Below are 54,079 nucleotides of genomic sequence, written 5' to 3' on the forward strand. Positions count from 1 at the left end.
ACTGCCCGGCGGCGGCGGAGATCATGATCTCGTCGACGCCGTGCTCGGCGGCGAAGGCGCGCAGCCGCTTGGCCACGTCGCCGGGCTCGCCGATGAACCAGTTCCGCGCCTGGTGGTCGATGATCCGCCGCTCGGCCTTGTCGGAGGGGTTCGCGCGCACCTCGTCGACGGTCTCGGCCGCGCGCAGCGGCTTGTTCGAGCGCATGCGGGCCATCATGCGCAGGTGCGGCAGGGCGCGCTCGAAGGCCTCCTCGTGGGTCGGGGCGACGACGGCGTTCGCGGTGAGGAAGCTCTTCGGCTCCGGATGCTCGGCCGAGGGCCGGTACTGCGTGCGGTAGAGCGACATGGCGTGGTCGAGGTGGTCGCCGGCGAAGTGGTTCGCGAAGACGTAGGGCAGGCCGAGCTGCGCGGCCAGCCGCGCGGAGTAGTCGCTGGAGCCGAGCAGCCACACCTCGGGCGTGCTGGTCGCGACCGGGGTGGCCTTCACGGTGTACTCGCCGCCGGTGGCGAAGCGCAGGGTCGCGCCGTCGGGGTGCGAGAGCGCGATGATGTCCTTGATGTTGTCCGGGAAGCGGTCGACGTCGCTGGTCGCGCCGGACTGGCGGAGCAGCTGGGTGATCACCTGGTCGCTGCCGGGCGCGCGGCCGATGCCGAGGTCGATGCGGCCGGGCGCGAGCGCCGCCAGCGTGGAGAACTGCTCGGCCACGATCAGCGGCGCGTGGTTGGGCAGCATGACCCCGCCGGAGCCGAGCCGGACCCGCTCGGTGCGGCTCGCGGCGGCGGCGATGAGCACCGGCGGCGAGCTGGCGGCGATGGCGGGCATGTTGTGGTGCTCGGCGAACCAGTAGCGGTGCACGCCGAGCTCGTCGGCGCGCCGCACGAGCTGCATGGACGCCGCGACGGCCTGCGCGGTGGTCTGGCCGGTGCGCAGCGGGACGAGGTCGAGCAGGGAGAGGGTGAGTGCCATGTTCGTACCAATCCTTCGGACGGCGGGCGTCACGGGTGGGTGGTCAGCCGCCGGTGGGGCGGCCGAGCGCGTCGATGGTGCGCCGGAGGTGCGCGAGCTCGTCGGCGGTGTGCGGGCAGACCTGGTCGATCTTGCCGGTGACGGCGCGGACCTCGGCCTCGAGCGCGAGCCCGCGCTCGGTGAGGTCGACGAGGACGCGGCGCTCGTCCCCCGGATCCCGCCGACGGGTCACGAGCCCGGCGGTTTCGAGCCGCTTGACCAGCGGGGTGATGGTGCCGGTGTCCATCTCCAGGCAGGCGCCGAGCGCGCCGACGGTCCGCGGCGCACCGTCGATGAGCGCGAGGACGACCAGGTACTGCGGGAAGGTCAGCCCCAGCGGTTCGAGGATGGGTTTGTGGTGACGGATCATCCGGTTCGCCGCCCCGTAGAGCGCGAACGACAGCTGCCTGCCCAGTTCGCCGGTTCGTTCTCCAGCGCGTGATTCCATAGTGCACTAGATACTAGCGTGCTGGAGCAAATGGTGCCATCGGCCCCGGTGTGGGGCTGTCCGGGAGCGCTGCCAGCGTCTACTATTGGTTGTAGTAGACGAGTAGGGGGTTCTCGAATGGAAGTCATTACGGTCGAGCGGGTGATCAATGCGCCCGTCGAGCGGGTCTTCGACTGGCTCGCCGACGCGGGCAACTATCCGCGGTCGCCGGTCGTCCTGCGGGCGCGGCTCGTGCGGCCGGGCGCGCAGGCGCCGTACGGGGAGGGGGCCGTGCGGGTGCTGGTCTGGGTGATCGGCTGGTTCCGCGAACGGGTCACCGCCTACCGGCCGCCGCACGAGTTCGAGTACCTGGTCGAGCGGAGTTTTCCGCCCGCGCGGCACGAGGGCGGGCGGCTCACGTGCACCGCGGTGCCCGGCGGTACGGCGGTGGTGTGGACCACCACCGCCGAGATTCGGGTGCCGTTCGGCGCGGGGGTGCTCACCCGGGTGGTGGCGAAGCCGGTGATCGCGTTCGTCTTCGGTCGCGTGCTGGCCGCGGCGGATCGCGCTCTTCGCCCCTGAGGTTGTCGCCGTCTCACAAACTGCGGCGGCGCGCCTCGGACAGATACCCGTCGAGCACCGCGCGCGTGGCCTCCGCGCGGTGCGGATCGCCGGCGGCGAGCGCGGCGCGGTGGGCTGCCTCCCAGCGCGCCACGCCGGCGGTGACCCTCGGGTCCGGCTGTTCGGTCAACGGGACTGCCCGGGTGGTAGACATGCCCACTATTTTCGCGTCCAAGTTAACTTCGGGCAAGCGTCGAAACGGTAAATATGAAACGTTTCACTCGATGGCTTCTGAGCGCGTGGGCTCGGCGACTCACCCGCCCAGGTGTTCGTGCTGCAGGACGCCCATGCGCAGCGCGTTCCGGTAGCGCCCACCGGCGAAGTACTCGTCGCGCAGGATGCCCTCGTCCTGGAAGCCGAGCTTGCGGTACACGTGGACGGCCTTCTCGTTCACCACGTCCACGATCAGGTACACCTTGTGCAGGTTCAGCACGGCGAAGGCGTAGTCCAGCGCCTTGCGGGTCGCGACGGTCGCCAGCCCGCGCCCCTGGTGCCCGGGCGCGACGATGATCTGGAACTCCGCGTTGCGGTGCACCGGCGCGATCTCCCGCAGCTCGACCAGCCCGGCCTGCGCGCCGTCCACATCCAGGACGAAGCGGCGTTCCCGCTCGTCGTGGATGTGCCGGTCGTAGATGTCGCGCAGCTCGACGAGCGCCTCGAACGGCTCGTCGAACCAGTAGGACATGATCTGCGCGTCGTTGAAGAGCTGGTGGACGAAGGGGAGATCCTCGCGCTCGAGGGCGCGGAGCCGGGTGTTCACATGCCGAGTCTATTGCTGAACAGTTGCTACTCGGCCTGGAAGCGCAGCAACTGGACGGAGGCGAACTGCCTGGACTCCAGCGGCCGGAGCCGGATCCGGTCGGCCAGCGCCGGGAACATCGGGGTGCCACCGCCGAGCACCACCGGCGAGAGGTAGACGTGGTACTCGTCGATCAGCCCGTGCGGAATGACCGCGGCGGCGAGTTCGGCGCCGCCGATCTCGGCGAGGCCGTCGCCCTCGGCCTTGATCCGGCGCACCTCCTCGACCGCGTTCTCCTTGACCAGGGTGCTGTTCCAGGGGACCTCGGTGAGCGTGCGGGAGAAGACGACCTTGGGCACCGCGGTCCAGAGCTGCCCGAACTCGCGCTCGATCGGCGGCGCGTCCGCGGCCACGTGCGGCCAGTACTCGGCCATGAGCTCGAAGAGCCTGCGGCCGTTGAGCACGATCTCGAGCTCCCGGAACCGGTCGTTGTGGTGCTGGTGCAGCTCGTCGTCCGGGTCGGACCAGTCGATACTGCCGTCCCGGTCGTTGATGTAGCCGTCCAGGGACACGCCGAAGCCGTAGATCAGTCTTCTCATGCCGGGTAGACCTCCTGTGCGCCGGAAACTCATCGGTGCCGCGTTATCGGTGCGGCGCCCCGGGTAGCTCGCGGGCATGACGCAGCTCCGTGAACTCCGTCCGCCCACCATCGAAGGCGCCGCCGACGCGGCGCGGGTGCTCGCCGAGGTACTCGCGCCGACCGTGGCGCAGGGCGCGATCCTGCGCCGCCCGCGGATGGTGGCGTTCGCCGAACGGCTCCGGCTCGACGCGCGCGCGGTCGCGCTGCTGCGCGGGCTCCGCGCGCGGCGCGGGCCTGCGCCGGTGCGGCTCGCGCTCCCCGGCATGTCGATGGCCGTGCTGCTCGACCCGCCCGACGTCGCGCGGCTGCTGGCGAGCGAGCCGGGCCCCTTCGAACCGGCCGCCGGGGTGAAACGCGCCGCGCTGAACCACTTCCAGCCGCACGGCGTGCTGGTGAGCCGGGGCCGGGTGCGCGCCCGCCGCCGCGCCTTCAACGAGGCCGCGCTGCAGACCCCGAACCCGCTGCACGGCATCGCCCCGCAGCTGACCGCCCGGGTCGAGGAGACCGCGCGGCACCTGCTGCGCCGGGCGGGGGAGACCGGCGAGCTGGACTGGGACACCTTCGCCGAGCAGTGGTGGCGGCTGGTCCGCACCGTGGTGCTCGGCACCGCCGCCCGCGACGACACCGCCCTCACCGACGAGCTGGCCCGGCTGCGCGCCCGCGCGAACTGGGCCTTCGCCGCACCCCGCGACGAGACCGGACACCGCAGGCTCGCCGCGGGCATCCAGCGCTACCTGGAGGCCGCGGAGCCGGGCACGCTCGCGGCGGCGATCGCCGCGGCCACCCCGGATTCGGACATCGAACCGGCGGATCAGGTGGCGCACTGGCTGTTCGCCTTCGACGCCGCGGGAATCACCACCTTCCGCACCCTGGCGCTGCTGGCGGCGAACCCCGAACAGGACGAGTGGGCCAGGCAGGAGCTGCCCGACGCCGGGCCGAGCCGGTTCGAGCGGCTGCGCGCCTGCGTGCTCGACACCGTGCGGCTGTGGCCGACCACGCCGATGATCCTGCGCCAATCCACCGCGCCGAGCACCTGGCACGGCCGCGAATTCCGCGCGGGGACGACATTTCTGGTGTTCGCGCCGCTCTTCCACCGCGACCCGGACACCCTCGGCGACGCCGCCGATCACTTCACCCCGCGGCTCTGGCTCGACGGCCGCGCCGACGAGCACCCCGCGCTGGTGCCGTTCAGCGCGGGGCCGGGGGTCTGCCCCGGCCGCAATGTGGTGCTGCTGACCACGTCCACGCTGCTCGCGGCGCTACTGCGGGAGCAGCGCTTCGGCATCGCCGCCGGTGCGGTGCCCGCCGCGCCGGTGCCGGCCGGGATCGATCACTTCCGGATCCGGCTGGGCCTGCGCGGCTGACCGCCGATCAGGTGGGGCCACCGGCCCTGATCCCCGCGGTGTCGATGCCGAGCGCGCGCAGCCGGGCCAGGTAGGTCTCGACGGTGCGCAGCTTCACCTCCTCGTAGCCGCGCACCAGGTCGGCCGCGGCGGCGACCGCGACGGCGTGCGCGTGGCCGTCCGGGGTCAGGGTGGCGGTCAGGGTGCGGATCGTCTGCTCGTAGTGCGCCGCGAGGCGCCGCTCGAGCCGTCGCATCCGCGTGAACCCGAAGGGGTCGAAGGGCGTTCCGCGCAGCCCGCGGCCGCGGGCGAGCAGGCGCAGCGCCGCGGGGGAGCGCAGCCCGATCTTCTTGTCCCTGCCGAGTGCGCGCAGGGTCGGGGGGTGCAGCTTGTAGGTGAGGTTGCCCGCGCCGGGCAGCTCGTCGCGGACCGCGTGCAGGAAGGCGGGGTCGACCAGCATCCGGGCGACCTCGTACTCGTCCTTGTAGGCCAGCAGCTTGTGCAGCCCGTGCGCCACCGCCGCGGTGAGCTCGCTGCCCGCGCCGATCGCCTGCTCGGCGGCCCAGACCTGCTGCACCAGCGCGAGATAGCGGGCGGCCAGCGCCTCGCCCTGGTAGGCGACGAGCTGGGCGGCGCGGCGCTCGACGGTGCCGCGGACCGCGCCGGTCACGCCGAGCGGGGCGAGCAGCCGCGCGGGTAGCGGGGCATCGTCGCTGCGGTGCGAGCGCTCGCCCGCGCGGGTGGCCGCGGCGAAGGCCGCCGGGTCGGCGACGGCGACCCGGCCCCAGGCGAAGGCGCTCCGGTTGGCGCGCACCGCGACCCCGTTGAGCGCGATGGCCTCCTCGATCGCGGCGGCGTGGATGGGCAGCGCCCCCGCCTGGTAGGCGGCGCCGACCAGCAGCGAGTTGGCGGTCGCGGAGTCGCCGAACAGCACCTCGGCGGCGGCCACCGCGTCGAAGCCGAGCACGTCCCTGCCCGCGGTGGCGAGCCGGTCGAGCAGCACGCCCTCCGCCGGGTAGGCGACCGAGGCGTCGTGCACCATGTCGCCGGTCGGGGTGCGGCTGGTGGAGGCGACGACCAGGGTGCGCTCGGCGCTGCCGTAGCGCAGGTTGCGGTCGTCGGCGGCGGTGAGCAGGTCGAAGGCGAGGAAGCAGTCGGCGCCCGCGGGGGCGATGCGGTTGGCGGCGTCGACCGCGCGCCTGCTCAGCCGCAGGTGCGAGGTGACCGGCCCGGCCTTCTGGCTGAGCCCGGTCTGGTCGAGCCCCTCCACGTGCAGCCCGGCGCGCAGCGCGGCGGTGCCGAGCACCTGGTTGGCGGTGACGATGCCGGTGCCGCCGACCCCGGCGAGGAAGACGTCGAAGGTGCCGTCGATCTCGGGCAGCTCCGGGTCGGGGACCTCGGGCGGGGCCGGGGGCGCGGTGCGGGCGGGCGGTGCGGGCACCTCGGGCAGCTCGACGGTGACGAAGGCCGGGCAGTCACCGTCCAGGCAGCTGTAGTCGGTGTTGCAGCCGGTCTGGTCGATCCGGGTCTTGCGGCCGAACTCGGTCTGCACCGGCCGCACCGACAGGCAGTTCGACTTCACCCCGCAGTCGCCGCAGCCCTCGCAGACCGCCTCGTTGATCAGCACCCTCGTGCGCCGCACCGGCGCCTCGCCGCGCTTGCGCTTGCGCCTGGTGTCGGCCGCGCACGGCTGGTCGTAGATCAGCACCGTGACACCGGGAACCTCGCGCAGCAGGCGCTGGGCCTCGTCCAGACGGTCGCGATCCCACACCAGCACACCGGGCGCGAACGCGGCGCCGCGGTGCCGCTCCGGCTCCTCCGCGCAGACGATGGTTCGCACCACCCCCTCGGCGGCGAGCTTGTGCGTCAGCCGCGGCACCGAGAGCCCGGCCTCGGCGGGCTGGGCGCCGGTCATGGCGACGGCGGCGTTGTAGAGGATCTTGTAGGTGATGTTCACCCCGGCCGCGATGCACGCCTGGATCGCGAGCTGCCCGGAGTGGAAATACGTTCCGTCGCCGACATTCTGGAAGATGTGGCCGATGTCGGTGTACGGCGCCTGGCCGATCCACTGCGCGCCCTCGCCGCCCATCTGGGTGAGCCCGGTGACCTGGGAATCGGTGCGCGCGGACATGGTGACCAGGGTGTGGCAGCCGATCCCGCCCCCGGCCAGCGAACCGTCCGGGACCACGGTGGAGCGGTTGTGCGGGCAGCCGGAGCAGAAGAAGGCGGTGCGCTTGGTGTCGAGCACGCTCAGCGGCAGCGCGGCGGGCAGCGGGGTGCGCAGCGGAACCCGTTCGCGCAGCACGGTGCGCAGCGGGCCGACCAGCCGGGCGGCGGTCAGCTCGCCGTCGGCCGGGACCAGCGGGCGGCCGTCGGCGGCGCGCTTGCCGAGGACGCCCGGCGCCCGCGCGGTGCCGTACAGCGCCTCCAGTACCTGGGATTCCGCGAACGCGGTCTTGTCCTCCACGACCAGCACCGCCTCCACCCCGGCGGCCACGCGGCGGACCTTGCCCGCATCCAGCGGGTAGGGCATGCCGACCCGCAGGATCCGGATCCCCGCCCGCCGCAACTCGTCCGCACCCAGCCCGAGCTCCTCCAGCGCCTGGCGCACCGCGTCGTAGGCGGTCCCGACCGCAACGATGCCGAGCCAGGCGTCCCCGGTGTCGACCTCGATGCGGTCGATGTCGTTGACGGCGGCGAACTCTCGCACCATCGCCCACCGCGGCCCGTACAGATCCGCCTCGGCGAGGACGCTGTCCGGCGGGGCGGCGAGCACCCGCTGGCGGTAGGTCCAGGGCCTGCCCTCCCACTCCAGCCGGGGAACGGTGATGCGGAAATCGGTGAAATCGCGGTCCAGCGTCCACAGCCCGTCGGCGACGTCGGCCACCAGTTTCAGCGCGGGCCAGCACCCCGACGCCCGGGACAGCGCCACCGCGTACAGCCCGAAGGCCACGACCTCCTCGGCATTGCGCGGGAACAGCACCGGCATCGACAGCGCCGCCAGCGAGCGTTCGCTGGCCGCGGGCACCGACGACGACTTCGCCGCCGGATCGTCCCCGACCAGTGCCAGCGCGCCGCCGGCCGGGTGCGCGCCGTACATGGCGGCATGCCGCAGTGCGTCACCGGCGCGATCCAGCCCGGGGCCCTTGCCGTACCAGACCCCGATCACCCCGTCGTGTGTCCTGCTTCCCTTGGGCAACTCCAGCTGGCTGCCCCACACCGAGGTCGCCGCCAGCTCCTCGTTCACCCCGGGCACGAGTCGCACATCGTGCTCGGAGGCCAGCTCCGGCAGCCCGGCGAGCAGGCGATCCAGCCCGGCCAGCGGACTGCCCTGGTAGCCGGAGACGAAGGTCGCCACCCGCCGCCCCGCGCGCCGATCGCGCTCGTGCTGCTCCACGAGCAGCCGCGCGATGGCCTGCACGCCGGTGAGCAGCACCGGGCCTGTCGCACTCCGGTACCGATCCGCCAGATCCACGGAATCGGTCACCGGCTGAACATCGTCGACGTGCGTCATATCCGCACCGCCTCGGCAGAACTCGACATCTGGCGCCCCCAGTATCGATATCGGTTGAATCCGGTCAACGAAGCATCGAGATCAACGAACCGACGGCCCGAAACGGGGCCTGCACCCTCATCGGCTCGGTGGAGCACAATCGTCCGGTCGCGAGAGGCGACGGGATCAGCGGCCGATGCTACCCCGTGCCGCGGGTACCGCGAGGCCGCGGTCCGCCCGGCTGTGGATAACTTCGCCCCGCGGCCGGACGCACCGCCCGGATTGCCTGCTTGCGTAACTCTGCAATTGCGAATCCCTTGGCGTACGGTGGGCTCACCGACGGAAGGAATCGCTGTGGCCCACATGGAAGTCGCGTTGAAGGATCTGATGATGCTGGACGGCGCGATCGCCGCGGCCGTCGTCGACTACGGCAGCGGGATGCCGCTCGGCACGGCGGGCGGCTCCAGGGACTTCGACATCGAGCTGGCCGCCGCGGGCACCACCGAGATCGTGCGGGCCAAGATGCGCACCATCGGCGATCTCGGGCTGGATGAGGAGATCGACGACATCCTGATCACCCTGCGCACCCAGTTCCACCTGCTGCGGCCCACCGGCAACGGGCTGTTCGTCTACGTCGTGCTCGATCGCGGCCGCGGCAACCTGGCGCTCGCTCGGCACAGCCTCAAGGCCGTCACCAGGGAACTCGAGGTCTGATCGCCGGATCGGCGCGGCCGGGGGGCCGGGAATCGGCGATTTGCTAGGGTTGGCGGGCAAATCTTCGGTGTACCGGTGCGCTGGTTGGAGGGTCGACGTGGGCGGTGTGCGCCGGCCGCTGTACCGGATGAAAGCCGACTTCTTCAAGACGCTCGGGCATCCGGCGCGGATCCGGGTGCTGGAATTGCTGAGCGAACGCGAGCACACGGTCGCCGAGATGCTGCCCGAGGTCGACGTCGAACCGGCGAACCTGTCCCAGCAGCTCGCCATCCTGCGCCGCACCGGCCTGGTCACCGCCCGCCGCGAGGGACTCTCGGTCACCTACGCCCTCACCTCGCCGCAGGTCGCCGAGTTGCTGCGGGTGGCGCGGGAAATCCTGACCACCGTCGTCACCGGGCAGGCCCAGCTCCTCGACGAGCCGGAGAGCGCGGAGAAGTAACCGGCGCCCGGCGCGGAGCCGGACGCCGATACCGCCCCGGGCTCAGGCGGGTCTCATCCGGCCCGCACCACGACGGCTGCCCGCCGGTACCACCGCTCGATGGTGTCGCCCTCGTTGCCGGTGTACCCCTCGGCCTCGTAGGCGTGCTCCTGCAGTGCTTGCGTCGGTGTGGCGCAGCGAATTTCGTCGTCGTGCACCTGCTCCGAGACCGCCAGGCCGGTTCCGTCGGCATCGAGACGCCAGGTCAGGGTGGTGATGACGACTTCGGGCTCGTCGGCGCCGGTTCGGTTGGCGTCCGGGTGGTCGCTCGCCGAGTGGTCGCTCGGCTCGCCGAAGATATCCTCCTCGTCCTCGTCGCCCTCGATCGACTCCCACTCGTCGTCGACCAGCGCCCATTCGCCGTCGGCGAACTCCCACCGCCGGCGCCTGCCCATCATGCCGAGCTCATAGATGAAGGCGTCGGTGCGGTGGTGGTGGATCACCTCGGTCAGGGCGAGCTCGACGGCGAGCCCGGCCGTCCCCGCGGCCGCCCGCAAGGCCGCCGCGCTCGCCGCGTCGGCGCCCTTGAGCCGATCCCAGCCGAGCCCGCGCTGCGAGTACTGGTGGTCGAGCAGATACACCAGCCGCTGCGGCGCCTGGTGCTCGGGGCCGTCGCCGCGCCGCCAGTGCGGGAGCGGGACCGGTGTCCCGAAGTAGGTGCGCAGCGCGGCCGTGAGCTGCGGACCCGTCGCCGGTGGCGGGTCAGCGGGGCGGGTGTCGCCGGTCGCGATCAGGTTGTAGGTCAACGCGATCCGGTACCCCTCGGTCACCGGGAGCACCTCGTGCTCGCAGTCGGCGTAGAAGGCCACGTAGCCCACCGCGTCGGCCGCGCTCTCGGTGTGCAGCCGCCGGTCGCCGTGCTCGATGACGAGTTCGCCGCCGGTGCACTCCGTCGGCAGCGTCAGCACCAGCGTGCCGATCATGCCGTCGGCCTTCTCCGAATCGCGGTGCCTGCGGAAGAACTGGCCCGGTTCGTAGACCAGCAGCGAATGCGGCTCGGCGCGCAGCGCGCAGCCGGCGGGAAGGCCCAGCTCGGCGCGGACGGTGTCGAGAACCGCGGCGAAGCCGCCCCCGTCGACCCGGACCCGGTCGAGCGGGACCTTCCAGGTGTCGCGTACCGCCGGGTCGAGCAGCGTCTGCTCGCCGCGGCCGAACTGCGCGGGCGCGGCCAGCGCGCGGAGCTGCCGCGCCTGCTCGGGCGGGACGGGGAACGCCAGCGGGCCGACGCCGTCCACCTCGACGGCGATAGTCGTGTGCAGGGTGCCGTGGGTGGCGAAAGAACCGGATGCCGTTGTGGAACGGAGCAACTCGACGATGTCGGGCAGGGTCTGGTCGGTCATGGCCGCCGCCGGAGCGCAGATCTCATGCGGCAGAACGTAGCCGGGACCGGTGACAGGTTCGCGTCGTCCCGGAACTGGGACTTGCCCGGCCGCAGGGCCATCGGCATCGTCGCAGGTGAACGGGGAACCGACGGGCCCCGCCGAAATTCACCGAAATTGATGTCCTTTAAAGGACCAAAGTCCCTAGCTTTCGGCTACACTCAGCTTGTCCGGGTTCGGCTTGAGCCGCCACGACCCGGGCGGTCGGATACCGGTGGTCCGGGTCGAGATGTGTTACGCAGCTCGGCCCGGCGCCATCCGCACCGAATTCCCCCTCACTCCCGGCCGGGCAGCGGCCCGAAGTCCGGTGCCTCGGGCAGGCGGAAGCTGCCCAGCACGGTGAGGCCGCGCTGACGGAAGCGGGCCAGGAGGAGCTGCAGGTCGCGCGTGGTGTCGGCGGGGCCGGAGAGCACCGTCGTTCCCGCCGCCGCGCCGAGCGCCCGGATCAGGTCGGGGAAGGCGGAGAGCTGCTCGGGGTCGAGCTCGCCGGCGAGAACGAATCGGTACCACTGCGGAGGCACGCCGGACCACCTTCCGTTCCTTCGTGCCCCACGGACCCGATCGACCCACCAGTTTCCCCGCGCCGCGTCCCGGCGGCACCGGTCGCGGGGAATTTCGGCGCGTCCCACCGTGATCTGTCGCGTTCTGCCCCGGTGCGTCAGCGTCCCGAATCCGGTCGCGGGTCGGGAATTTCGCTGAGCACCTCCGCGGCGACGAGATGATTGCCGAGGTGCGCGCCGTCGGCGCGCCACGGCGAAGCGGTTCGGCTCACCTCGTGCGGGCGCGCTGGACGCCGGTGCGCATCGGCAGCACGAATTCGCCGCTCGCGGTTTCCGGGGTGCTGGTGAGGTAGGTGCGGATGCGGTCGAGCAGGGTGTTTCGCTCCTGCTCGGGGAGGGTGAGTACGCCCGCGCGGGTTGCCAGCGTCGCGACCAGGGTGTCGGCGGTGCGGCGCTGACCGTGCGGGAATTCGGCCTGCTCCGGTTTGCCGAACCGGCCTGCCGTCGGGAGAAACGGACCGGTCGCGGTGCGCCAGCGGCTGCGCGTGTCCCTGGGGCCGATCACCACGCGGCCACTGACCCGTTCCAGCCCGGCGACCCAGCCGACCCGGTCGTCCAGCACGTTCCACAGCCCCGCCACCGTTCCGCCCGGCACGAGCACCCTGGTCAGCTCGGGCCCCGCCGCGGCCATGTCGAACCAGTGCATGGCATTGCCCGCCACCACCGCGTCGACGGAGTCGTCCGGAAGCGGGATCGCCTCAGCGCTACCGCGCAGGGCGCGCACCTCCGGCAGTGCGCGACGTAGTTCGGCCAGCATCGCCGGGTCCGGCTCGACCGCGACCACCTCGGTGCCAAGTGCGGCCAGCACGCCGGTCAGCTTCCCGGTCCCGGCGCCGAGATCGAGCACCCGCGAGCCCGGTGCGAGCTCCAGCGCCCAGCGCACCGCCGCCGGTGCGTAGTCGGGGCGGTGCTCGGCATACGCGGCCGCGGCCGCGCCGAACGGGAGGTCGTGGCCCCTGTCCTCTTCCATGCAGCCACGGTATGGGAATTCACTCCGTGCAGAGGTAGAGAAGCGGTCCCTTGCTATCGAATCGGGTGCTGTGGCAACGTAGCCCGACGCTCTCGGCAATCCGGATCGACGCGGTGTTGTGCGGCCGAATGGTCGCCCAGACGCGCGGCACCCCCGCCGCCAGCGCTTCGCGCAGCACCGCAGCGGCGGCCTCGCGCGCCAGGCCATGGCCTCGATGCGAGCACCGGATCGCGTACCCGATTTCCGGCTCCTCGACGCCGGTGCGCCCCGCGAACACCCCGCAGTTCCCGAGCAACATCCCGCTCGCGCGCTCCCGCAATCCGTACCAGCACAACCCGTTCGTCCAGTACGCGTCCATCCGCCGCCCGATCCAGCCCCGCGTCCACGCGATCTCCGACACCGGCCCCTCGCCGATCGTGTGCGCGGGCTCGGCGAAGATCTCGTGCAACTCCGTGGCATCCCCGATGTCGAACAGGCGCAGCGACAGCCGCGCGGTCTCGAGCGCGGCACCCATCGCCCGCCCAGGTCGGACAGCGGGTGTCACTCGTACGCCTCGCGCTGCTGCTCGTAGAGCCGCCGGTAGCGGCCTTCGCGGGCGATGAGCTGGTCGTGGGTGCCGTATTCGGCGGCGCGTCCTCCCACCGACGCCAGCGCCGAGACCGCGGCGTGCCCGGCGAGCAGCGGGCGCGGCACCTCGGCCAGCAACCCGAGCAGCGCTCGGCGAACAGCTCCGCCGCCGCGCCCGGACCAGCGCCCCCGCCGCCACCGCGGGTCGTACCGTGCGCCCGTCATCCCCGACCCCCTCCTCCGTACCGGCCAGGGATCCATGCTCGTGCTCCGGCACCCGTCGGGCAATCGGTGCGATCGGAATGACGAAAAACGTTCCGCCGCTTCGCTGCCGATCAGTGCTCAGGGTGCGCGGAGCCCGTCCAGCAGCAGTCGCGTCGTGCTGTGCACCCAGGCGTCGGTGAGCCCGTCCGGTCCGCGGATGAGCAGGGCGGCCAGCGCCGCGCCGATCACGACCTCCAGCAGGACGCCGCCGTCGAAGCCGGGCCGCAGCTCGCCGCGCTCGATGGCGGCGGCGAGGTGGCCGTCCAGCCCGCGCCAGCCCTGCACCGCGAAGCGGTCGAGCAGCCGCTGGTTCAGGGTGGCGTCAGCGGCGGCCTCGCCGATCAGGCCGGGGACGGCGAGCCGGGCCAGCGGCGAGGTGAGCAGCGCGACGGTGCGGGTGACGACGGCGCGCAGGTCGGTCTCCAGCGCGCCGGTGGCGGCGACGGCCGAGGTGTCGGCCTCGCGGAACACCGCCTCGTGCACCAGGTGCGCCTTGCTCGGCCAGCGCCGGTAGACGGCGGGCCGCGAGGTGCCCGCCCGGTCGGCGATGGCGGCCATGGTCAGATCGGCGTAGCCGACCTCGGTGAGCAGCTCGGCCGCCGCGCTCAGGACCGCCGAATCGATCCGGGTGTCGCGGGGTCGCCCATTCTGCTCCGTCATTTCCGTGACACGCGTAACGTTTCGCCCGTGGGCACTACCGGACCCGTGGTCGCCGACCTGCGCGACATCACGGACGACAGCTTCGGCGGCAAGGCGAGCGGACTCGCCGAACTGATGCGGCTCGGCCTGCCGGTGCCGCCCGGCTTCGCGATCGCCGACGCCGCCGCGGTCCCTGCTGCTGCCGTCATGGAACGATTCTCGCGCATGCGGGCCGCCGGATCGACGCCGGTGGCGGTGCGCTCGTCGGCCGCGGGGGAGGACGGCGCCGAGCTCTCCTTCGCCGGCCAGTACGAGACAGTGCTCGGCGTCGGCACCGAGCGCGACCTGGTCGCCGCCGTGCACCGCTGCGTCGCCTCCGCCGGGTCCGGCCGCGCTGCGCACTACGGCTCCGGCGGCGCCATGCACGTCGTGGTGCAGCAGCTGGTCGACGCCGCCGCGGCCGGGGTGGTCTTCACCGCCGACCCGGTCTCCGGGCGCCGCGACCTGCTGGTGATCGACGCGGTGCACGGGCTGGGGGAGAGCCTGGTCGACGGCTCCGGGCACTCGGACCACCACGTCCTCACCGCCGCGGGCACCACGGTGACCAGCGAGGTCGGCCCGCACCCGGTGCTCGCGCCCGGCCAGCTCGCCGCCATCCGCACCGGCGCGCAGACCGCCGCCGCGCACTGGGGTCGGCCGCTGGACCTGGAGTGGGCGATCGACCGCGCGGGCACGCTGTGGTGGCTGCAGGCCCGCCCGATCACCACCCTGCCCGGCGAGCTGGACGAGATGGACACCCCCGTCTCCGCCGGGCACGTCTACACCCGCTGCAATATCGGCGAGATGATGCCGGGTGCGTTCTGCCCGCTGACCGCGGCGGTCAGCGGGTACGCCATCGACTACGCCATGCAGATGGTGCAGGTCATGGGCGGGGTGCAGCGGGGGTACGAGGAGCGCTGGCCGCAGGTCGGCTACTTCTACGGCCACATGTTCCTGAACCTGAGCGAGGGCACCGCGCTGAGCTCGGGCATCCTCGGCAACTCGCGCGAGCAGTTCTCGATGTCGATCTGCGGCCGCGTGGTGGACGAGCTGGAGGCGGCGCCGCCCAAGCCGTTCGGGCAGCGGTTGCGGAACACGGTGCGGCTCAGCGCCTTCACGCTCAGCGTCGGCCCGGCGATCCGCGGGCTTGCCGCGGAGATCGACGGGTTCCCGGTGATCTCCGGGCGCGATCCGCGGGTCGTCCTGGCGAAGCTGGAGGCCGGGGTCGAGCTGTATCGCCGGGTGACGCTCACCCACGTCCGCTCCTCGTCGCGGGCGGCGGTGGCGGCGAACATCCTGGAGGAGCGGCTGATCCGCGCCGCCGTGCGGCGGGGCGCGAGCGAGGCGGACGGCCGCGCCGAGGCGATCCGGCTGCTCGCCGGGGCCACCGACGTGGAGAGCGTCGTCATGGTCGAGCAGCTGACCGGCGTCATCACCCTGCTCGCCGCCGACCCGGACGTCGCCGCGGCGTTCCTCGCGGCGGCACCGGCCGAGGCGGTCGAAGCGCTGCTGGCGGCGCCGAGCCCGGCCGGGGCGGCGCTGCGCGGATTCCTGGCGCGGCACGGCCACCGCGGCTACCGCGAGCTGTGCATGCGCGACCCATCCTGGGCCGACGACCCCGACGGGCTCGGCTCGATGATGCAGATCATGCTGCGCGCCCCCGCGCCGGACCGCGAGGGGGCCGCGGCGCCAGGTCCGCGCCGCGGCGCGCTGCGGCTGCTTGCCCGGCTCGCTCAGGGCGGGGCCAGGGGCCGGGAGGAGACGAAGTCCCGGATGGCTCAGGTCGCGCACCGGCTCAAGCGCGGCTACCGGCACCTCGGCGCGGTGCTCAGCGAGCGCGGCGAGCTGCCCGACGCCGACCTCGTCTTCTTCTTCGACCGCGCCGAACTCGCCCGGCTCGTCGAAGGCGACACCTCCCTCGTGCCGCGGGCGGAGCAGCGCCGCCGGGCGCTGCCGTTCCAGGCCGCGCTGCACTTCCCCGACGTCTCGGTGGGGCGGCCGGAGCCCGCCCCGCCGCGCGCCGCCGTCGCCGTCCCGGCCGATGGAGAGATCGTCGGCCGCCCCGCCGGGCGCGGCGTGGTGGACGGCACCGTCCGGGTGGCGCAGTCGATCGTCGAGGCGCGCGACCTCCGCCCCGGCGAGGTGCTCGTCGCCCCGGTGACCGATGTCGGCTGGACCCCGTACTTCGCGGTGATCGCCGCGCTGGTCACCGACATCGGCAGCTCGGTCTCGCACGGCGCCGTCGTCGCCCGCGAGTACGGGCTGCCGTGTGTGGTGAACACCCTGGTGGCGACGACCGCGCTGCGCACCGGCGACCACGTCCGGGTCGACGGCGACCGCGGCGTGGTGACCCTGATCAGCCGTCTTTGAACCGAATCCGAGGAGCCGAACGTGCCGCACGTGCCCGGGGTATTCCCGCTCGACGAGTACCCCATCCACCAGATCCCCGCCCCCATCGAATGGGTGGGCGGCGACCGCAACTTCTACGACCGGTCCTACTGGAACGCGCTCGACCACTCCGGCGAGCTCATGCTGATCACCGGCATCGGCTACTACCCGAACCTGGGCACCAAGGACGCCTTCTTCGTCGTCCGCCGCGGCGAGGAGCAGATCGCGCTGCACTTCGGCGACGCGATCGACAGCGACCGGCTGAACCAGCACTGCGGGAACTACCGGCTGGAGGTGGTCGAGCCGCTGACCACCTCGCGGCTGGTGATCGCGGAGACCGAGGGCATCGCCGTCGACATGACCTGGCGCGCCTCGTTCCCCGCCATTCCGGAGCAGCGCCACGTCATGCGCTCGGGCAGCCACCGCACCATCATCGACGCACAGCGCTTCGCCCAGGTCGGCACCTGGGAGGGCTCGATCAGCATCGACGGCACCGTCTACCCGGTCACCCCCGACCGTTTCACCGGCACCCGTGACCGCTCCTGGGGGCTGCGCCCGATCGGCGAGGCCGAACCCGCCGGGCGCCCCGCCGACCCGCCCTTCGGCGGCATGTGGTGGCTCTACGCCCCGATCGCCTTCGACGACTTCGCCGTCGTGATCATCATCCAGGAGGACGCCGACGGCGAGCGCAGCCTCAACGACTGCCACCGCGTCTGGCCCGACGGCCGCACCGAGCAGCTCGGCTGGCCGCTGGTCTCGACCACCTACCGGCCCGGCACCCGCCTGCCCGCCGTCGGCACGCTCGCGCTGCGCACCCGCGACGGCGCCGAGGTGCGGTTGGAGCTGGAGTCGAAGCTGTTCCTCGCCATCGGCGTCGGCGGCGGGTACAGCCCCGACCCGGACTGGCTGCACGGCCAGTGGCACGGCGAGAACTTCACCGAGCGGCGGAACTACGACATGACCGCGCCCGAGGTGGTCGGCAGGCTGCCCTTCGGGCTCACCGACAATGTCGGGCGCGCGGTCTGGCACGAGGAGGGGAAGGAGCCGCGGGTCGGCTGGGGGCTCTACGAGCACGGCGTGATCGGCGTGCACCGGCCCAGCGGCTTCACCGACTTCTTCCAGGCGGCGCCGGAGTAGGGGCTTCTACTTCGCCGCGCTGCGCTCCCCGTCCAGCCGGCTCATCACCCAGCCCGCGCTGGCGCCGTGCACGAGCACCGACAGCACGATGGTGAACGCCGTGACCGCCCAGATGGTCTCGCCCGCCGCCCCGAAATCGGTCTGCGCGAGCGCGTAGGCGACGTAGTACACCGAGCCGATGCCGCGCACCCCGAAGAACGCGGTCACCCGGCGCTCCCTCGGGTTCAGCTCCGGGCAGCGCCGCAGTGACAGCCACGCGGCGGCCGGGCGGACCACGAAGACCAGCAGCACCCCGAGCAGCGCGCCCCGCCAGTCCAGCGCCGCCAGCAGCCCCGAGGTGAGTGCGGCGCCGAGGAGCAGCAGCACGACCAGGGTCAGCACGTGCTCGAGCTGCTCGACGAGGCTGTGCATCTCCTCGTGGTAGTCGTTGTCGCGCTCGATCCGCCGCATGGCGACGGCACAGGCGAAGACCGCGATGAAGCCGTACCCGCCGATCAGCTCGGTGAGCCCGTACACCGCGAGCACCGCGGCCAGCGCCACGATCGGCTCGCCGCGGTCGGCGAGCCGCGCGTCGCGGATGGGGAAGCGGAAGAAGCCGCGGCCGAGCAGGTCGCCCGCGATCCACCCCGCGGCCACGCCGAGCGCCACCTTGCCGACCAGCTCCCACGCCACCCAGCCGGGCAGCCAGCTCAGGATCGGCCCCGCCGAGGCGAGCATGATCGCCAGGTAGACGAAGGGGAAGGCGAGGGCGTCGTTGAGCCCGGCCTCCGAGGTGAGCGCGAACCGCACCTCGTCGTCCTCCTCGTCCGAGCCCTCGCCGGGCGTCGGCCCCTCCACCTGCACGTCGGAGGCGAGCACCGGGTCGGTCGGGGCGAGCACCGCCCCGAGCAGCACCGCCGCCGCGGGCGGCAGCGCGACCGCCCACCAGCCGAACACCGCCACCGCCGCGATGCAGACCGGCATGGCGATGAGCAGCAGGCGCCAGGTGGAGCGCCAGGTCCGCCAGTGCAGCGGCCGGTCGATCGCCAGCCCGACGCCCATCAGCGCCACGATCACGCACAGCTCGGCCAGGTGCTCGATCACCGCCGGGTGCGCGAGCGGGGAGACCACCTCGATGCCGGTGCGTCCGATCACGAGCCCCGCGAGGGCCCCGATCCCGACGACCAGCATCGGCGCGGTGATCGCCCGATCCTTGAACAGGCGGGGCAGGGTCGCCGCCAGCAGCAGCGCGATTCCGGCGGCCAGGTAGGCGCCTTCGATATTGTGCTCGGTCATCGTCGTTCGCCGCGCGGGCACCTATCTCTCGGGGCAGTGAGACTGCTCTACCCGGGAGGTTCCGGACGAAACGGTCTCAGCCCAGCCCCCGCAGGAAGGCGAGCAGCTCGGCATTCACCTCCGCCGGACGTTCCTGCTGCACCCAGTGCCCCGCCCCCTCGATCATGACCTCGCGGTACGGCCCGGTCAGGATCTCGCGCATGCGGTGCCGCGGCGTGGTGAGCAGGGTGAAGTCGTCGGTGCCCGCGAGGAACAGGGCGGGCACGTCGATGGTGGGGGCGTCGGCGAGCAGTTCCCAGTTGCGGTCGATATTGCGGTACCAGTTCAGCCCGCCGGTGAAGCCGGTGCGGGTGAACTCGGCGACGTAGTGGTCGATCTCCTCGGCGGTGATCCAGTCCGGGTCGCTCTCGGGCTCGGGCAGACGGTCGACGAACCCCTCCGGGCCGGGTGCGACGAGACGGAGCATGGCGGCCTGGGCGCGAGGGTCGTCCCCGGCGCGCAACCCGCTGAGCAGGCGGCGGAGCGCCGTCGCCGGATCGGCGTCGAGCTCGGCGTCGGCGGGCCCGACCGGCTGGAAGTAGAGCATGTAGTAGAAGTTCTCGCCGAACCGCTTCGCGAGCACCCGCATGGGCGGGACCGGCGGGCGCGGCGTCGGCGGCACGCTCAGCACCGCGACCGCCTCGGTGCGCTCGGGATGCAGCTGCGCGAACCCGGCGGTCACGGTGGCGCCCCAGTCGTGCCCGACGATCACCGCCCGCTCGGCCCCGACATCGTCCAGCAGCCCGGCGAGATCGCCGGTGAGGCACGCGATGTCGTACTCCTCGACGGCCGCCGGACGCTCCGACCCGCCGTACCCCCGCTGGTCGGGGGCGAGCACGTGATACCCCGCGCCTGCGAGCGCGGGGAGCTGGTGCCGCCAGGAGAACGCGAGCTCGGGAAAGCCATGCGCGAGCACCACGACCGGCGCGCCGCGATCACCGGCCTCGGTCACCCGCAGCGTCACGCCATTGGTGCGGACCGGCCGTTCGACGGTGCGATACATCCTCCCAATCAACCACAGCCGGGTGCACTACTCCCGGTGCAGCCGCTCCCGCACCGCGGCCATCCGCGCCGCCAGCTCGTCCTGGCCGATCACGCCGCGCTCGAGCAGCGTGTGCGCGGTGATCACCGCCGAGCGGGTGCGGACCGGGAAGTCGCGGTAGACGGTCTCGCCGAGCGCGTCCTCGGCGTGCCTGCGCTCCAGGTTGTCGAGTGCGCCGCGCCAGGAGAGGCACTCGCAGGTGGCCTGCATGCTCGACTCCCACGGGTCCGGCCTGCGGTCGAGGCCGGGCAGCGACTGTTCCCGCTCGGTGCCGGCGGGCAGCGTGGCGAGCAGGACGTCGTAGGGCGCGGTCATCCGCGGGCCTCCCCGTGCATGGCGTCCTCGGCCTGGCTGGGCGGTTTCTGCGCGGTCCAGCCGACCTGCGGCAGCGCGACCCCGATCATGGTGTCGCGGGTGACGATGGCGGCCAGCTGCTCCTCGGTCCAGCCCTCGGTGCCTGCCGGGCGCATGGGCATGACCATGAACCGGGACTTCTGGTTGGAGTCGTGCACCCGGACGTCGACCTCGGCCGGGAAGTGCAGCCCGAACTCGGCGAGCACCTCGCGCGGCCTGCGCACCAGGCGCCTGCGGTAGTTCGGCGTGCGGTACCAGTCCGGGGACATGCCGAGCACCGGGCGCGGGTAGCAGGAGCAGAGCGTGCAGACGATGACGTTGTGCACCTGGGGGGTGTTCTCCAGGACGTAGAAGAAGGTGTAGTCGCTGGGGGTGCCGGAGCCGGTGGGGTCGCGCCAGTCGATCCCGACCTCCCTGCAGGTCTCGGTGCCGTCGGCGAGCAGCCGCGCCTTGAACTCCGGGTCGGTCCAGGCCCTGGCCACCAGCTTGGAGCCGCCGTGCGGGCCGACGGTCTCGGCCCACTCGGCGAAGCGGCGGTGGTCCTCGCGGGAGAACAGCCCCTTCTCGATGGCGAGTTCGCGGATCGCGGTCTCCAGCACCTCGAATTCGCTGATCTGCCCCGCGGTTTCGATGGGGGCGTGGTCGTCGTGGTCGTGGGTCACTGCGTGTCGTCCTCCTGTGCGGGGGTCAGCCAGTGTTCGGAGATCTCGGTCTGCAGGGTGTCGGCGGGGAAGCCGGTGTAGCCGGGCCAGAGGTCGTGCTGCTGGAAGCGGACGACGTAGAAGGGTTCGGTGCGGCCGTCGTCGCGGCCCCACGCCTCGTCCTCGGGGATGACCCACTCCGGGCGGTGCTCGACGACGGTGCCGGTGCGGCCGCGGGTGTAGAGCTGGGTGCGGGTGTGGAACAGGGTGGTGGCCTCGCGCACGGTGACCCGGTCGCCGACGTCGAAGCGGCGGGCCGTCACCGCGCGGCCTGCCTGGCGCGGACCTCGTCGAGCTTGGCGCTCAGCTCGTCGGGGGTGACGTACCCCTTCGCCACCAGCGTCTTCGCCGCGACCATGGCCCAGCGGGCGTAGTAGGGCAGCCCGAAGTAGAGGGTGGCGCCGAGGTCGTTCTCCGCGCGGCGGCGCTCCTCGGAGTTCCACACCCCGCGCCAGCCGAGGCATTCGCAGGTGACGTAGGTGTTCATCTCCCACTCCTCCTCGGTCTTCTCCAGGTACGGCACCGGAATGTCGGGCTGGCCGCCGACGTCGTGCAGCACGTGGCGCAGCGCGGCGAAGAGCTCGTCGGAGATGTCGTACGGGGAGTCGAGCGGCGTGCGCGAGACCGGCGCCACCCCGGCGACGCGGGAGGCGAGCTGGTCGAACCGATCCGGTGCAGTCATGGCGGCTCCGCGGAGGTGTCAGTGATGTAGGTCACTTTCAATGACTGTAGAACATAACACGTGCTCAGGGTGGTGACGTTTACGCGGTCGCGCCGGTGGAAATGCGGGGTCGACAGCACAGCGGGACAGGGGACGGGGCAGATGGTCGCGGGATTCTCGAGGGCACGGCTGATGGCGGGCGTGCTGGGGCTGGCGCTGCTCACGGGGTGTGCGGAATCGCCGCCCGAGCAGCTCGGGCGGGAGGACCGGGCGGCCGCCGTCCCGGTGTTCGAACTGCACATGCCGGAGCAGGTGTGGCAGCGCACCGACGTCCGGCTCGGCGATCCCGGCGTCGGGGATCCGGTGACGCTCGTCCCGGAGGCCGACGGCATGGTCCGGATCGAGCTGACCGGCGAGCAGATGGTCGACTACCTCGTCGCGCTCGACCACAACGCGCACGGCGGCATCTCCGCCGACGACCCGGAGCTCGCCACCGCCGTCTACGACCTCGTGGTCCGGGTGATCGACACGCTGCCGCCGCCCGCGCCCGGGCAGCCGGCGCCGAGCGTCGTCGTCCCCGCCACCGTCCTGCCCCCGGCCTGAACGCTGGCGCTTCCCGGCCCCGGTCTGGTCTACTGACCCGACCTCGACTACCCGACCGGGCCGGGGCGCGCCCGCGGGCGACTCCTGACGACCCGAATTCCGAGGCACGAATGACAGCGATACCCGGGCAGACCGCTGCCGCGACGGCGGAGCAGGACCTGCGCGACCTGTTCGGGCAGTCGGTCGCGGTGTACGCGACGCTCGCCGGCCCCGACCACGTGGTCGAGTCCGCCAACCCCGCCTTCCGCACCGCCATCGGCAGCGACCGGGAACCCGCGGGCCGCCCGCTGGCCGAGCTGCTGCCCGCCGCCGCCGGCCGCGACGTCGTGGCCGTGCTCGACCGGGTGCACCGCTCGGGCGAGGCCGCCACCATCAGGGACCTCCGGGTCGTGCTCGGCTCCGGCGCGCCCGCGCGGGAGGCGTTCTTCGACCTCACCGTCGAACCGCGGCGCGGCGGGGTCCAGGTGATCGGGGTCGAGACCACCCAGATCAAGCACGCCCAGCGGCTGCTCGCCGAGCAGCGGATCCTGGTCGAGCACATCGCCAGGCAGGCGCCGCTCGCCGAGGTGCTGGACGGGATGGCGCGCTCGATCGAGAGCCTGGTCCCCGAGCCGGTCCTGGTCTCGGTGCTGCTCGCCGACCCCGACGGCGCGCACCTGCGCCACGGCGCCGCCCCCAGCCTGCCCGCCTTCTACAACGAGGCCATCGACGGCATCGCCACCGGCGAGGGGGTCGGCTCCTGCGGCACCGCCGCGCACCGGCGGGAACCGGTGATCGTCACCGACATCGGTACCGACCCCTTCTGGGCCGACTTCCGCGAACTCGCCGCGCGCGCCGAACTCGCCGCCTGCTGGTCGACCCCGATCCTGGCCCGCGACGGCAGCCTGCTCGGCACCTTCGCCATGTATCACCGGCGCCCGCGCGTCCCGCAGGACAGCGACCTCGCGCTCGCCCGGGTCTTCGCGGGCACCGCCGCGCTCGCCATCGAACGCCACCACATCGAGCAGGCCAAGGCCGCCGCCGAGGCGCGGGCCGAGGCCGCGCGCGAGGAGCTGGCCCGTGCGCTGCGCGCCGAGCACGAGTTGCGGGCCGAGGCCGAGCGGCGGGCCGAGGCGGCCGCCGAGCTCGCGGGGCGGCTGCGGTCGGCGGCGGCCGCGCAGGAGGCGGCGCCGCATCCGGAGCGGTGTCAGCTCGGCGGGCCGGAGGGGTGTGCCGACGTGGCGGAGATCAAGATCGCGGATTCGTGGGGGGATTCGGCGTGGGGTTGCCCCGCGCACGCCGAGGAGGCGATTCTGAACGTGCGGTCGGTGTTCATCGCCAGTGCGGAGCTGGGCGGGTTGGCCGCCTACCTCGGCCGCTGATTCCGGAGGCATCGTTGACCGTCCCCTCGCTGGATACCGAGTACGCCGATCCCACGCCGCTGCAGGTGCGCATCGCCACGCATCGGGATCACTCCGAGCGGGCCGACGATCCCGCCGCGGCCGTGCTGGCGGTGCTGCGACCGACCGGTGCCGAGGACCTCGCCGACATCGGCTGCGGTGATGCGCGATTCCTCGCCGGACTGCGTGCGGCCGGGCACTCGGGCCGGCTCGTCGGGGTGGACGCCGCGCCCGCCATGGTCGCCGCCGCGAACGCCGTTCCCGGTGTGACCGGCGTGCTCGGCGATATCCGCGGCCTGCCCTTCGGCGACGGCGAGTTCGACGTGTGCACTGCCAGGCACATGCTGTACCACGTGCCCGAGCCCGCGGCCGCGCTCGCCGAACTGCGCCGCGTCACCCGCCGGGGCGGGACCGTCGCCGTGGCCGTCAACCATGCCCGAACCTGTGCCCGCGCGCGGGAACTGGTCTGCGCGCACGCCCGCCGTCACGGCTTGCACCCGCGCTCCGGAATGCTCAACGCCGCCGTGAACAGCGATACCGTGCCGGACATGATGCGGGATGTTTTCGGCGACGTCACGGTCGTGAATCACGACAACGCGCTGGTATTCGACCGGCCGCGCCCCCTGATCGCCTTCGCCGAAGCGCTGTTCTCGTTCTGCGGGATAGCGCCCGACGAGCCGCGCCGCGGAGCGGTCCTGTCCGATGTGGCGGCCGAGGCCGAGCGCTGGTTCGCGGAGCATCCGGGCACGGCGTGGCGGGATCCGAAGGGGTACAGCGTGGTTGCGGCCACGGTCGAGGGGTAGGTTGGAAGGATTGCTGACGAGTCTCGTGGGGGTGGATGATGCGCGCCGGCTGGCGGCACGGTGAGCGGTATCTGGTGCGCGCGGTGTCGTGGACCGGCGGTGGCCCGCACCTGGACCTGGCCGAGGTCGGGTCGGGGGAGCGCACCGCGGTCGCGCTGATCGGCACGACCCTCGCGTTCAGCGTGCCTGAGCCCGGGCAGTTCTGCACCGGGCACGCGGTCTTCGCCGCCTCCGGCGAGGTGCAGGGCCGGGATTGCCCCGGAGCCCGGCCCGCGGTGGCCGGGCGGCAGTGCGCGGAGTGCGCCGCCGCCGACGAATTCCGCTTCATCCACCACGTGCACCGCGGCGGCTACATCCCGGACGGCCTGCGTGAGTACGTCGCCCGCCCGCACTGGGTCTACATCGCCACCTTCGCCGACGCCTCCAGCAAGGTCGGCACCGCGGTGCACGCCCGCAGGCGGACCCGCCTCGACGAGCAGGGCGCCGTCCGCGCCACCTACCTGGCCTGGGCCGACTCCGGGGTCACCGCGCGGGAGTACGAAGACCTGGTCTCCGGTGCGCTCGACATCGTGCAGAGCAAGCGGCGCAGCGCCAAGCTGACCGCGCTCTCCCGTCCGCGGCCCGCCGCCGAGATCGAGCGCGCGCACGGGTGGGCCGTCCAGGAGGCGCGCGAAGTTCTGGAGGGCGCCTCGGCCGTGCTGCCGCTGGAGCCGTGGGAGCCGCCCGCGCAGCATGCCGGGATCGCCGGGGACGAGTACCCGCACGCCCTCACCTCCGGTGACCACTGTCTGACCGTGGGGGCGATGGTCGGCTCCGTGGCGTCGGTGACGGTGAACGAGGAGGCGGACCGCTACCTGGCCGATCTCGGGGTGCTCGCCGGGCGGCGGGTGGTGCCGGGTTCCGTTCGCTCACCGGGGATCTCGACTCAGCTCGGGCTGTTCTGAGCTCGGTCCCTCACCAGGTCTGCTGAGCGACGCGCAGGAAGTTGGCGCCGAGCACGGCCGCGAGGTCGGCGGGTGCCCAGCCGCGTCGGGACAGATGGTCGCCGAGGGCGAGGAAGGTCTCCGGCGGCATCCAGGTGATGGGGCCCCAGCGGGTGTAGGAGTCGTCGAACAGCTGCGGGTTGCGGGCGATCTCGCGCAGGAAGTCCGCGGCGTCGAAGGAGTGGTCGGTGCTGACGCCGACGTGGTCGATGCCGACGAGGTCGACGGCGTACTCGAGGTGGCGGGTCATCGCGTCGAGGGTGGGGGTGTTCGGGCCGAGGAAGATGCCGACTCCGGTGATGCCGACGACGCCGCCGGTCTCGGCGCAGGCTCTGGCCTGGTCGTCGGTGATGTTGCGGGGGTGGTCCCACACCGCGCGCAGGCACGAGTGGCTGTAGACGACCGGGCGGGTGGAGGTCGCGCAGATGTCGAGCCCGGTGCGGGCGCCGCAGTGCGAGCCGTCGGGGACCACCGCTGCCGCGTTGAGCTGCTCGATCAGGTCGCGTCCCCAGCGGGTGAGGCCGGGGTCGTCGGTGTCGAGGCAGCCGCCGCCCGCGATGTTGGCGTGGTTGTAGGTCGGGGCCAGGGTGCGGACGCCGAGAGCCGCGAGGTGGGGCAGGTTGTCCAGGTCGCCGTCGAGGGGTGCGGCGTCCTCGAGGTCGAAGGCGATGCTGATCGTTCCCGGTGCGGTCTCCGGGATCTGCCGTGCGGTTGCGGCGAGGTGCAGCCGGGGGTGGGCGGTGATGGCGCTGCGGTAGTGGTGCAGCAGGCGGGTGGCGGCGGCGAAGTCGTGCGGGGAGTAGCCGGCGTTGATCGAGACGAAGGTGGGGCCGGGGTGGGTGAAGCGGGTGAGTGGTTCGACCTCGGCGTCGAGGTGCAGGGGAAGTGCCGCGTGCTGGTCCCAGAGCAGGCTCATGGGTACTGATTCTGCATTCCCGCGCATCGGCACCTTCGCGGGCGCGTCAGCAGAACGTGGTCGGCTCCGCGCCGCCGGCGAGCACCCCGCCCGCGCCGGTGACGACGGCTCCCACCTCGATACAGGTTCGGCCCGGAGCGAAGACCTGCGGGGAGCGGTGCAGGCCGGTCGCGGTGCCGGTGTGGCTGCTGGTGATGTCGGTGTAGGCGACCGCGATCGAGGTCTCCACCTGCGCGTACCCGGACGGGTACGGGTTGACCAGATCGATCCAGCGCGTATCGCACCCGGGAGAGCGGCGCACCGTGAGCACCAGCCGGGTCGGGGCTCCCGACGGGTCGGTGAGCGGGATGGTCGCGGTGATGACCGAGTCACGCGCACAACCGCTTTCCCGTGGATCGGTGCCGTTGAGCTCGGCGCCCGCCTGCGCCGATGGCGCCGGTGCGGTCGCCGCCGCGCACACCAGCACCGCCATCACCGAATTCCGCACCACGCGCATTCCTGCTCCCCTTCGTCGCTATTTCCCGTTGTCCGGCTTCCGCGTTCGCGGAGTCGGCAACGGTGGGAGCTTCACCCCGGAGCGTTCGCTGAAACAGGTTGCGCTGAAACATTCCTCGCGGTTGGGGGGTGGATCGGACCCGTGGTCGCGGACTGCCCCGCCCGGACACCCGGTGGACGCACCGCTGTCCCGCGCCGTCGCTTCCGGGCCGTGCAAGGGCTGACGTCGGCGGTGTGGCGAGAACTGGTGGTCAGGGTGGGGAAACCCGCTGTCAGCGTTCTAGTCTCGCGCAACGGCTGGAACCTGCGCGCACTGCGCCGACCCCGCGCTTCTCCCGGCGGTCGTGCGGCAGATCGCGGCCGGGCGACCGGAGTCCGACCTCTATGTGCGGAGCTGAAGCAGCAGGTACGCGGCGAGCGACGGGCCGTCGGTGATGATTCCCTCGCGAATCATGCCCTCCACCTCGCTCCGCGAGAACCACCGCTGCCGCATGTCCTGCTCGGTCTGCTCCCGGCGTGGCTCACCCGGCACCAGCTCGGTCGCCAGGAACACATCGGCTCCCTGCCCGGTGATGGCGTTGGCGCAGTGCAGGTAGCCGAGCCGCTCCATGTGGCCCGCGGTGAACCCGGTCTCCTCGCCGAGCTCCGCGGCGGCCAGTTGCTCGGGACGGCCGGTGACCCCGGCCGGGAACCCGCCGGAGGGGAACTCCCAGGACCGCGCGCGCAGCGGATACCGGTACTGCTCGACCAGGTGGAACCCGTCGTTCTCCATCGGGACGACGATCGCGAAGTCCGGTTTGTCGATCACGGAGTAGATCCCGGCCGAGCCGTCTTCGCGTTCGATCCGATCCTCCCGCAGCGACAGCCACGGATTCTGGTAGATCACCTTCGAGGCCAGCGTCCTGATCGACATTCGGCCATTGTCGCGGAGATGCCCCCGGGACGGGACAGCCTCGAAACAAGGGCAGGGGCCGGAGTCGTCCTGAGCCCTTCTGATTGACACCTGTATAGACTAATGTCTGGATTCATGGTCGACACGGGAATCGGACGGCGCTCGCTGGGGGGTCGCTCGGTCGACACCGCGGATCGGGTGCTCGACGCGGGGCTGGCGGTACTGCGCGAGCAGGGCTACGACCAGCTCTCCATGCGCGAGGTCGCGCGGCGCTCCGGGCTGACGCACGCCACCGTCTACGGCTACTTCTCGGCCAAGCAGCACCTGGTCACCGAGCTGTACTGGCGCCGGATCCAGCGCTGGTGCGAGCAGCCCGTCGACGGTACCGAGCCGCTGGAGCGGCTGGCGGGGGTCTTCGCCGAGCTCGGGCAGCTCATGGCGGAGGAGCCCGAGCTGGGCGTCGCCGCCTCGGCCGCGGTGCTGAGCCGCGACCCGGACGTGGCGCGGCTGCGCACCTGCATCGGCACCGCGATGACCGGCTGGCTGCGCCGCGCCGCCGGGCCGTCCTGCACGCCGGAGATCCTGGACGCGCTGAGCATCGCCGTCAGCGGCGGCATGATCCAGGCGGGCATGGCGTACGGCTCCTACACCGACATGGCCGAGCGGCTGACCGCGGTCTCCGCGCTGCTGCTGCGCGGCTGAGCATGCGAGTTCTGATCACCGGCGCGACCGGTTTCGTCGGCGCGTGGACCGCGAAGGCCGTGTACGACCACGGCCACCACGTGCGGCTGCTGGCCCGCGATCCGGAACGGGCGGCCGTGGTGGCGGCCGAACTCGGCTTCGACGGCGGCGACGTCGTCCGAGGCGACATGACCGACGCGGAACAGGTGCGCGCGGCGTTGAACGGCTGCGATGCCGTCGTGCACGCGGCAGCGGTGGTCGCGCTCGACCCCGCCGCGGCCGAGTCGATGATCCGCTCCACCGTGACCGGGGCGGAGAACGTGCTCGGCCAGGCGGTGGCGGCCGGGCTCGACCCGGTGGTGTCGGTGTCGAGCGCGGTGGCGCTCTGGCATCCGCGCTGCCCGCTGCTGCACCCGGATCTCCAGCCCGGCGGCGGCGCCGACGCCTACGGCGAGTCCAAGGCGCGGGTCGAGCGGTACGCGCGCGGCCTGCAGCGGGACGGGGCGCCGGTGGTGATCACCTACCCGAGCAGCGTGCTCGGGCCCGCCGTGGCCGGGCGGTTCGGGGAATCCGGCGATGCCGTCGGCGCCTTCCTGCGGTCGGGGATTCCGGGGCGGGGTGCGGCCTTCTCCATCGCCGACGTGCGCGATGTCGCGCAGGCGCACGCCCGCCTGCTCGAACCCGGGCTCGGCCCCCGGCGCTACGTGATCGCCGGGCACCACCTCACCGGCGCCGAACTTGCCGCGCAGCTCAGCGCGATCAGCGGCCGCCGGGTGCGGCACCACCGGGTGCCCGACGCGGCGCTCGTGGCGGCGGGCACGCTCGCCGACCGATTCCGCGACCGGCTCCCGCCGAGCCTGCGCAAACTCGGCGCGGCGGGCGCCCGCTACCTCGTCGACTCGCCGCCCGCCGACAACTCCGCCGCCGAACGCGACCTCGGCCTCACCTTCCGCCCGGTCCGGCAGACCCTCGAGGAGTTGCTCGCCGACCGCAGACGGCTACGCGCCACGCGCTCCTGAATGGACGCTCCGTGCGAGACCGGATGATGGGGGCATGCTGCTTGCCCACCTGAGTGATTCGCACCTGCGCAGTGATGCGCTCGCCGGTGCACCGGCTGCCACCCTGCACCTGGCGCTGGGCCGGATTCTCGCGCTCGAGCCCCGCCCGGATTGCGTGGTGATCACCGGTGACCTCGTCGAGTACGGGCAGCGCGCGGCGTACGCCCAGTTGCGGGAGTTGATCGCGCGCTTTCCGCTGCCGCTGCACCTGGTCGTCGGCAATCACGACGATCCGGGCGCCGTTCGCGAAACCTTCGCGGGCACTGTCGCGCTCGGTGGCGGGGCTGAAACGCACTACGTGGTCGATCACCCCGCGCTGTCGGTTGCCGTGCTCGACTCCCGGCAGCCGGGTGGTCCCTCGGGTCTCGTCGGGGAGCGGCAGTTGCACTGGCTCGACCGGGTTCTGGCCGAGCGTGCCGCGGCGTCGGTGTTCGTGGGCGTGCATCATCCGCCGGTGCCGGTCGGGATCCCGTTTCTCGATGCCATGGGGCTGGCGGATGCCGACGCGCTCGGCGCGGTGCTGGGCAGGCACCGCAACGTCGTCCGGGTGCTGGCCGGGCACGTGCACCGCGCGGTCTCCGCACCGTTCGCGGGCACGCAGGTCTCGATCGCGCCGAGTACCCATCGGCAGAGTTCGCTGACGCTCTCGGCGGATCGCCAGATGGGGTACCTCGCGGAGCCGCCCGCCTTCCTGCTCCACGTCGGAACCGGGGCGGGCGTGGCCACCCACACCCTGCCGATCACCGAGGCGGGCGCGCTGATCGGCGCGTTCTAGGCTTCGTGTGTCGAGGGGAGCGCCGATGACGGAAGTGCGGTTCGGGCAGGAGTTGGTGCGGGCGCTGCTGTGGGAGCAGCATCCCGATCTCGCGGAACTCGAGATCAGGGATGTCGAGGGCGGGTGGGACAACCAGCAATGGCGGCTGGGGAAGGAGCTGGCGGTGCGGTTGCCGCGCACCGAGCGGGCGCCGGGTTTGCTGGCGATCGAGCAGCGATGGTTGCCGGTGCTGGGGCCGCGGTTGCCGTTGCCGGTGCCGCTTCCGGTGCGAATCGGGAGGCCGTCGGCGCTGTTCGCGCACACGTGGACTATCGCGCGCTGGGTCGAGGGCGAGCCGGGCGATCGGGAGCCGATCACCGGCGGTGACGCCGCCGATGCCCTGGCCGGATTCCTCCGCGCGCTGCACAGGGCGGCGCCCGCCGACGCCCCGGTCAACCTCGGGCGCAGTGACCCGCTGGCCGGCGTGCGGGAAGGGCTCGATCGCATCGCGGCCGAGGCTCGCGAGGTGGTGGAGATGGCGTTGGCCGTGCCGGGCTGGCAGAGGCCGCCTGTGTGGCTGCACGGTGATCTGCATCCCGCGAACGTGATCGTCCGCGACGGGACGCTCGCCGGAGTCATCGACTTCGGGGACATGTGCGCGGGCGACCCCGCGACCGATCTCTCGGCGGCCTGGATCGTGTTGCCCGCGGGCGCGTCGAGCCGATTCTTCGACGCCTACGGGCCGGTCGACGAGGCCACCGTCGCCCGTGCGCGGGGATGGGCGGTGCTGCGCGCCCTGGGGCTGATCGCGATCGGGCGGGCGGGCAGGCGCGGGCTGCCCGGTGGCAAGCCGACGTGGGAGCCGGCCGGGTACGCCGCGCTCGACCGCGCGCTGCAGGACGAATGACGAACGGGTTCGACGACGCCCGGGGGTCACTCGGGGCCGACCCGCTACCGCGCCTGCCTGCCGTCGATCCAGACGTGCCGGACCAGCGCCGCATCGGGCGCGTCGAGCGCGGTGCGCAGGGGAGCCGTCAGGAGGAGCAGGTCGGCGGGGGCGCCGACGGTGACGGTTCGCGGGCGGAGGTCGGCGCCGTGCAGGAAGCCGTCGAGCACGGTCCGGGTCGAAACCCGTTCGCCCGGGACGAGTTCGCGGGTCGCGGCGGCGCGCATGATGGCCCACGGGTCGAGCGGGCCGTAGGGGGCGTCGCTGCTCGGCAGCACCGGCACTCCGGCGGCGAGCAGGCTCGCGTAGGGGTAGAGGTGCGGGAGGTCGTCGGGATCGACCTCCGCGCGGTACCTTTCGCGATGGGCGACGACGAAACCGGGTTGGGTGACGACGGTGAGCCCGCGCAGCGCGGCGGGGTCGGGGATGACGGCGCCGTGCTCGATCCGGTCGCCGGGGAGGATGCCGACCTCGTCCAGCACCGCGAGGGTGAGCAGCAGGGACACCCTGGTGACGCAGTGGACGGCCACCGGGAGGCCGCGGTCGTGCAGGGCCGCGATGCGCTCGCGGAGTTCGTCGTAGCCGGGGAGATCGTGGTCGTGCAGGAGCAGTTTGCGCTCGCCGAGCAGGGTCACCCGTTGTGGCAGGGCGGGCACCGAGGTGCGGCCGGGGGTGGCGTCGGTGACGCCGGTGATGCCGTAGGCGGTGAGTTCGCGGCCGAGGGCGGTGAGATCGCCTCGGGGCGGCCAGGTTCCGCGGAGCAGATCGTCCAGGCGCCACAGCCGGCCGGTCGGCTCGCCCGCGGCGTCGCGTTCGACGCCGGGCAGGTGCGGGAGGGGCTCGAGTTCGGCGAGGGCGGCGGTGTTGAGCATCCACAGGGCGCCGGAGCGGTGCTGGACGCGGACGGGGCGGTCGGGGACGAGGTGGTCCAGGGTGTGCCGGTCGACCGAGACTCCGGCGCCGACCGCGCGGATACGGGAGGTCTCCACCGAACGCAGGGCGTCGAGACCGTTCGCGCAATCGACGGATTCGCGCGCCGCCGCCGCGCCGTGCAGGTGGATGTGGTGGTCGTGCAGGCCGGGCAGCAGTACAGCACCGCCGCCGTCGACCTCGGTCTCCCCGCGGGCGCGCAAACCCGGCCCCACCTCGGCGATCACCCCGTCGTCGAGGCGCACGTCGACGCGGCCGACCCGGTCGGTCAGGGTGACATCGCGGATCAGCCGGCTCACAGCAGTGACTCCAGCGGCTGCGTGCCCGGAGCCGGGCCGGGTGCGGTGCGCGGCGCGGGGGAGGCGACCGGGAAGGTGCCGGTCTCGCACTCGACCCACCACTGCCCGTCGCGGAGCGACACCGTGTGCGCGGCAACCGGTCCGGCCGCGGACCGCGCAGCGAGGTCGTGCATGGAGATGTCGATGAGGCGGGCGCGCTCGTCCAGCAGCGCCTCGGCGGCCTCGGCGGCGGCGACGGCGCCGGTGAGCGGGTCGGCGAGGGCATCGCCGCAGGGCACCGGGGTGTGGGCGCAGGGCACCGGGGTGTCGCCGCCTGCGTGCAGCCCGGCACAGGCGGCGATGTCGTCACCGAAGCCGACGCGGTCGGACCCCCGCCCCCGCGCGGTGATCGACAGCCACGAGACCCCGGCCGCGACCATTCCCTCGGCGTCGAGCCCGAGGCGGCGCAGGGCGCGCGGGCGGGAAGCCTCCACCACCAGGTCGGCGCCTGCCACCAGCCGGGCCAGGCGGTCGCGATCGGCCGGGTCGTCGAAATCGACGGTGACGCTCCGCTGCCCGTGGTGCAGCAGGTCGTAGAAACCGGCGGGGCCGGTGCGGGCGCCGTCGGGGCGGGTGCGGCTCTCGACCTTGACTACCTCGGCACCGGTACGGGTCAGCAGGTGGGCGCAGAGCGGGCCCGCCCACAGGGCGCTGAAATCGATCACCCGGGGACGCTCGCGCAGGCGTCGTCGGCGGCCGCCGGAGGTGCGGCGCACCGGTTCCCGGGTGGCAGGGGAGCCGAGCGCGCCGCCGGGCAGCCCGAGCAGGGCGATCCGCTCGTCGGCGGTCCGGACCGGCAGATCGCGGGCCCAATCGGCGAGCGCCGCCCACGGATCGGGGCACTCGGCGCGCTCGACCAGCGCGGGGAGCAGGGCGATGTCGTCGGGGCGCGCAAGCGACAGCCCGACGAAACCGTCGCGCGCGGGCACGGCCAGGAACCGGCCGCCGCAGGAGAAGGGCGCGTTACGGGTGAAGCCTGTGCAGGCGGCGCGCTCACCGAGCAGGCCGACACCGGGCAGCACCGGCGGGCGGCCGGTGCGCACAGCCGCGGCACGGGCGACGCGCTCGAGCGCCCGCTCGACGACGAGCGCGGGCACACCGGGCGCGGCCAGCGGCGGCTCACCGGGGAACCCCGTCAGCGCCATCGCCCCCGACCGCGCCCACGCGGCCAGCGCGGAAACGGAGGGTGCCCCCGGCGAGCCGCCGTCGTCGGCGGCCCATCCGGGCTCGACGGCCACCTCCGGGACGGATCGCGGGTAGCCGGCGGCGCATCCGGACTCGGCGGCCTCCGGCATGCCTACGCCCGCTCCCGCAGCGTATCGGCCAACCCCCACCGCACCGCCGTCTCCGCGTCGACATAGGCCCCGGTCAACACCATCCACGCCGCCCGCCAGCGCCCGATCCGATGCACCACCCCGACCGTCCCGCCCGCCCCTGGCACCAACCCCATGGACAGCTCGGGCAACCGCAGCCGCGCATCGGCGGCGACGTGCACACGGGTGGCGAAGGCGGGAACCTCGAGCCCGGCCCCGATGCACGACCCGTGCAGGTGCGCGTGCACGGTGGTGCCGGGCCGGACGGCCAGCCGATGCAGGGCGTACCCCGCACTGCGCTGCAACCGGACCGCGTGCGAGGTGGGGGCGTGCGTCGCGGTGCCGAATTCGTCCAGGTCCCCGCCGCTGCAGAAATCCGGCCCGGCCCCGTGCAGGTGCACCTCGGTGACCCCGGGATCCAGCGCGGCGATGTCGAGCGCTTCCAGCAGCGCGTCGCGGACCTCGCGGGCGAAGGCATTGCGCCGCTCGGGGCGGTTGAGCGTGAGGTCGAGCCGGTCGCCGCTGCGCTCGGCCAGCACCGGCGGGGCGACCGGATCGGGAACGGGCCGCACCGGCCGGGCGGCCCGCCAGGCGGCGAACTCGTCACCGGCGAGCAGCATGGAGTACGCCAGCGACTCCGCGACCAGCCCGGAAGCGACCGGAGCCCCTGCGGTCAGCCGCAGCAGCCCGTTCATCGCCAGGGCGGCCAGCGGCGCCCGAGCTACCGCTTCGACGATCAAGGGCAGGCTGTCGGGCTCGGCCACCACCCGGGGCGACCACTCCTCCGGTGCCAGCGTGCAGGTCAGCGCGGCCAGCAGCGGATCGGCCGCCTGCGGCGGACGGCGGGTGGCGATGCCGATGGCGACCGGACTCGCCGGGTCGGCCAGCACGGCGCACGCCGCCGCGACAGTCGCCGCGCTCCACCCGGTTTCGTCCACATCGACCACGACCAGCGGCGTCGACGGCACCCCGGCGGAGTCGAGCGTGCTGAACGAGGCGCCGAGCGCGGAGTCGGCGAGCTGCTCCACCGAGACGGCCGCGAGCGTCGGTGGCGGTGTCATGACTCGATGGTCGCACGCCGGGTTCCGGGTTGCATCCAGAGGTGAACGTGTGTTCACCTCGGGGGGAACGTTCGTTCGTCCCGGTAAGGAGCTCGCGTGCACAGTCCGGCGAAAGCGCCGCCGAATCGGCTGCTCACCGCGGTGCTCTGCCTCTCCGGCGTCGTGGTGGCGCTGCAGCACACCCTGGTGGTGCCGCTGCTCGGCGAATTCCCGGAGATCCTCGGGGTCGACTACCCGAGCGCCTCCTGGCTGGTGACGATCACGCTGCTCTGCGCCGCGGTAGCGACGCCGATCCTGTCCCGGCTCGCGGACATGTTCGGCAAGCGGCTCATGATGCTGGTGTCGCTGGGCACCATCGTGGCCGGGTCGCTGATCGCCGCGCTCGGCGGGACCTTCCTCGCGGTGCTGGTCGGGCGCGGCCTGCAGGGGCTGGCCTCGGCGCTGGTGCCGATCGGCATCGCCATGCTGCGCGACGAGCTGCCGCGCGCCAAGGTCGCGGGGGCGACGGCGCTGATGAGCGCGACGCTCGGCATCGGCGGGGCGCTGGGGCTGCCGCTTCCCGGCGTGCTCTACGAGCACCTGGGCTGGCAGTCGATCTTCTGGCTCTCCGCGATCGCGGCGGCGCTGCTCTTCGCCGCGGTGCTCGCCGTCGTGCCGGAGTCCGCGGTCCGCACGCGCGGCCGGTTCGACTTCGGCGGCGCGGTGCTGCTCTCGATCGCGCTGGTGGCGCTGCTGCTGGTGATCTCCAAGGGCGGTTCGTGGGGGTGGACGAGCGGCTACACGCTCGGCGCGGCGGCCGTCGCGGTGCTCGGCTTCGCGGTCTGGTTCCCGTTCGAGCTGCGGGTCAGCCTGCCCATGGTCGACCTGCGCACCTCCGCGCGCCGCCCGGTGCTGCTGACCAATGTCGCGGCGCTGCTCTGCGGGGTCTCCATGTACGCGAACATGCTGGCCACCATCCAGGAGCTGACCATGCCGGTCGGCACCGGGTACGGCTTCGGGCTCTCGGTGCTGGCGGCGGGGCTCTGCATGATGCCCGCCGGGTTGGTGATGGTGGTCTTCGCACCGATCTCGGCACGGCTGATCAGGCGAATCGGGGCCAAGTACACCCTGATGACGGGGACGACGATCCTCGCCGTCGCCTACCTGGTGCGCGTCCTGCTCAACGGCTCGGTGCCGCTGGTCATCGGCGGCGCGATGTTCGTGATGGTGGGCACCGCCATCGCCTACGCGGCCATGCCGATGCTGATCATGGGGTCGGTGCCGATCACCGAGACCGCCTCGGCGAACGGGCTCAACACGCTGCTGCGCTCGGTGGGCACCGCGATCTCCAGCGCGCTCATCTCCGCACTGCTCACCACGATCACCCTCGAGGTCGGCGGCGAGCGGCTGCCCGCGTTCGCCGCCTTCCAGCTGGTGTTCGTCATCGCGGCGGTGGCCGCCGCGGTGGCGACAGCGGTCGCGTTCTTCATCCCGCGGATCGAGCTGCCCGCCGAACCGGTGCCCGACGACGGCGAGCTCCCCGACGAGCTGGTGGTCACCGGGACGGTGCGGGGCGGCGGTGAGCCGATCCGGCACGCCGTGGTCACCGTGCTGCGCACCACCGGCGAGCCCGCCGACTGGGGGCGCGCCGACAACGCGGGGGAGTTCACCGTGGTGCTGCCCGCACCCGGGCCGTACCTGGTGATCACCGGGGCGGACGGGTGGGCGCCGGAGTCGCAGGTCATGGAGCTGGCCGCGGACTCGGAGCGGCCCAGTGTCGTGCTGACCCGGCGGCTCAGCCTGCGGGGCCGGGTCACCGCGGCGGGGGAGCCGTGCGCGGGCGCGATGATCAGCCTGGTCAAGGCCAGCGGGGAGTACGTGGCGGCCACCGTCACCGGCAGCGACGGCGGCTACGAGCTCGCGCAGCCGCCGAGCGGGCGCTACCTGGTGACCGTGCTCGCCGCCGACCGGCGCACCGCGACCAGGCACGTCGCCGTGCTGACCCGGCCGGCCGAGGTCGACTTCGAGCTGGACCACGCGCTGCAGGGGGCGCGGTGAGCGACCGCTCCTCCCGCGACACGGTGATCGCGGCCGCGCGCGAGCTCTTCGCCCGGCGCGGCTACACCGCGACCACGATCAAGGACATCGCCGCCGCCGCGGGCTGCTCGCCCGCGCTCGTCATGAAGCTGACCGGGAGCAAGGCCGAGCTGTTCGCCGCCGCCGACCCCTCCGGCGCCGCGCTGGACGAGGCGCCGCCGCCCGCGGGCGAGCCGCCCGGCGTGCTCATGGTGCGGCGGCTGGTGGAGCGGCGCCGCACCGACGAGCCGGAGCCGTGGGCGATGGCGCCGGTGCTCATCCGGGAATCCGACGATCCGGCGCGCACCCGCGCCGACGTCCGCACCCGCTACCTGGACGCCGTCGCGGAGCGGATCGGCGACACCGCGCCGGACCGGCTGCGCGCCCAGCTCGTCATGGCGCAGCTGCTCGGGCTCGCCGCCGCGCTGCGCCACCTCGAGCTGCTCGACCCCGCCGCCATCGACGACGAGGCGCTGATCCGGCGCTACGGCGCGCTGGTCCAGCGGATCGTCGACGGCGACGGGTGACCGGCTACCCGCCGAGCGCCGCCAGCCCCGCCGCCACCAGCGGCCCGACCGCCAGGTGCGCGTGCTCGAACCCGTCGCCCTCGGTCGCCCCGGCCCGGTGCCGGTGCGTGATCCCCTCGGCGATCACCGCGAGCTTGAGGTGCGCCAGCCCCAGGTAGAAGCCCCACTCGCCGAGGTCGCGGCCGGTGCGCTCGGCGTAGCGCTGCGCGAGCTCGTCGGGGCCGGGCAGCCGCGGGCTGGTCCAGGCCGCGGTCTCGCCGATGATGGCGTCGAGCGCGGCGTGGCGGTAGGTGCACATCTGGGCCAGGTCGGCGAGCGGGTCGCCGAGCGTGGAGAGCTCCCAGTCCACCACCGCGGCGACCCGGCCGGGCGCGGCCAGGATGGTGTTGTCGATGCGGTAGTCGCCGTGCACGATCGAGACCGCCGAGCGGGCCGGGACGGCGGCGGCGAGCCGGTCGTGCAGCCGGTGCAGGTCGGGCAGCTCGCGGGTCTTCACTCGCTCCCACTGCCGCGCCCACAGCGCGACCTGCCTGGTCAGGTACCCCTCGGGGCGACCGAAGCCGGCCAGCCCGACCGCGACGGGATCGATCTCGTGCAGCGCGGCGAGCACCCGGATGAGTTCGTCGGTGCAGGCGGTGATCTCGGCGTCGGAGAAGGCGGCGAGATCGTCGGCGGTGCGGACGACCTGCCCGTCGACGAACCCGGTCACCGCGAACGGCGCCCCCATCACCTGCTCGTCGGTGCAGAGCGCGACCGTCGGCGCCACCGGCACCCCGCTGCCCCGCAGCGCCGCGCAGACCCGGAACTCACGCGCCATGTCGTGCGCGGACGGGGTGAGCCCGGCGGTCGGCGGGCGGCGCAGCACCCAGCGGGTGCGGCCGTCGGTGATCAGGAAGGTCAGGTTGGACTTGCCGCCGGAGATCAGCTCGGCCCGCAGCTCGCCGTCGACCGCGACGTCCCGCTCGGCGAAGAACCGCCGCAGCGCGACCGGATCGAGCCCCTCGTGCACGGTCGCGGTCACCGCGCCTGCTCCCGCGCGGCCCGCTTGGCGGCGCCGACGACCCGCTTGGCCAGCGCCCAGCGGTGCACCTCGGACGGCCCGTCGTAGACCCGGAACGGCCGGACCTCGCGGGAGAGCCGGGCCAGCGGCAGGTCGTCGGAGACGCCGAGCCCGCCGCACATCTGCACCGAGCGGTCCACGATCCGCCCGATCGCCTCGGCGCCGAAGGTCTTGGCGATGGCGGTCGCGTTCGCGGCGGCGCCGCCCTGGTCCAGCTCCCAGCAGGCGCGCACCAGCAGGGCGCGGGTGGCGGCGATGTCGATCTCGTTGTCGGCGACCAGTTGCTGCACCATGCCGAGATCGCCGAGCACCGAGCCGAAGCCGCGGCGCTGCGCCACGTGCGCGACGGCGATGTCGTGCGCGCGCCTGGCGGCGCCGAGCCAGCGCATGACGTGGGTCATCCGGGCCGGGCCGAGCCGCACCTGGGCGTAGGCGAACCCCTCGTCGACCGCGCCGAGCACGGCCTCGTCGGGGACGAAGAGATCGTCGAAGAAGACCTCGCAGTGTCCGCCGATCATCGAGCGGTCCAGCGTGCTGATGTGGCGCTCCACCCGCAGCCCGGGCGCGTCGGCCGGGCTGAGGAACATGGTGGCGCCGCCGCGGTCGCCGGGCGCGCCGGAGGTGCGGGCCATGATGATGAAGAACCCGGCGCCGTCCGCGCCGGTGATGAACCACTTGTGGCCGCTGATCTTCCAGCCGCCCGGGGCCTTCTCCGCCCGGGTGGTGAGCGCGGAGGGGTCCGAGCCCGCGCCGGGGGCGGGCTCGGTCATGGCGAAGGCCGAGCGCTGGTCGCCGTGTGCGAGCGGCGCGAGGAACCGCTGCTTCTGCTCCGGGCTCGCGACGTGCGCGAGCAGGTGCACGTTGCCCTCGTCCGGGGCGGCGATGTGCACCGCGAGCGGCCCGAAGAGCGAGTACCCCGCGGCCTCGAAGACCGGCGCGCGGTCGCTCATGTCCAGCCCGAGCCCGCCGTACTCGACCGGCGCGTGCGGGGCGAAGATGCCGCGGCTCCGCGCCTCGCCCTGCAGCTCGACCCGGATCTTGTCGGAGCCCGCGACGGCGATGTCGCCGCCGTTGGCGTCCTCGACCGGGAGCACCACCTCCCGCACGAAGGCCTCGGTGCGGGTGACGAGGCCGGTGACCTCGTCCGAGTACGACAGCTCCACCGTCATGACGCTCCCGTCGGAATCCCGCCCGCACCTCGGCCGGCGCGGGCTAATGACCATTAGCCTAGCGTGCCGCTGTATTGACCGTGCGCGATGGGTTGGCGGCTACTCGGCGGTTGCCGGTGCGATTCGGTCGGATCACCGACAGACAGCGGCGGGTGCGGGCCCTAGGTTCGGAGTACCGGGATCGTCGCGCTCGCCGAAAGGATGTCCGTCCATGACCAGCACGCAGCTCCCGACGCCCCCGCCCCGGCGGTGACGGCGGCCGGGCTCGTCCTCGACCCGGCCGCGCTGCGCCGCGCCGTCCGCGCGGCCACCGCCGGACGCTCCGGCCCCGCGCTCACCCGCGCCCGCGAGCGCGCGCTCAGCGACTACGTCAACGGCGCCGCCGCGCACCTGCCGCCGGTGCGCTGGATGCGGGTGCACGACGCGCCGCCGGTGCTGGCCGCGCGCACCGACCGCTACCCGGAGCCCGCCGATGTCGCCGCCCGCTGGGCCGCGGCGCTGCGCACCGCCCCGCCCGCCGCCGACCGGCTGCCCGGCGCGATCTCCGCGCAGTGCTGGACCCCGATCGGCATCCTGCGGGTCTGGTACCTCACCGACCGCAACGCCTACCTCACCTACTGGCGGCACCGGCGGGGCGAGCGGTGAGCAGGCTGCTCGCCGAGATCGGCGCGCTGGCGACGGGTGTCCTGACCACCGGCCTTGCCGTGACCCTGCGCCAACAGCTGATCCAGGCGGAGTCGGTGCTGGAGCGGTGGCGCGCGGCCGCCGATCCGGAGGAGTAGCTCGCCTCCCCGGGGTATTCCGCGCCGAACTACTCTCGAGGGCCCGCCGGGCTTTCGTGGCCGGAAGGAACGCCTGGTGCCCGTCACGCTCGCCGATATCGCCCGCGATCTGCGCTGCCCGCTCCCGCCGGGGGCCGGGGACGCACCCGTCACCGACGTCGCCGCCGACTCGCGGGCGGTCGAGCCGGGCACGCTGTGGTTCGCGCTGCCCGGGCAGCGGCACCACGGCCTCGACTTCGAGGAGCAGGCGCGGCGCCGCGGCGCGGTGGCGGTGGTCAGCGACCGGCCCGCGCGCACGCTGCCCACCCTGGTGGTCGCGGCGCCGCGGCCCGCGCTCGGCCCGCTGGCCGCCCGGCTGCACGGCGACCCCTCGCGGCAGCTTCCGGTCTTCGGGGTGACCGGAACCAACGGCAAGACCTCGACCACCTACCTGCTCGACGCGGGGCTGGCGGGCGCCGGAATCCGGCGCGGGCTGCTCGGCGGCATCGTCGCCCGGACCCCGGCAGGCTCGGAACCGGCGACCCGGACCACCCCGGAGGCCGATGTCATCGCCAGGCACCTGGCCCGCTGCGTCGCCGACGGCGCGGGCGCGGCGGTGCTCGAGGTGTCGTCGCACGGGCTCACCGAGCACCGGGTGGACGGCACGCACTTCGCCTGCGTCGCCTTCACCGGCCTCGCCCGCGACCACCTCGACCACCACGGCTCGATGGAGAGCTACTTCGCGGCCAAGGCCGCGCTCTTCGACCCCGCGCGCAGCGAGCGCGCGGTGGTAGCCGTCGACGACCTCTGGGGGCTGCGGCTCGCCGAGCGGGCGTTGCTGCCCACCGTCACCTGCACCACGACGCCCGGGGTCGCCGCGGACTGGCGGGCCACCGACATCCACGCCGAGCTGACCGGAACCCGCTTCCGCGCGCACGGCCCGGCCGGCTCCTTCCCGGTGCGGCTGCGGCTGCTCGGCACCCACCAGGTGCGCAATGCCCTGACCGCGCTTGCCGTCCTGGCGGGCGCGGGAATCGACCCCGAGCTCGCCGCGGCGGGGATGGCCGGGCTCGGGGTGGTGCCGGGGCGGCTGGAGCGGGTCGACGCCGGTCAGGACTTCCTCGCCTTCGTCGACTACGCGCACAACGAGGACGGCCAGCGCGCGGTGCTCTCCTGGGCCAGGACCGCCACCGCGGGCAGGCTCATCATGGTGATCGGCGCGACCGGCGACCGGGATGCGGGCAAGCGCGCGGCGCTCGGCCGGACCGCGGCGCACCGGGCCGACCTCGTCGTGGTCACCGACGAGAGCCCGGAGCACGAATCCGCGCCCGACCTGCGCCGCCAGGTGCTCGCGGGCGCCACCGGCGGCGCGACCGTCGAGATCGCCGACCGGGGCGCCGCCATCCGGCACGCCGTCGCCGCCGCCCGCCCCGGCGACCTGGTGCTGCTCGCGGGCCGCGGCGCCGACACCGTGCAGCGCTACGGCGCCACGACCAGGCACTTCGACGACCGCGCCGAGCTGGAGGCGGCGCTGCGCGAGCGTCGCCCGGCACCGGCGCCTCAGCCCTCGATGCGGTCCAGGTAGGCGCGGCGCCGCCGGGCGTCGTACTGCCCGGGGGCGCGGCCGACGAAGCGCCGCTTCACCAGGCGCAGCGCCGCTTCGGGGACGCCCTGCTCGACCGTGCCCATCGGCGCCAGCCAGCGCGGAATCGTCACCTCGGCGCGCCGGTGCCGCACGGTGTCGGCGATGGCCTCGCCCACCTCCCCGGGCTGCAGGGTGGGCTGCAGCGCCAGGTTCACCCCCGAGGTGAGCTCGGTGTGCACCGCCGCGGGCATGACGGTGGTGACGCTCACCCCGGTGCCGTCCAGCTCGGCGCGGACCGCACGGGAGAGCGCGGCGACCGCGAACTTGGAGGCGCAGTACACCGCCGCGCCCGGCGTGGTCACCTTCGCCGCCATCGAGGCCACATTGACGATGTGGCCGCGCCCGCGCGCCACCATGCCCGGCAGCGCCAGGCTCATCCCGTTGACCACCCCGCCCACGTTGATCGCCAGCTCGCGGTGGTGCCCCGCGAGATCCAGCTCCAGGTAGGGGGCGAGCCGCATGATGCCCGCGTTGTTCACCAGGATCTGCACCGGCCCGCTCGCCGCCGCGGCCGCCAGGAACGCGGCGAAGCTCTCCGGGTCGGTGACGTCCAGCGGGGCCGCGTGCCCGCCGATCTCGGCCGCCGTCGCCTCCGCCGCGGCCGCGTCGATATCGCCGATCCATACCCGGGCACCGCGCGCGGCCAGCGCGAGCGCGGTGGCCCGGCCGATTCCCCGTGCCCCGCCGGTGACGCAGGCGGTCGCGCCGTCGAGCCGGGTCATCGCCGCACCCCCGGCCGCGGCGCGCGCAGGGCGAAGTAGCCGACCGCGCGGAACTCACCGCCGGTCGACCGCAGCTGCGCCCGGCCAAGGTACACCCCCGGCACCAGCTCGACGATCTCGTCCCTGACCCGTTCGATCGGCACCACCCGGCTGCCCGGGTTGCCGAGCACCGGGTCGGTGTAGGTCACCGCGACAACCTGGTTGTGCGGAGCCAGCACCGCCTGCTCGACCCGGTGCGTGAACCGGAAGCCGCGGTACCCGGTGCCGCTGCGCACCCAGCCCCGGTAGCCGGGGACCGCGGCCCGCAGCGCGAGGTAGGCCAGCCGGTTGAGCCGGTTGGCGCCGGTGCCGGTGGCGGCGTCGAAGCTCTTGCCGACCCAGCCGGGCTCGATCGCGACCACCGGGTTGAGCAGCGTCAGCTCCGGCATGCCGAAGAGCTTGCCGACCACGATGCCCTCGTAGTCGCCGTGCAGCCGCGGCGCGGTGCCCGCGGCGAAGAGCGCGTCGAGCAGCGCGCGGTCGTCGGCGGCGCTCGCCGCCAGCACGTGGTCCCAGCAGGCGAGGCGGGCGCGGGCGGGCGCCGTCGCGGTCAGTTCGCGGAGCTCGTCGAGCAGCGCCGCTGGATGGTCGCCGGTCTCGGTGGCGAGTGCGGACGGAATGGTCACGGGATTCCTTTCGGGGGCGAGTTCAGGCCGCGGCGGTCGCGGCCGCGGGGCGGATGTGCGCGCGGGCGAAGCGCGCGATCTCGGCGGTGAGCGCGCGGCTCTCCGGCAGGTAGGGGAAGACGACCGGGAAGGCGTGGATCTGGCCGTACCAGAGGTGCAGCTCGCACGGCACGCCCGCCGCGGTCAGCCGCTCGGCCATGACCTCGGAGTCGAGCCGGAGGAACTCGTCGTCGCAGGCGGCGAGCAGCGTCGGCGGCAGCCCGGCCAGCGTGCCGGAGACGGGGGAGAGCGCGAGGTCGAGGCGGCCGTCGCGGGTGCAGCCCAGTTCGGCGATGCGCGGGAAGGCGGCGGTCGGCAGGTATGCCTCGGTGGCGGCATTGCGGTGCGCGAGCTTGGCGGTCAGATCCAGGTCGAGCCAGGGGCTGAGCGCGACCACCGCGGCCGGGGCCGGTAGCTGCGCGGCGGCGGCGGCGATCGCGGTGCTCAGCGCGAGGAAGCCGCCTGCCGAGTCGCCCGCGAAGACCACCGACCCCGGCGCGGCGCCCCGCTCGAGCAGCCAGCGGTAGGCGGCCAGGCAGTCGCGCACCGACTCCGGCACCGTCGCCTCGGGCAGGTAGCGGTAGCGCACCTGGACCACCGGCAACCCCGTCGCCAGGGTGAGCTCGGCGGCGAAGCGGCGGTGCGTGTGCAGCCCGCCCGCGACGAAACCGCCACCGTGGAAATAGAGCAGCGCGCCTGCGCCGAACCCCGCCGCGACACCGGCGGCGCGCAGCACCGCCCCCCGCACCTCCGCCCCGCGCACCGGCTCGACCCGGACGGCGGTGCGCACCGGCAGCAGCCGCGCGCCGGCATCGACCAGCGAACCGGCGCGCAGCGCGAGCGGGGAGATGGGCACCAGGCGCAGCACCGGGCGGACCAGTTCGCGCACCGCGGCGGTGGCGAGCCGGGAGCGCAGGCTGGGGTGGCGGCGGGCGCCCGCGCCGAAGTGGTGCCTGGTGGTGGGAGTCATGGCGTCGCCTCTCTGGCACGTCCGAAAAAGATGAAGCAAGCGTTTCATCTTGAAACGGTTGATGTCAATACCGCCCCGGGATGGGAAGATCGCCGCATGAGCTCTCCGAAGCTGTGGCGCGGGCAGACCCTGCGGGACCGCTCCCTGGATCGCCGTGAGCAGATGCTCGATGTCGGCGAGGAACTGCTCGGCACCGGCGGCGCCGCCGCGGTGACCACCCGCGCGGTCATGCGGCAGACGAACCTGAGCCCGCGCTACTTCTACGAAACCTTCGACACCCGCGAGGATCTCGTGATCGCGGTCTACGACCGGGTGGAGACGCGGCTCTTCGAGCGCATGCGCGGTGTCTCCACCGCGGCCGGGCTGCGCGCCGCCATCAGGGAGATCTTCGAGATCTGCGCGCGGTACTTCGAGGAGGAGCCCGGCCGCGCCCGGATCCTGCTGCGCGAGCCGCTCGCCGACGACACCCTGCGCGCGCACAGCGCCGACCGCGCCCCCGCCTTCCTGCGGCTGCTCATCCCGATCCTCGGCGCGGAGGCGGGCGCGGTGGTCCCCGACGGCGACGAGGAGCTGGCGCTCGGCGCGGCCGCGCTCGGCGGCAGCCTGGTCTCGCTGTACCTGGAGTGGACCGACGGGCGGCTCGCCGTCGGGCGCGACCGGCTCGCGGACGCGGCGGTCGCCGTGGTCTTCGCGGTGCTCGGGGCGGTGCGCGAGCAGGGCTGACGCGCGCGGCCCTTGACAAGGGCGGGCCACAAGTTGAAACATGCGCTTCATATTGAAGCGACCGTTACTGCTTGCTGTCCGCCCGGAAGGACCCGCGCCGATGATCACCGAATCCCGTTCCACCCCCGACCGAAACATCGTGATCATCGGCGCCGGCATCGCCGGGATCGGCATGGCGATCCTGCTGCGCCGCAACGGCATCGAGGACTTCACCGTGCTCGAGCGGGCAGGCGACATCGGGGGCGTCTGGCGCGACAACACCTACCCCGGCGTCGGCGCCGACGTGCCCTCCTTCAGCTACCAGTACTCCTTCGAGAAGAATCCGCACTGGTCACGGCTCTTCCCCAGGGGCGAGGAGATCAAGGCGTACCTCGACCACTGCGTGCGCAAGTACGACATCGCTCGGCACATCGAGTTCGGCACCGAGGTGCTGGAGCGGCGCTGGGACGAGGGTGAGCGGCGCTGGCACCTGCGCACCGGCGACACCGAGTTCACCAGCCGCTACGTCATCAGCGCGCTCGGCCCGTTCGTGAACGCGCGCACCCCCGCGATCCCCGGGCTCGCCGACTTCACCGGCGCCGTCATGCGGTCCCAGCACTGGGATCACGACCGCGACCTCACCGGGCTGCGGGTCGGCGTGGTCGGCACCGGCGCCAGCGCCGTGCAGCTGGTGCCGCACGTCGCCGAGCGGGCGGCGCACCTGAGCGTGTTCCAGCGCCGCGCCATCCACGTGCTGCCCAAGCTCGACCTGCCGGTGCCCGAGCCGGTGCAACGCGCCCTGGCGGGCGTGCCAGGGGCGCAGCACCTGCTCCGCTACGCGTTCACCGCCCAGGTCGAGGCGCTGCTCGTCGCGGTCGCCGCCTACGGCCGCTCGGTCGCGCCGCTGGCCCGCGGGCTCTCGGCCACCAGCAGGGCGCTGCTGCGCAGCCAGGTGCGCGATGCCGGGCTGCGCGCGGCGCTCACCCCGGAGTACGACTTCGGCTGCAAGCGCCCGAGCGTCTCCAACGCCTGGTACCGCACCTTCGCCAGGGACGACGTCGCGCTCGTCACCGACCCCATCGAGCGCGTCACCGCCACCGGCATCCGCACCGCGGACGGCACCGAGCACGAGCTCGACGTCCTCGTGCTCGCCACCGGCTTCCACTTTGCGCACGAGCCGGTCAACTACCGGATCTCCCCGGTGCGCACCTCCGACGGCTTCGACCTGGCCGAGTTCTTCGAGCACGAGCCGCTGCAGTCCTACGAGGGCGTCAGCCTGCCGCAGCTGCCGAACGCCTTCTCGCTCTTCGGCCCCTACTCCTGGTCCGGCGGCTCCTACCACGTCATGGTCGAGACCCAGGCCGGCCACATCATCCGGGTGCTGCGCGAGGCCGAGCGCCGCGGCGCCGACCGGATCGCCGTCCGGCCGGAGGCGAACGCGCGGTTCCTGGAGTTCGTCCGGGCCCGCGCCGCGAACTCGCTGCTCGCCATCAGCAACTGCGCCCCGGCGGGCAGCTACTACTTCGACCACCACGGCGACTTCAGCTCGCTGCGCCCGACCACCGGGCTGCAGGCCTGGTGGACCAGCCGCACCTTCCCGCTCGACGACTACAGCTACGCCTGACCGGCCGCCAGCGCCCGCACCAGCAGGCTCGCGATCACCGCCTGCCCGGTCGTGGCGAAGTGGATGCCGTCCGCGCTGAGCAGGTCGGGGCGGTCGTTGAGCGGGTGCGCCCAGCAGTCGGCGACGGCCGCGCCGTGCTCCCCGGCCAGGGCACGGGTGAGGTCGTTGAGCCGGGCGACGCGGTCGGTGAAGTCCGGGAACGCGGGGATCAGGAAGGCCCGGCCGAGGGTGAAGACGCTCAGCCGGGCGCCCGTGCCGCGCGCCCAGGCGTACATGGCGCCGAGATCGTCCTCGATCCGGTGCCAGTCCGGGGTGCGGCGGATGATGTCGTTCGCGCCGCTGTTCAGGTGCAGCAGGTCGGGTTCGAACGCCTCGATGCGCCCGGCCTGCTCGCGCAGCGCGTGCGCGGTGGTGACGCCGACCCGCGCCGTGTTCAGGTAGGCGAGGTCGGGTCTGTTCAGCCGGAGTGCGCGCGCGACCCGGTCCGGCCAGCCGAGGTCCTCGTACCCCGGGGTGGCGTCGCCGACGCCGAGCGAGAGGCTGTCGCCGAAGACGCCGAACCGGCGCCACGGGGCGGCCGCGAGCAGCGCCGCGGCGGCGTCGGGGGCGAGCACGTCGGGGTCGGCGGCCTCGGTCGCTGCCAGGAATCGCGCGGTCATCGGCTCGCCACCCGCTCCGGCCGGATGCCGAGCGCGGTCACCGCGCCCGCGAGGACGAGCACCGTGATGAAGATCCAGCCCTGCCGGAAGCCGCTGCCCGCGGAGAGCTCGGCCCGGCTGCCGAGGATCGTCACCAGCGCGGCGACGCCCAGCGCGTACCCGGCCTGGCGCGCGGTATTGACCACCGCGCTCCCCGTCGCGGTGTCCGCGGGGGGCAGCCCGGCGACGGCGGCGCCGATCACGGTCGGCATGGCGATCCCGATCCCGGCCCCGATCACGACCCACCCGGGCAGGACGCCGGTGGCGTACTCCACCCCGCCGCCGAGCGCGAGCAGCGCCGAGCCGAGCCCGAACACCGCCAGCCCGGCCGCCACCACGTGCCCGGGCCGCACCCCCGCGGCCACGCGCTGGGTGAGCGCCGCGAAGAGCGGAACGGCCAGCGGGCCCGGCAGCAGGGCGAGCCCGGCCTCGAGCGGGCCGTACCCGGCGACGTTCGCCAGCCACAGCGCCACGCTCAGGAAGACCGCGCTGAACGCGCCGGTGAAGAGCAGAATCGTCAGGTTGGCGACGCCGAACCCGGGCGCGCGGAACAGCTTCGGCGGAATCACCGGCGCCGGATGGACGCGGACCCGGTGCACCAGCAGCGCGACGGCGAGCGCCGCGACCGCCGCCGTCAGCAGCATCCGGGGCGAGCCCCAGCCCCACTCCCCGGCCCGCACCAGCCCGAACGACACGCCGCCGACCGCGACCGCGATGGCCAGCGCGCCGACCGGGTCGGGAATCCGCGTCCGCGCGGACGGCGTCGACGGCGGAAGCAGCCGCGCGGCCACCACCAGCGCGACCAGCCCGATGGGCAGGTTGAGCAGGAACGCCCACCGCCACGATCCCTCCGCCAGCAGCCCGCCGATCACCGGGCCGAGCGCGCCGGCGAACGACGAGCTGGTGGCCCAGATCCGCACCGCGCCGGCCCGGCGGTCCGCCGGCAGCACCTCCAGGATCAGTCCGAGGCCGGCCGGGGTCAGCACCGCCGCGCCGATCGCCTGGAGCACCCGGAAGCCGATCAGCACGCCGAGCGTCGGCGCCACCGCGCAGCCGAGCCCGGCGAGCGTGAACAGCCCCAGCCCGACGAGGAATCCCCGCTTGCGCCCGTACCGATCGCAGAGGCTGCCCGCAGGCACCAGGCAGGCCGCGTACACCACGATGTACCCGGTCAGGACCCAGCTGAGCGCGGCGAGCGAGGAGCCGGGGTAACTCGCCCCGATCGAGGTGAAGGCCACGTTCACGATGAACAGGTCGAGCATCGTCATGAACGTGGCGGCGCAGAGCAGTGCGATGGTCCCGGTGGCGGCCTCGGGGGCTACCTGGCCGGTGCGGGGTCGTGAATCCGTAGGGGGCACAGCCACTCCCAGTGAGTTGGAAAAGCGAACTCACTCATCGTGGGGGAGTGGGTTTGAAAAAGCAACCCACTGGGGTGGAGAATGGGGCCATGCCAGCGGCACCTGCCGGGAAGACCCCGCGCGACTGCACGATCGCCGACGCCCTCGAGGTCGTCGGCGATCGCTGGAGCCTGCTGATCGTGCGCGAGCTCTTCTACGCCCAGCAGCGCTTCACCGAGGTCGTGCGCAACACCGGGGCGCCGCGCGATATCGCGACGGCCCGGCTGCGCAAGCTCGTCGAGCACGGGGTCATCGCCCGCGAGCAGTACAGCGAGCGGCCCGCCCGCTACGCCTACCGGCTGACCGAGTCCGGGCGCGCCCTCGCGCCGGTGCTGCTCGCGCTCAAGCGCTGGGGGCACGAGTACGTGCGCGACGGCGCCGATCCGGTGCGGTTCGACCACAGCTGCGGGCACGAGTTCGTCGGCGCGCTGCACTGCTCCGCCTGCGGAGACCCGTTCGAGTCGGGATCGCTGACGCCGCATCCCTGAATTCCGGTGCGGCCCGCGCGCTCAGGCGGCGAAGAGCTCCAGGCGGGGTGAGGGCTGGATGTCGCTGTAGTGCGCGGCATCGCCCTTGACGACCCGGCCTGTGGTGCCGTTGACGTCCACCGGCACGTCCCCGGCGAGCGTGATCCGGTGCAGCTCGCGCTCCTGGTTCCCGTAGTCGGCGATCCCGTAGTGCTGGGTGGCCCGGTTGTCCCAGATCGCGATGTCGCCGAGCCGCCAGTTCCACCAAAACGTGTTCTCCAGCTTGATGATTCGCGCCTGCAACAGCTGGTACAGCGAGTGGAACTCGGCGGAGCCGAGCCCGATGAAGCTCTTGGCGAAGTGGCCGAGCAGCAGCGAGCGCTCGCCGGTCTCCGGGTGCACTCGGACGACGGGGTGCACCGTCTCGTACTCGGTGCTGGTGAACTCCTGGTAGTTCGCGGGGGTGGTGCGCCCGGCTGTGCTGGTCTGGGCCGCGTAGTCGTAGAGGTTGCTGTGCGTCGCCCACAGCTCCTCGGTGAGCGCGCGCAGCGCGGGGGGTAGCTGCTCGTAGGCGGCGACGGTCGAGGCCCAGGTGGTGGCGCCGCCGTAGCCGGGGAGGGTGACGGCGCGCAGGATCGAGGCCTTGGGGATGCGGTCGACGAAGGTGACGTCGGTGTGCCAGCTGTTGGCGGCGCCGTCGATGGTGAGCAGCCTGGCGCCCTTGGAGGTCAGCGTCGGGTGCGGCTCGGTGGGCGTGCCGAGCAGCTCGGCGAAGGCGTACTGGGATTCGTCGTCGAGCTGGTGCTGGCCCTCGAAGACGACGACCCTATTGATGGCGAGCGCCAGTCGGATCGCCTCGACCCGCTCGGCGGGCAGGTCGCCGCCGAGCCGGACGGCGCCGATCCGCGCGCCGATGTGCGCACCGAGCTTCTCGACGGTGATCCCGCCCTGCCGGTAGATCTCCGCGGCGCCGGCCTCGCGGTCGGCCCGGATGTCGTTCTGTGCGAGTGTCATTGTCCCGATCTCCTCATTCGCCGAGCAGGAAGTTGCCGATGTATTCGCGGACGCTGTCGCTGCTCGGCGGGTGGAAACTGCCCGCGCGCACGTCCCGGTAGAGCCGCTCCAGCTCGTTGCGGCGGTGGATGGAGCCGCCGCCGCCGATCTCCAGCGCGAGGTCGACGACGTCGCGCGCGCTGCGGGTGCCGTTCTCCTTGACTGCGAACAGCGCGAGCAGCAGCCGGTCGCCGAGGTCGTCCCCGCGGGCCAGCCGCTCGGTGATGTGGTCGAGGTGCGCGGTGGCCGCCTCCAGCGCCAGCTCGGCCTCGGCCGCGTGGTACTGCACGAACGGCTTCCCGCCGACCGGGCGGTTGCCCAGGCTCAGCACGGTCCTGGTCCGCGCCTGCTCCAGCGCCACGTCGGCGGCCCGCCTTGCGATGCCGAGGTAGACGTTGACCAGCGCCGGGATCGCCCACGGCAGGATCGAGGCGATGAACGGGCCGGGGTTGTCGCCCGTGTCGTAGACGTCGGCCACGTGCTCGGTGGCTACGAACACGTCGGTCAGCACGGTGTCGTGGCTGGCGGTGGCCCGCACGCCGAGCGTGTCCCAGGTCTCGACCGTGCGCACACCCTCGCTGGTCCGCGGGACGAAGGCGTGCACGATGCGCGGCCGCTCCGGGTCGCTGTCGTCGCGGGCGTGGATGCCCAGCCGGTCCAGCGAGCTGTCGCCCGCGGCGATCCGGTCGGCCAGCGGACCGGTCCAGTACAGGTGCATGTTCACGCCGAGCGCGGTGGCGGGCGCCCAGTACGCGAGCGCCCGCTGCGCCCGGTTGAACTGCGGCAGCGTCCACCCCAGCCCGCCGTGGCTCACCGGGATCGCCGCGCGCAGGTAGCCGATCGCCCTGAGCTCGTCGAGGTCCTCGGCGAAGAAGCGGTTCTCGCGGTCGTACTCCGGCGCCCGCTCGTGGAAGCCGCGCAGCAGCGCCTCGGGCAGCACGCCCGGCTCCAGCGTCGCCCGGATCGGTGGAGCGGCGAGATCTGTCATGGCGCACTGTCCCCTCGTCTTGCGTCACCCGTCCGCGAGCGACGTGGCAAGGGTGACGGTAGGAGGCGGCGGTGCGGGGCGGAAGGAATGGAGTCAGCGCGAGTGCAACGGTGGGCGCGGCTGCATTGCGCGTCAAGGCATTACGCGCCGCCACCGAGACCGAGCAGTTCGGTGTTGCCGTGCTTGGCCGCCTCGGTCTCGATGGTGGACTCGCGCCGGAACGGGTCACCCGCTCCCGTCGTGATCAGGTTGTACAGGCTGTTCGTGAGGTAACCGCCCCAAGCGTTCGTGCACACGTCGTAGCACTCGCCCGCGGGGTGCAGGCCGACGTGGGTGAAGCGGATCTCGGTGCGGCCGTCGCGCTCGGCGAGGTCGAAGACCACATCGGTGTCCTCCCACTCCGCGGTGTCCGCGACGAAGGACAGGAACGAGTCGGTGACGTGCCAGACCAGGCGCTCGCCGGGCACGGACTCGGTGGTGGTCATGGTGCAGCGGTGCACGTCGGGCACCTCGAAGCGGTAGCTGTCGCCCACCGTTCCGGTGCTGCCGACGATGGTCTCCGACCACCAGCCGCGCACGTCTTCGATCGCCGCGAAAGCCTGCTCGCGGGTGGCGTCGACGGTGATGGTGACGGTGAAATCAGTTGTGCTCATTGGGGATTTCCTTCCTGACGGTCCAGATGGGCGCGGAGCGCGGCGAGCGGGCCGTCCCAGTCCCGCGCCAGCGCGGCGAGGAATTGCTGGGCCACCCGCATCGGCGCGGAGTCGAGGTGGTAGCGGACGCGGCGGCGCTCGCCGGGCTCGGCGATCACCAGCCCCGCCTCCGCGAGCAGGGCGAGGTGCTTGGCGATCGCCTGCCTGGTGATGGGGAGCCGGTCGGCGAGGCCGGTCGCGGTGGCGGGGCCGTCCGCGGCGAGGGTGGCGAGGATCGAGCGCCTGCTCGGGTCGGCGAGCGCGGTGAAGACCCGCTCGGCGGTGGCCTCGAGTTCAGGCCGCATCGAGGTACCGGTCGAGCTCGGCGAGCTCCTTGGCCCAGCCGTCGGTGTTGCCGTCGAACGCGACCCTGTGCGCGTCGTCGGTGAGCTGCGCGAACCCGGTCTCCACCACGGTGAGCCTGGTACCGGAGCCTGCCGGCTCCAGGGTGAACTCGACGTAGGTGCGGCGTGGGTCGTCCTCCGGCAGGCCGTGGATGTGCCAGGTGAAGCCGAAGACCGACGGCTCCTCGACCCGCTCCACCCGCAGGTGCTCGGTGTGCTCGCCCGACCAGGTGAGCTGGGCGGCGCCACCGGGGCGCAGGTCGATGCGGGCGCTGTCGCCGAACCAGCCGCCGAGCCCCTCGGCGGTGGTGACCGCCGCCCAGACGGTGGCGGGCGGCTGGGTGAGGTCGATGGTGCGGACGATGCGGTCGGGAAAGCTCATGTCGTGCTCCTCTATAGCAACCAGTTGATTGCCATAGACGCTATTGCAACCTTTCGGTTGCGTCAAGGTGTGTGCCGATTCGGTCAGTTGACCAGTTGGGTGGTTGTCGCCCGCGGACCCGGATCCCTACCATCCGGTAACCGGATCCCTGCCATCGAGGACAGTGCGACGATGCCTTCTCACCCTGGCGACAGCGGAATCACCCGCCGCGGCCTGCTCGGCGGCGCGGCGGCCGCCACCACCCTCGCCGCGCTCGGCACGAACGCCGCGCTCGGCACGAACCCCGCCTGGGCCGCGCCGGGCGGCGGTGACGCCGACGCCATCGTCGTCGGCGCCGGGCTGGCGGGGCTGGTCGCCACCGGCGAGCTCGTCGCCGCGGGGCGCCGCGTGCTGCTGCTCGACCAGGAGCCGGAGGCGAGCCTGGGCGGGCAGGCGTTCTGGTCGCTCGGCGGGCTCTTCCTCGTCGGCTCGGTGGAGCAGAAGGTCGCCGGGATCAGGGACTCCTTCGAGCTGGCGCGCGCGGACTGGTTCCGCACGGCCGGCTTCGATCGCGGGGTCGGCGACCCGCTCGGCGAGGACCACTGGGCCGCCCGCTGGGCCGAGGCCTACCTGCACTTCGCCGCCGAGGAGAAGCAGGCGTGGCTCTTCCGGGAGGGCGTGCGCTGGGTGCCGATCGTCGGCTGGGCCGAGCGCGGCGAGGGGCCGCAGACCCCGGGCAACTCGGTGCCGCGCTTCCACATCACGCTCGGCACCGGGCCGGGGGTGGTGGAGCCGTTCGAGCGCAAGGTGCGGCAGGCGCCGGAGCGGCTGCTCACCCTCGCGTTCCGGCACCGGGTGGACGAGCTGGTCACCACCGGCGGCGCGATCTCCGGGGTGCGCGGCGCCATCCTGGAGCCGAGCGGCGCCGCGCGCGGCACGCCGAGCTCGCGCACCGAGGTCGGCGAGTTCGAGCTGCGCGCCCCGATCGTCATCGTGACCTCCGGCGGCATCGGCGCGAATCACGAACTGGTGCGGCGTAATTGGCCCGCCCGGCTCGGCGCCCCGCCTGCCCGGCTGAGCACCGGGGTGCCCGCGCACGTCGACGGGCGGATGCTCGGCATCGCCGAGGCGGCGGGCGCGCGGCTGGTGAACCGGGACCGCATGTGGCACTACACCGAGGGCATCGTCAACCCGTCGCCGATCTGGCCCGGGCACGGGATCCGGGTGCTGGCCGCGCCGTCCTCGATGTGGTTCGACGCCGTCGGCAGGCGGTTCCCCAGTCCGGGCATCCCCAGCGTCGACACCCTCGGCACGCTCGAGCTGATCACCGCGACCGGCTACGACTACTCCTGGTTCGTGCTCAACAAGCGGATCGTCGACAAGGAGTTCGTGCTGTCGGGCTCCGAGCAGAACCCGGAGCTGACCGCCAAGGACCTCGTCGGCTACCTCGCCATGCGCGCCTTCAACGACACCCCGCCGCCGGTGCGGAATTTCCTGGACCGGGGCGAGGAC

Annotated in this window: 59 protein-coding genes (2 of these 59 cut by a window edge); 23 read left to right on the top strand and 36 right to left on the bottom strand. The window is 73.3% G+C overall.

Annotated elements, in window-relative coordinates; genetic code table 11:
- On the bottom strand, positions 1-967 hold the 5' portion of the coding sequence (locus tag LTT61_RS32075) for an LLM class flavin-dependent oxidoreductase (RefSeq protein WP_233017745.1). It extends 77 nt beyond the left edge of the window; 967 of the gene's 1,044 nt are visible here — the first part of the coding sequence; its start codon is at positions 965-967; its stop codon lies beyond the left edge, outside the window.
- A gap of 43 nt (positions 968-1,010) precedes the next feature.
- Positions 1,011-1,454, bottom strand: coding sequence for a MarR family winged helix-turn-helix transcriptional regulator (locus LTT61_RS32080; protein WP_233017746.1), 444 nt, complete (start codon positions 1,452-1,454; stop codon positions 1,011-1,013).
- A gap of 117 nt (positions 1,455-1,571) precedes the next feature.
- Here LTT61_RS32080 and LTT61_RS32085 point away from each other — a divergent pair, with 117 nt between their 5' ends.
- Positions 1,572-2,015 carry an SRPBCC family protein gene (locus LTT61_RS32085; protein WP_269821829.1) on the top strand — a complete coding sequence of 148 codons (444 nt, stop codon included), beginning with the start codon at positions 1,572-1,574 and terminating at the stop codon, positions 2,013-2,015.
- A 13-nt stretch (positions 2,016-2,028) separates the two neighbouring features.
- Here LTT61_RS32085 and LTT61_RS32090 read toward each other — a convergent pair whose 3' ends face one another.
- The 3 genes from LTT61_RS32090 to LTT61_RS32100 form a co-directional block, all read right to left on the bottom strand.
- Entirely contained in the window at positions 2,029-2,208 is a 180-nt protein-coding gene (locus tag LTT61_RS32090; protein ID WP_233017748.1) for a hypothetical protein, read from the bottom strand.
- A gap of 99 nt (positions 2,209-2,307) precedes the next feature.
- Complete coding sequence (gene speG / locus LTT61_RS32095; protein ID WP_233017749.1) at positions 2,308-2,814, bottom strand: spermidine N1-acetyltransferase; 507 nt, start codon at positions 2,812-2,814, stop codon at positions 2,308-2,310.
- Between the two features lie 26 nt (positions 2,815-2,840).
- Entirely contained in the window at positions 2,841-3,392 is a 552-nt protein-coding gene (locus LTT61_RS32100) for a dihydrofolate reductase family protein (RefSeq protein ID WP_233017750.1), read from the bottom strand.
- Positions 3,393-3,468: 76 nt separating this feature from the next.
- On the opposite strand from LTT61_RS32100, the gene LTT61_RS32105 reads away from it, so the two are divergent.
- A complete protein-coding gene (locus LTT61_RS32105) occupies positions 3,469-4,797 on the top strand; it encodes a cytochrome P450 (protein WP_233017751.1) in 1,329 nt (442 codons plus the stop codon).
- A 7-nt stretch (positions 4,798-4,804) separates the two neighbouring features.
- Here LTT61_RS32105 and LTT61_RS32110 read toward each other — a convergent pair whose 3' ends face one another.
- Positions 4,805-8,290, bottom strand: a complete 3,486-nt coding sequence (locus LTT61_RS32110) for an indolepyruvate ferredoxin oxidoreductase family protein (RefSeq protein WP_233017752.1) — start codon at positions 8,288-8,290, stop codon at positions 4,805-4,807.
- 333 nt (positions 8,291-8,623) lie between these two features.
- Here LTT61_RS32110 and LTT61_RS32115 point away from each other — a divergent pair, with 333 nt between their 5' ends.
- Both LTT61_RS32115 and LTT61_RS32120 read left to right on the top strand, forming a co-directional pair.
- Positions 8,624-8,983: a hypothetical protein gene (locus tag LTT61_RS32115; RefSeq protein ID WP_233017753.1), complete on the top strand. Its 360-nt coding sequence runs from the start codon at positions 8,624-8,626 to the stop codon at positions 8,981-8,983.
- A 127-nt stretch (positions 8,984-9,110) separates the two neighbouring features.
- A complete protein-coding gene (locus tag LTT61_RS32120; protein WP_233021276.1) occupies positions 9,111-9,422 on the top strand; it encodes an ArsR/SmtB family transcription factor in 312 nt (103 codons plus the stop codon).
- A gap of 53 nt (positions 9,423-9,475) precedes the next feature.
- Here LTT61_RS32120 and LTT61_RS32125 read toward each other — a convergent pair whose 3' ends face one another.
- The 6 genes from LTT61_RS32125 to LTT61_RS32150 form a co-directional block, all read right to left on the bottom strand.
- Positions 9,476-10,801: a 2OG-Fe(II) oxygenase gene (locus LTT61_RS32125; RefSeq protein ID WP_233017754.1), complete on the bottom strand. Its 1,326-nt coding sequence runs from the start codon at positions 10,799-10,801 to the stop codon at positions 9,476-9,478.
- Positions 10,802-11,115: 314 nt separating this feature from the next.
- Complete coding sequence (locus LTT61_RS32130; RefSeq protein WP_233017755.1) at positions 11,116-11,361, bottom strand: hypothetical protein; 246 nt, start codon at positions 11,359-11,361, stop codon at positions 11,116-11,118.
- A gap of 247 nt (positions 11,362-11,608) precedes the next feature.
- Positions 11,609-12,370 carry a class I SAM-dependent methyltransferase gene (locus LTT61_RS32135; protein WP_233017756.1) on the bottom strand — a complete coding sequence of 254 codons (762 nt, stop codon included), beginning with the start codon at positions 12,368-12,370 and terminating at the stop codon, positions 11,609-11,611.
- A 19-nt stretch (positions 12,371-12,389) separates the two neighbouring features.
- Entirely contained in the window at positions 12,390-12,884 is a 495-nt protein-coding gene (locus LTT61_RS32140) for a GNAT family N-acetyltransferase (protein WP_233017757.1), read from the bottom strand.
- 26 nt (positions 12,885-12,910) lie between these two features.
- Positions 12,911-13,162 carry a hypothetical protein gene (locus LTT61_RS32145; protein ID WP_233017758.1) on the bottom strand — a complete coding sequence of 84 codons (252 nt, stop codon included), beginning with the start codon at positions 13,160-13,162 and terminating at the stop codon, positions 12,911-12,913.
- A gap of 117 nt (positions 13,163-13,279) precedes the next feature.
- Positions 13,280-13,861, bottom strand: a complete 582-nt coding sequence (locus tag LTT61_RS32150; protein ID WP_233017759.1) for a TetR/AcrR family transcriptional regulator — start codon at positions 13,859-13,861, stop codon at positions 13,280-13,282.
- A gap of 27 nt (positions 13,862-13,888) precedes the next feature.
- Between LTT61_RS32150 and LTT61_RS32155 the strand changes: the two genes are divergently transcribed.
- Entirely contained in the window at positions 13,889-16,249 is a 2,361-nt protein-coding gene (locus tag LTT61_RS32155; RefSeq protein WP_233017760.1) for a PEP/pyruvate-binding domain-containing protein, read from the top strand.
- A gap of 30 nt (positions 16,250-16,279) precedes the next feature.
- Positions 16,280-17,404 carry a hypothetical protein gene (locus tag LTT61_RS32160; protein WP_233021277.1) on the top strand — a complete coding sequence of 375 codons (1,125 nt, stop codon included), beginning with the start codon at positions 16,280-16,282 and terminating at the stop codon, positions 17,402-17,404.
- A gap of 6 nt (positions 17,405-17,410) precedes the next feature.
- Here LTT61_RS32160 and LTT61_RS32165 read toward each other — a convergent pair whose 3' ends face one another.
- From LTT61_RS32165 to LTT61_RS32845, 6 genes are all read right to left on the bottom strand, one after another.
- Positions 17,411-18,679, bottom strand: a complete 1,269-nt coding sequence (locus LTT61_RS32165) for a cation:proton antiporter (RefSeq protein WP_233017761.1) — start codon at positions 18,677-18,679, stop codon at positions 17,411-17,413.
- A gap of 76 nt (positions 18,680-18,755) precedes the next feature.
- A complete protein-coding gene (locus tag LTT61_RS32170) occupies positions 18,756-19,721 on the bottom strand; it encodes an alpha/beta fold hydrolase (protein WP_233017762.1) in 966 nt (321 codons plus the stop codon).
- A 27-nt stretch (positions 19,722-19,748) separates the two neighbouring features.
- Positions 19,749-20,075, bottom strand: a complete 327-nt coding sequence (locus tag LTT61_RS32175; protein ID WP_233017763.1) for a nitrile hydratase subunit beta — start codon at positions 20,073-20,075, stop codon at positions 19,749-19,751.
- Complete coding sequence (gene scnC / locus LTT61_RS32180; RefSeq protein WP_233017764.1) at positions 20,072-20,776, bottom strand: thiocyanate hydrolase subunit gamma; 705 nt, start codon at positions 20,774-20,776, stop codon at positions 20,072-20,074. The genes LTT61_RS32175 and scnC overlap by 4 nt, the downstream gene beginning before the upstream one ends.
- Positions 20,773-21,078 (bottom strand): SH3-like domain-containing protein, encoded by a 306-nt coding sequence (locus tag LTT61_RS32840; protein WP_332909218.1) that lies wholly within the window; start codon positions 21,076-21,078, stop codon positions 20,773-20,775. Before LTT61_RS32840 ends, scnC begins: the two co-directional genes overlap by 4 nt.
- Positions 21,075-21,497: a hypothetical protein gene (locus tag LTT61_RS32845; protein WP_332909219.1), complete on the bottom strand. Its 423-nt coding sequence runs from the start codon at positions 21,495-21,497 to the stop codon at positions 21,075-21,077. The genes LTT61_RS32840 and LTT61_RS32845 overlap by 4 nt, the downstream gene beginning before the upstream one ends.
- Positions 21,498-21,668: 171 nt before the next feature.
- Between LTT61_RS32845 and LTT61_RS32190 the strand changes: the two genes are divergently transcribed.
- The 4 genes from LTT61_RS32190 (at position 21,669) to LTT61_RS32205 (ending at position 25,205) form a co-directional block, all read left to right on the top strand.
- The gene (locus LTT61_RS32190; RefSeq protein ID WP_233017765.1) at positions 21,669-22,079 is read left to right on the top strand and encodes a hypothetical protein; all 411 of its coding nucleotides are present in this window, start codon (positions 21,669-21,671) and stop codon (positions 22,077-22,079) included.
- 110 nt (positions 22,080-22,189) lie between these two features.
- The gene (locus tag LTT61_RS32195; protein WP_233017766.1) at positions 22,190-23,440 is read left to right on the top strand and encodes a GAF domain-containing protein; all 1,251 of its coding nucleotides are present in this window, start codon (positions 22,190-22,192) and stop codon (positions 23,438-23,440) included.
- A gap of 122 nt (positions 23,441-23,562) precedes the next feature.
- Positions 23,563-24,261, top strand: a complete 699-nt coding sequence (locus LTT61_RS32200) for a class I SAM-dependent methyltransferase (protein WP_233017767.1) — start codon at positions 23,563-23,565, stop codon at positions 24,259-24,261.
- A gap of 35 nt (positions 24,262-24,296) precedes the next feature.
- Positions 24,297-25,205, top strand: a complete 909-nt coding sequence (locus tag LTT61_RS32205; RefSeq protein WP_233017768.1) for a DUF2797 domain-containing protein — start codon at positions 24,297-24,299, stop codon at positions 25,203-25,205.
- 10 nt (positions 25,206-25,215) lie between these two features.
- Here the strand turns inward: LTT61_RS32205 and LTT61_RS32210 are convergent, their stop codons facing one another.
- From LTT61_RS32210 to LTT61_RS32220, 3 genes are all read right to left on the bottom strand, one after another.
- Positions 25,216-26,160, bottom strand: a complete 945-nt coding sequence (locus LTT61_RS32210) for a dipeptidase (protein WP_233017769.1) — start codon at positions 26,158-26,160, stop codon at positions 25,216-25,218.
- A 46-nt stretch (positions 26,161-26,206) separates the two neighbouring features.
- The gene (locus LTT61_RS32215) at positions 26,207-26,656 is read right to left on the bottom strand and encodes a hypothetical protein (protein ID WP_233017770.1); all 450 of its coding nucleotides are present in this window, start codon (positions 26,654-26,656) and stop codon (positions 26,207-26,209) included.
- Positions 26,657-27,037: 381 nt separating this feature from the next.
- On the bottom strand, positions 27,038-27,568 hold the full coding sequence (locus LTT61_RS32220) for an NUDIX domain-containing protein (protein ID WP_233017771.1): 531 nt from the start codon (positions 27,566-27,568) through the stop codon (positions 27,038-27,040).
- Between the two features lie 114 nt (positions 27,569-27,682).
- On the opposite strand from LTT61_RS32220, the gene LTT61_RS32225 reads away from it, so the two are divergent.
- Genes LTT61_RS32225 through LTT61_RS32240 form a run of 4 tightly spaced genes read left to right on the top strand, consistent with a single transcriptional unit; the run spans position 27,683 to position 30,947 of the window.
- Positions 27,683-28,249 carry a TetR/AcrR family transcriptional regulator gene (locus LTT61_RS32225; protein ID WP_233017772.1) on the top strand — a complete coding sequence of 189 codons (567 nt, stop codon included), beginning with the start codon at positions 27,683-27,685 and terminating at the stop codon, positions 28,247-28,249.
- 2 nt (positions 28,250-28,251) lie between these two features.
- A complete protein-coding gene (locus tag LTT61_RS32230; RefSeq protein ID WP_233017773.1) occupies positions 28,252-29,247 on the top strand; it encodes an SDR family NAD(P)-dependent oxidoreductase in 996 nt (331 codons plus the stop codon).
- 34 nt (positions 29,248-29,281) lie between these two features.
- The gene (locus tag LTT61_RS32235) at positions 29,282-30,061 is read left to right on the top strand and encodes a phosphodiesterase (RefSeq protein ID WP_233017774.1); all 780 of its coding nucleotides are present in this window, start codon (positions 29,282-29,284) and stop codon (positions 30,059-30,061) included.
- A 25-nt stretch (positions 30,062-30,086) separates the two neighbouring features.
- Positions 30,087-30,947 (top strand): aminoglycoside phosphotransferase family protein, encoded by an 861-nt coding sequence (locus LTT61_RS32240; RefSeq protein WP_233017775.1) that lies wholly within the window; start codon positions 30,087-30,089, stop codon positions 30,945-30,947.
- 44 nt (positions 30,948-30,991) lie between these two features.
- On the opposite strand, the gene LTT61_RS32245 is transcribed toward LTT61_RS32240, so the two are convergent.
- Genes LTT61_RS32245 through LTT61_RS32255 form a run of 3 tightly spaced genes read right to left on the bottom strand, consistent with a single transcriptional unit; the run spans position 30,992 to position 34,628 of the window.
- Entirely contained in the window at positions 30,992-32,215 is a 1,224-nt protein-coding gene (locus LTT61_RS32245; protein ID WP_233017776.1) for an amidohydrolase family protein, read from the bottom strand.
- Positions 32,212-33,549, bottom strand: a complete 1,338-nt coding sequence (locus tag LTT61_RS32250) for a CoA transferase (RefSeq protein ID WP_233017777.1) — start codon at positions 33,547-33,549, stop codon at positions 32,212-32,214. The genes LTT61_RS32245 and LTT61_RS32250 overlap by 4 nt, the downstream gene beginning before the upstream one ends.
- Positions 33,550-33,551: 2 nt before the next feature.
- A complete protein-coding gene (locus LTT61_RS32255; protein ID WP_233017778.1) occupies positions 33,552-34,628 on the bottom strand; it encodes an enoyl-CoA hydratase/isomerase family protein in 1,077 nt (358 codons plus the stop codon).
- Positions 34,629-34,724: 96 nt separating this feature from the next.
- Here LTT61_RS32255 and LTT61_RS32260 point away from each other — a divergent pair, with 96 nt between their 5' ends.
- Positions 34,725-36,665, top strand: coding sequence for an MFS transporter (locus LTT61_RS32260; RefSeq protein WP_233017779.1), 1,941 nt, complete (start codon positions 34,725-34,727; stop codon positions 36,663-36,665).
- Positions 36,662-37,210 carry a TetR/AcrR family transcriptional regulator gene (locus LTT61_RS32265; protein ID WP_233017780.1) on the top strand — a complete coding sequence of 183 codons (549 nt, stop codon included), beginning with the start codon at positions 36,662-36,664 and terminating at the stop codon, positions 37,208-37,210. The genes LTT61_RS32260 and LTT61_RS32265 overlap by 4 nt, the downstream gene beginning before the upstream one ends.
- A 4-nt stretch (positions 37,211-37,214) precedes the next feature.
- Here the strand turns inward: LTT61_RS32265 and LTT61_RS32270 are convergent, their stop codons facing one another.
- A complete protein-coding gene (locus tag LTT61_RS32270; protein ID WP_233017781.1) occupies positions 37,215-38,231 on the bottom strand; it encodes a phosphotransferase family protein in 1,017 nt (338 codons plus the stop codon).
- Complete coding sequence (locus LTT61_RS32275; protein ID WP_233017782.1) at positions 38,228-39,439, bottom strand: acyl-CoA dehydrogenase family protein; 1,212 nt, start codon at positions 39,437-39,439, stop codon at positions 38,228-38,230. The genes LTT61_RS32270 and LTT61_RS32275 overlap by 4 nt, the downstream gene beginning before the upstream one ends.
- A 201-nt stretch (positions 39,440-39,640) precedes the next feature.
- Between LTT61_RS32275 and LTT61_RS32280 the strand changes: the two genes are divergently transcribed.
- From LTT61_RS32280 to LTT61_RS32290, 3 genes are all read left to right on the top strand, one after another.
- Positions 39,641-40,084, top strand: a complete 444-nt coding sequence (locus LTT61_RS32280) for a hypothetical protein (RefSeq protein WP_233017783.1) — start codon at positions 39,641-39,643, stop codon at positions 40,082-40,084.
- Entirely contained in the window at positions 40,081-40,221 is a 141-nt protein-coding gene (locus LTT61_RS32285) for a hypothetical protein (RefSeq protein WP_233017784.1), read from the top strand. Before LTT61_RS32280 ends, LTT61_RS32285 begins: the two co-directional genes overlap by 4 nt.
- 76 nt (positions 40,222-40,297) lie before the next feature.
- Positions 40,298-41,785 (top strand): Mur ligase family protein, encoded by a 1,488-nt coding sequence (locus LTT61_RS32290; protein WP_233017785.1) that lies wholly within the window; start codon positions 40,298-40,300, stop codon positions 41,783-41,785.
- Here the strand turns inward: LTT61_RS32290 and LTT61_RS32295 are convergent.
- The 3 genes from LTT61_RS32295 to LTT61_RS32305 are packed head-to-tail and all read right to left on the bottom strand — an operon-like array spanning position 41,761 to position 44,241.
- Positions 41,761-42,567: an SDR family NAD(P)-dependent oxidoreductase gene (locus LTT61_RS32295; protein WP_233017786.1), complete on the bottom strand. Its 807-nt coding sequence runs from the start codon at positions 42,565-42,567 to the stop codon at positions 41,761-41,763. The two genes, LTT61_RS32290 and LTT61_RS32295, sit on opposite strands and share 25 nt — an antisense overlap.
- Positions 42,564-43,232, bottom strand: coding sequence for a hypothetical protein (locus LTT61_RS32300; protein ID WP_233017787.1), 669 nt, complete (start codon positions 43,230-43,232; stop codon positions 42,564-42,566). The genes LTT61_RS32295 and LTT61_RS32300 overlap by 4 nt, the downstream gene beginning before the upstream one ends.
- Positions 43,233-43,254: 22 nt before the next feature.
- Complete coding sequence (locus LTT61_RS32305) at positions 43,255-44,241, bottom strand: alpha/beta hydrolase (protein ID WP_269821830.1); 987 nt, start codon at positions 44,239-44,241, stop codon at positions 43,255-43,257.
- 96 nt (positions 44,242-44,337) lie between these two features.
- Here LTT61_RS32305 and LTT61_RS32310 point away from each other — a divergent pair, with 96 nt between their 5' ends.
- A complete protein-coding gene (locus tag LTT61_RS32310) occupies positions 44,338-44,964 on the top strand; it encodes a TetR/AcrR family transcriptional regulator (protein WP_233017788.1) in 627 nt (208 codons plus the stop codon).
- A 100-nt stretch (positions 44,965-45,064) separates the two neighbouring features.
- Positions 45,065-46,567, top strand: a complete 1,503-nt coding sequence (locus tag LTT61_RS32315; protein ID WP_233017789.1) for a flavin-containing monooxygenase — start codon at positions 45,065-45,067, stop codon at positions 46,565-46,567.
- Here LTT61_RS32315 and LTT61_RS32320 read toward each other — a convergent pair.
- Entirely contained in the window at positions 46,558-47,226 is a 669-nt protein-coding gene (locus LTT61_RS32320) for an SGNH/GDSL hydrolase family protein (RefSeq protein WP_233017790.1), read from the bottom strand. The genes LTT61_RS32315 and LTT61_RS32320 overlap by 10 nt on opposite strands.
- On the bottom strand, positions 47,223-48,623 hold the full coding sequence (locus LTT61_RS32325; protein ID WP_233017791.1) for a DHA2 family efflux MFS transporter permease subunit: 1,401 nt from the start codon (positions 48,621-48,623) through the stop codon (positions 47,223-47,225). The genes LTT61_RS32320 and LTT61_RS32325 overlap by 4 nt, the downstream gene beginning before the upstream one ends.
- Positions 48,624-48,712: 89 nt before the next feature.
- On the opposite strand from LTT61_RS32325, the gene LTT61_RS32330 reads away from it, so the two are divergent.
- The gene (locus LTT61_RS32330; RefSeq protein WP_233017792.1) at positions 48,713-49,150 is read left to right on the top strand and encodes a winged helix-turn-helix transcriptional regulator; all 438 of its coding nucleotides are present in this window, start codon (positions 48,713-48,715) and stop codon (positions 49,148-49,150) included.
- Between the two features lie 21 nt (positions 49,151-49,171).
- Here the strand turns inward: LTT61_RS32330 and LTT61_RS32335 are convergent, their stop codons facing one another.
- From LTT61_RS32335 to LTT61_RS32355, 5 genes are all read right to left on the bottom strand, one after another.
- On the bottom strand, positions 49,172-50,143 hold the full coding sequence (locus LTT61_RS32335; protein WP_233017793.1) for a TauD/TfdA dioxygenase family protein: 972 nt from the start codon (positions 50,141-50,143) through the stop codon (positions 49,172-49,174).
- A gap of 13 nt (positions 50,144-50,156) precedes the next feature.
- Positions 50,157-51,170: an acyl-CoA dehydrogenase family protein gene (locus LTT61_RS32340; protein ID WP_233017794.1), complete on the bottom strand. Its 1,014-nt coding sequence runs from the start codon at positions 51,168-51,170 to the stop codon at positions 50,157-50,159.
- A 140-nt stretch (positions 51,171-51,310) separates the two neighbouring features.
- A complete protein-coding gene (locus LTT61_RS32345; RefSeq protein ID WP_233017795.1) occupies positions 51,311-51,823 on the bottom strand; it encodes an SRPBCC family protein in 513 nt (170 codons plus the stop codon).
- The gene (locus tag LTT61_RS32350) at positions 51,820-52,167 is read right to left on the bottom strand and encodes an ArsR/SmtB family transcription factor (RefSeq protein WP_233017796.1); all 348 of its coding nucleotides are present in this window, start codon (positions 52,165-52,167) and stop codon (positions 51,820-51,822) included. Before LTT61_RS32350 ends, LTT61_RS32345 begins: the two co-directional genes overlap by 4 nt.
- A complete protein-coding gene (locus LTT61_RS32355; protein WP_233017797.1) occupies positions 52,157-52,588 on the bottom strand; it encodes an SRPBCC domain-containing protein in 432 nt (143 codons plus the stop codon). Before LTT61_RS32355 ends, LTT61_RS32350 begins: the two co-directional genes overlap by 11 nt.
- Before the next feature lie 171 nt (positions 52,589-52,759).
- Between LTT61_RS32355 and LTT61_RS32360 the strand changes: the two genes are divergently transcribed.
- Positions 52,760-54,079, top strand: partial view of an FAD-binding dehydrogenase gene (locus LTT61_RS32360; RefSeq protein WP_233017798.1) — the 5' portion only. The gene runs 480 nt beyond the window's last position; the window shows 1,320 of its 1,800 coding nt (coding positions 1-1,320); it begins with the start codon at positions 52,760-52,762; its stop codon lies off the right edge, out of view.

The organism is Nocardia asteroides (assembly GCF_021183625.1).
Lineage (GTDB): Bacteria > Actinomycetota > Actinomycetes > Mycobacteriales > Mycobacteriaceae > Nocardia > Nocardia asteroides_A.

Bases quoted from the DNA above. Each gene is read 5' to 3' on its own strand.
- LTT61_RS32225 (WP_233017772.1), top strand. From the start codon at position 27,683: ATGGTCGACACGGGAATCGGACGGCGCTCGCTGGGGGGTCGCTCGGTC.
- LTT61_RS32085 (WP_269821829.1), top strand. From the start codon at position 1,572: ATGGAAGTCATTACGGTCGAGCGGGTGATCAATGCGCCCGTCGAGCGG.
- LTT61_RS32355 (WP_233017797.1), bottom strand. From the start codon at position 52,588: ATGAGCTTTCCCGACCGCATCGTCCGCACCATCGACCTCACCCAGCCG.
- LTT61_RS32110 (WP_233017752.1), bottom strand. From the start codon at position 8,290: ATGACGCACGTCGACGATGTTCAGCCGGTGACCGATTCCGTGGATCTG.
- LTT61_RS32310 (WP_233017788.1), top strand. From the start codon at position 44,338: ATGAGCTCTCCGAAGCTGTGGCGCGGGCAGACCCTGCGGGACCGCTCC.
- LTT61_RS32330 (WP_233017792.1), top strand. From the start codon at position 48,713: ATGCCAGCGGCACCTGCCGGGAAGACCCCGCGCGACTGCACGATCGCC.
- LTT61_RS32125 (WP_233017754.1), bottom strand. From the start codon at position 10,801: ATGACCGACCAGACCCTGCCCGACATCGTCGAGTTGCTCCGTTCCACA.
- LTT61_RS32295 (WP_233017786.1), bottom strand. From the start codon at position 42,567: ATGACCCGGCTCGACGGCGCGACCGCCTGCGTCACCGGCGGGGCACGG.
- LTT61_RS32845 (WP_332909219.1), bottom strand. From the start codon at position 21,497: ATGACTGCACCGGATCGGTTCGACCAGCTCGCCTCCCGCGTCGCCGGG.
- LTT61_RS32140 (WP_233017757.1), bottom strand. From the start codon at position 12,884: ATGGGTGCCGCGCTCGAGACCGCGCGGCTGTCGCTGCGCCTGTTCGAC.
- LTT61_RS32345 (WP_233017795.1), bottom strand. From the start codon at position 51,823: ATGAGCACAACTGATTTCACCGTCACCATCACCGTCGACGCCACCCGC.
- LTT61_RS32170 (WP_233017762.1), bottom strand. From the start codon at position 19,721: ATGTATCGCACCGTCGAACGGCCGGTCCGCACCAATGGCGTGACGCTG.
- LTT61_RS32150 (WP_233017759.1), bottom strand. From the start codon at position 13,861: ATGACGGAGCAGAATGGGCGACCCCGCGACACCCGGATCGATTCGGCG.
- LTT61_RS32255 (WP_233017778.1), bottom strand. From the start codon at position 34,628: ATGACACCGCCACCGACGCTCGCGGCCGTCTCGGTGGAGCAGCTCGCC.
- LTT61_RS32250 (WP_233017777.1), bottom strand. From the start codon at position 33,549: ATGCCGGAGGCCGCCGAGTCCGGATGCGCCGCCGGCTACCCGCGATCC.
- LTT61_RS32145 (WP_233017758.1), bottom strand. From the start codon at position 13,162: ATGACGGGCGCACGGTACGACCCGCGGTGGCGGCGGGGGCGCTGGTCC.
- LTT61_RS32280 (WP_233017783.1), top strand. From the start codon at position 39,641: ATGTCCGTCCATGACCAGCACGCAGCTCCCGACGCCCCCGCCCCGGCG.
- LTT61_RS32350 (WP_233017796.1), bottom strand. From the start codon at position 52,167: ATGCGGCCTGAACTCGAGGCCACCGCCGAGCGGGTCTTCACCGCGCTC.
- LTT61_RS32100 (WP_233017750.1), bottom strand. From the start codon at position 3,392: ATGAGAAGACTGATCTACGGCTTCGGCGTGTCCCTGGACGGCTACATC.
- LTT61_RS32090 (WP_233017748.1), bottom strand. From the start codon at position 2,208: ATGTCTACCACCCGGGCAGTCCCGTTGACCGAACAGCCGGACCCGAGG.
- LTT61_RS32315 (WP_233017789.1), top strand. From the start codon at position 45,065: ATGATCACCGAATCCCGTTCCACCCCCGACCGAAACATCGTGATCATC.
- LTT61_RS32135 (WP_233017756.1), bottom strand. From the start codon at position 12,370: ATGGAAGAGGACAGGGGCCACGACCTCCCGTTCGGCGCGGCCGCGGCC.
- LTT61_RS32190 (WP_233017765.1), top strand. From the start codon at position 21,669: ATGGCGGGCGTGCTGGGGCTGGCGCTGCTCACGGGGTGTGCGGAATCG.
- LTT61_RS32105 (WP_233017751.1), top strand. From the start codon at position 3,469: ATGACGCAGCTCCGTGAACTCCGTCCGCCCACCATCGAAGGCGCCGCC.
- LTT61_RS32210 (WP_233017769.1), bottom strand. From the start codon at position 26,160: ATGAGCCTGCTCTGGGACCAGCACGCGGCACTTCCCCTGCACCTCGAC.
- LTT61_RS32175 (WP_233017763.1), bottom strand. From the start codon at position 20,075: ATGACCGCGCCCTACGACGTCCTGCTCGCCACGCTGCCCGCCGGCACC.
- LTT61_RS32080 (WP_233017746.1), bottom strand. From the start codon at position 1,454: ATGGAATCACGCGCTGGAGAACGAACCGGCGAACTGGGCAGGCAGCTG.
- LTT61_RS32120 (WP_233021276.1), top strand. From the start codon at position 9,111: ATGAAAGCCGACTTCTTCAAGACGCTCGGGCATCCGGCGCGGATCCGG.
- LTT61_RS32340 (WP_233017794.1), bottom strand. From the start codon at position 51,170: ATGACAGATCTCGCCGCTCCACCGATCCGGGCGACGCTGGAGCCGGGC.
- LTT61_RS32235 (WP_233017774.1), top strand. From the start codon at position 29,282: ATGCTGCTTGCCCACCTGAGTGATTCGCACCTGCGCAGTGATGCGCTC.
- LTT61_RS32305 (WP_269821830.1), bottom strand. From the start codon at position 44,241: ATGACTCCCACCACCAGGCACCACTTCGGCGCGGGCGCCCGCCGCCAC.
- LTT61_RS32195 (WP_233017766.1), top strand. From the start codon at position 22,190: ATGACAGCGATACCCGGGCAGACCGCTGCCGCGACGGCGGAGCAGGAC.
- LTT61_RS32335 (WP_233017793.1), bottom strand. From the start codon at position 50,143: ATGACACTCGCACAGAACGACATCCGGGCCGACCGCGAGGCCGGCGCC.
- LTT61_RS32275 (WP_233017782.1), bottom strand. From the start codon at position 39,439: ATGACGGTGGAGCTGTCGTACTCGGACGAGGTCACCGGCCTCGTCACC.
- LTT61_RS32320 (WP_233017790.1), bottom strand. From the start codon at position 47,226: ATGACCGCGCGATTCCTGGCAGCGACCGAGGCCGCCGACCCCGACGTG.
- LTT61_RS32240 (WP_233017775.1), top strand. From the start codon at position 30,087: ATGACGGAAGTGCGGTTCGGGCAGGAGTTGGTGCGGGCGCTGCTGTGG.
- LTT61_RS32205 (WP_233017768.1), top strand. From the start codon at position 24,297: ATGATGCGCGCCGGCTGGCGGCACGGTGAGCGGTATCTGGTGCGCGCG.
- LTT61_RS32215 (WP_233017770.1), bottom strand. From the start codon at position 26,656: ATGCGCGTGGTGCGGAATTCGGTGATGGCGGTGCTGGTGTGCGCGGCG.
- LTT61_RS32165 (WP_233017761.1), bottom strand. From the start codon at position 18,679: ATGACCGAGCACAATATCGAAGGCGCCTACCTGGCCGCCGGAATCGCG.
- LTT61_RS32220 (WP_233017771.1), bottom strand. From the start codon at position 27,568: ATGTCGATCAGGACGCTGGCCTCGAAGGTGATCTACCAGAATCCGTGG.
- LTT61_RS32230 (WP_233017773.1), top strand. From the start codon at position 28,252: ATGCGAGTTCTGATCACCGGCGCGACCGGTTTCGTCGGCGCGTGGACC.